Source organism: Kitasatospora sp. NPDC024654, from assembly GCF_055559155.1.
In genome coordinates, this window is the sequence record NZ_JBVHLF010000014.1 from 82894 (window position 1) to 140510 (window position 57617).

General features: G+C 72.8%; 42 protein-coding genes and 5 pseudogenes. 19 read left to right on the forward strand and 28 right to left on the reverse strand.

The genetic code is table 11. The annotated features are described in order from the left end of the window. Positions 1-149 precede the first annotated feature (149 nt). The 3 genes from ACZ38L_RS11670 to ACZ38L_RS11680 all read right to left on the reverse strand — a co-directional run bounded on the left by ACZ38L_RS11670 (position 150) and on the right by ACZ38L_RS11680 (position 2988). Positions 150-503 carry a DUF805 domain-containing protein gene (locus ACZ38L_RS11670; protein ID WP_465691774.1) on the reverse strand — a complete coding sequence of 118 codons (354 nt, stop codon included), beginning with the start codon at positions 501-503 and terminating at the stop codon, positions 150-152. 143 nt (positions 504-646) lie between these two features. After that, positions 647-1309, reverse strand: coding sequence for a response regulator (locus ACZ38L_RS11675; protein WP_465691685.1), 663 nt, complete (start codon positions 1307-1309; stop codon positions 647-649). Further along, positions 1306-2988 (reverse strand): sensor histidine kinase, encoded by a 1683-nt coding sequence (locus ACZ38L_RS11680; protein ID WP_465691687.1) that lies wholly within the window; start codon positions 2986-2988, stop codon positions 1306-1308. The genes ACZ38L_RS11675 and ACZ38L_RS11680 overlap by 4 nt, the downstream gene beginning before the upstream one ends. A gap of 155 nt (positions 2989-3143) precedes the next feature. On the opposite strand from ACZ38L_RS11680, the gene ACZ38L_RS11685 reads away from it, so the two are divergent. Continuing rightward, complete coding sequence (locus tag ACZ38L_RS11685) at positions 3144-4580, forward strand: GntT/GntP/DsdX family permease (protein ID WP_465691689.1); 1437 nt, start codon at positions 3144-3146, stop codon at positions 4578-4580. Here ACZ38L_RS11685 and ACZ38L_RS11690 read toward each other — a convergent pair. Further along, complete coding sequence (locus ACZ38L_RS11690; RefSeq protein WP_465691691.1) at positions 4577-5233, reverse strand: VC0807 family protein; 657 nt, start codon at positions 5231-5233, stop codon at positions 4577-4579. The two genes, ACZ38L_RS11685 and ACZ38L_RS11690, sit on opposite strands and share 4 nt — an antisense overlap. Before the next feature lie 201 nt (positions 5234-5434). Between ACZ38L_RS11690 and ACZ38L_RS11695 the strand changes: the two genes are divergently transcribed. Together ACZ38L_RS11695 and ACZ38L_RS11700 are read left to right on the forward strand one after the other, a co-directional pair. Further along, on the forward strand, positions 5435-6337 hold the full coding sequence (locus tag ACZ38L_RS11695) for an ABC transporter ATP-binding protein (protein WP_465691693.1): 903 nt from the start codon (positions 5435-5437) through the stop codon (positions 6335-6337). After that, entirely contained in the window at positions 6334-7932 is a 1599-nt protein-coding gene (locus tag ACZ38L_RS11700) for an ABC transporter permease (protein ID WP_465691695.1), read from the forward strand. The genes ACZ38L_RS11695 and ACZ38L_RS11700 overlap by 4 nt, the downstream gene beginning before the upstream one ends. A gap of 48 nt (positions 7933-7980) precedes the next feature. On the opposite strand, the gene ACZ38L_RS11705 is transcribed toward ACZ38L_RS11700, so the two are convergent. The 5 genes from ACZ38L_RS11705 to ACZ38L_RS11725 all read right to left on the reverse strand — a co-directional run bounded on the left by ACZ38L_RS11705 (position 7981) and on the right by ACZ38L_RS11725 (position 13223). Continuing rightward, positions 7981-8418: a TIGR03668 family PPOX class F420-dependent oxidoreductase gene (locus ACZ38L_RS11705; protein WP_465691697.1), complete on the reverse strand. Its 438-nt coding sequence runs from the start codon at positions 8416-8418 to the stop codon at positions 7981-7983. 13 nt (positions 8419-8431) lie between these two features. After that, on the reverse strand, positions 8432-9256 hold the full coding sequence (locus tag ACZ38L_RS11710) for an LLM class F420-dependent oxidoreductase (protein ID WP_465691699.1): 825 nt from the start codon (positions 9254-9256) through the stop codon (positions 8432-8434). A gap of 214 nt (positions 9257-9470) precedes the next feature. Next, positions 9471-10550, reverse strand: coding sequence for a protein kinase family protein (locus ACZ38L_RS11715; protein WP_465691701.1), 1080 nt, complete (start codon positions 10548-10550; stop codon positions 9471-9473). An 862-nt stretch (positions 10551-11412) separates the two neighbouring features. Continuing rightward, entirely contained in the window at positions 11413-12255 is an 843-nt protein-coding gene (locus tag ACZ38L_RS11720) for an ABC transporter permease (protein WP_465691703.1), read from the reverse strand. A 2-nt stretch (positions 12256-12257) separates the two neighbouring features. Next, entirely contained in the window at positions 12258-13223 is a 966-nt protein-coding gene (locus tag ACZ38L_RS11725; RefSeq protein WP_465691705.1) for an ATP-binding cassette domain-containing protein, read from the reverse strand. Positions 13224-13769: 546 nt separating this feature from the next. Between ACZ38L_RS11725 and ACZ38L_RS11730 the strand changes: the two genes are divergently transcribed. From ACZ38L_RS11730 to ACZ38L_RS11745, 4 genes are all read left to right on the forward strand, one after another. Then, entirely contained in the window at positions 13770-14213 is a 444-nt protein-coding gene (locus ACZ38L_RS11730) for a pyridoxamine 5'-phosphate oxidase family protein (protein WP_465691707.1), read from the forward strand. Between the two features lie 46 nt (positions 14214-14259). Next, a complete protein-coding gene (locus ACZ38L_RS11735; RefSeq protein ID WP_465691709.1) occupies positions 14260-17322 on the forward strand; it encodes an amino acid adenylation domain-containing protein in 3063 nt (1020 codons plus the stop codon). A gap of 58 nt (positions 17323-17380) precedes the next feature. After that, a complete protein-coding gene (locus ACZ38L_RS11740) occupies positions 17381-18604 on the forward strand; it encodes a cytochrome P450 (RefSeq protein WP_465691711.1) in 1224 nt (407 codons plus the stop codon). An 89-nt stretch (positions 18605-18693) separates the two neighbouring features. After that, positions 18694-19905 (forward strand): cytochrome P450, encoded by a 1212-nt coding sequence (locus tag ACZ38L_RS11745; protein ID WP_465691713.1) that lies wholly within the window; start codon positions 18694-18696, stop codon positions 19903-19905. Positions 19906-20016: 111 nt separating this feature from the next. On the opposite strand, the pseudogene ACZ38L_RS11750 reads toward ACZ38L_RS11745, so the two are convergent. After that, positions 20017-20423: pseudogene (locus ACZ38L_RS11750) on the reverse strand (SHOCT domain-containing protein). Between the two features lie 652 nt (positions 20424-21075). Between ACZ38L_RS11750 and ACZ38L_RS11755 the strand changes: the two are divergent. The 4 genes from ACZ38L_RS11755 to ACZ38L_RS11770 are packed head-to-tail and all read left to right on the forward strand — an operon-like array spanning position 21076 to position 29242. After that, the gene (locus tag ACZ38L_RS11755; protein WP_465691715.1) at positions 21076-22659 is read left to right on the forward strand and encodes a TIGR02677 family protein; all 1584 of its coding nucleotides are present in this window, start codon (positions 21076-21078) and stop codon (positions 22657-22659) included. Further along, positions 22656-23840, forward strand: coding sequence for a TIGR02678 family protein (locus ACZ38L_RS11760; protein ID WP_465691717.1), 1185 nt, complete (start codon positions 22656-22658; stop codon positions 23838-23840). The genes ACZ38L_RS11755 and ACZ38L_RS11760 overlap by 4 nt, the downstream gene beginning before the upstream one ends. Next, entirely contained in the window at positions 23837-27946 is a 4110-nt protein-coding gene (locus ACZ38L_RS11765; protein WP_465691719.1) for a TIGR02680 family protein, read from the forward strand. Before ACZ38L_RS11760 ends, ACZ38L_RS11765 begins: the two co-directional genes overlap by 4 nt. 27 nt (positions 27947-27973) lie before the next feature. Beyond that, entirely contained in the window at positions 27974-29242 is a 1269-nt protein-coding gene (locus ACZ38L_RS11770) for a TIGR02679 family protein (protein WP_465691721.1), read from the forward strand. An 89-nt stretch (positions 29243-29331) separates the two neighbouring features. Here ACZ38L_RS11770 and ACZ38L_RS11775 read toward each other — a convergent pair whose 3' ends face one another. Beyond that, entirely contained in the window at positions 29332-29709 is a 378-nt protein-coding gene (locus ACZ38L_RS11775; protein ID WP_465691778.1) for a hypothetical protein, read from the reverse strand. Between ACZ38L_RS11775 and ACZ38L_RS11780 the strand changes: the two are divergent. Continuing rightward, a pseudogene (locus ACZ38L_RS11780) lies at positions 29632-30547 on the forward strand (integrase core domain-containing protein). The gene ACZ38L_RS11775 and the pseudogene ACZ38L_RS11780 overlap by 78 nt on opposite strands. Here the strand turns inward: ACZ38L_RS11780 and ACZ38L_RS11785 are convergent. Beyond that, positions 30520-31612 (reverse strand): annotated as a pseudogene (locus ACZ38L_RS11785) (DEAD/DEAH box helicase); the annotation flags it as partial. The pseudogenes ACZ38L_RS11780 and ACZ38L_RS11785 sit on opposite strands and share 28 nt — an antisense overlap. 202 nt (positions 31613-31814) lie before the next feature. On the opposite strand from ACZ38L_RS11785, the gene ACZ38L_RS11790 reads away from it, so the two are divergent. Then, positions 31815-34928 (forward strand): AAA domain-containing protein, encoded by a 3114-nt coding sequence (locus tag ACZ38L_RS11790; RefSeq protein WP_465691723.1) that lies wholly within the window; start codon positions 31815-31817, stop codon positions 34926-34928. 143 nt (positions 34929-35071) lie between these two features. Here ACZ38L_RS11790 and ACZ38L_RS11795 read toward each other — a convergent pair whose 3' ends face one another. The 4 genes from ACZ38L_RS11795 to ACZ38L_RS11810 form a co-directional block, all read right to left on the reverse strand. Continuing rightward, positions 35072-35290, reverse strand: coding sequence for a hypothetical protein (locus tag ACZ38L_RS11795; RefSeq protein WP_465691725.1), 219 nt, complete (start codon positions 35288-35290; stop codon positions 35072-35074). A gap of 235 nt (positions 35291-35525) precedes the next feature. Then, the gene (locus tag ACZ38L_RS11800) at positions 35526-36491 is read right to left on the reverse strand and encodes a pyridoxamine 5'-phosphate oxidase family protein (RefSeq protein WP_465691727.1); all 966 of its coding nucleotides are present in this window, start codon (positions 36489-36491) and stop codon (positions 35526-35528) included. 293 nt (positions 36492-36784) lie between these two features. Then, positions 36785-37804 carry an Acg family FMN-binding oxidoreductase gene (locus tag ACZ38L_RS11805; protein WP_465691729.1) on the reverse strand — a complete coding sequence of 340 codons (1020 nt, stop codon included), beginning with the start codon at positions 37802-37804 and terminating at the stop codon, positions 36785-36787. Between the two features lie 314 nt (positions 37805-38118). Further along, on the reverse strand, positions 38119-39006 hold the full coding sequence (locus ACZ38L_RS11810; RefSeq protein ID WP_465691731.1) for a universal stress protein: 888 nt from the start codon (positions 39004-39006) through the stop codon (positions 38119-38121). Positions 39007-39047: 41 nt separating this feature from the next. Between ACZ38L_RS11810 and ACZ38L_RS11815 the strand changes: the two genes are divergently transcribed. Further along, positions 39048-39632, forward strand: coding sequence for a universal stress protein (locus ACZ38L_RS11815; protein ID WP_465691733.1), 585 nt, complete (start codon positions 39048-39050; stop codon positions 39630-39632). A gap of 30 nt (positions 39633-39662) precedes the next feature. On the opposite strand, the gene ACZ38L_RS11820 is transcribed toward ACZ38L_RS11815, so the two are convergent. Continuing rightward, entirely contained in the window at positions 39663-43277 is a 3615-nt protein-coding gene (locus ACZ38L_RS11820) for a hydantoinase B/oxoprolinase family protein (RefSeq protein WP_465691735.1), read from the reverse strand. Positions 43278-43411: 134 nt separating this feature from the next. Between ACZ38L_RS11820 and ACZ38L_RS11825 the strand changes: the two genes are divergently transcribed. Continuing rightward, positions 43412-44575, forward strand: coding sequence for a Rossmann-fold NAD(P)-binding domain-containing protein (locus ACZ38L_RS11825; RefSeq protein WP_465691737.1), 1164 nt, complete (start codon positions 43412-43414; stop codon positions 44573-44575). 19 nt (positions 44576-44594) lie between these two features. Here the strand turns inward: ACZ38L_RS11825 and ACZ38L_RS11830 are convergent, their stop codons facing one another. From ACZ38L_RS11830 to ACZ38L_RS11880, 11 genes are all read right to left on the reverse strand, one after another. Beyond that, on the reverse strand, positions 44595-45272 hold the full coding sequence (locus ACZ38L_RS11830; RefSeq protein WP_465691739.1) for a phosphate signaling complex PhoU family protein: 678 nt from the start codon (positions 45270-45272) through the stop codon (positions 44595-44597). 721 nt (positions 45273-45993) lie between these two features. Next, the gene (locus ACZ38L_RS11835; protein WP_465691741.1) at positions 45994-46632 is read right to left on the reverse strand and encodes a V-type ATP synthase subunit D; all 639 of its coding nucleotides are present in this window, start codon (positions 46630-46632) and stop codon (positions 45994-45996) included. Then, positions 46629-48008, reverse strand: coding sequence for a V-type ATP synthase subunit B (locus ACZ38L_RS11840; RefSeq protein ID WP_465691743.1), 1380 nt, complete (start codon positions 48006-48008; stop codon positions 46629-46631). The genes ACZ38L_RS11835 and ACZ38L_RS11840 overlap by 4 nt, the downstream gene beginning before the upstream one ends. Next, on the reverse strand, positions 48005-49744 hold the full coding sequence (locus ACZ38L_RS11845; protein WP_465691745.1) for a V-type ATP synthase subunit A: 1740 nt from the start codon (positions 49742-49744) through the stop codon (positions 48005-48007). Before ACZ38L_RS11845 ends, ACZ38L_RS11840 begins: the two co-directional genes overlap by 4 nt. Continuing rightward, entirely contained in the window at positions 49732-50259 is a 528-nt protein-coding gene (locus tag ACZ38L_RS11850; protein ID WP_465691747.1) for a V-type ATP synthase subunit E family protein, read from the reverse strand. The genes ACZ38L_RS11845 and ACZ38L_RS11850 overlap by 13 nt, the downstream gene beginning before the upstream one ends. Then, entirely contained in the window at positions 50256-50477 is a 222-nt protein-coding gene (locus ACZ38L_RS11855) for a hypothetical protein (protein WP_465691749.1), read from the reverse strand. The genes ACZ38L_RS11850 and ACZ38L_RS11855 overlap by 4 nt, the downstream gene beginning before the upstream one ends. Positions 50478-50479: 2 nt before the next feature. Beyond that, a complete protein-coding gene (locus ACZ38L_RS11860; RefSeq protein WP_465691751.1) occupies positions 50480-50902 on the reverse strand; it encodes an ATP synthase subunit C in 423 nt (140 codons plus the stop codon). Next, entirely contained in the window at positions 50899-52305 is a 1407-nt protein-coding gene (locus tag ACZ38L_RS11865; protein ID WP_465691753.1) for a V-type ATPase 116kDa subunit family protein, read from the reverse strand. The genes ACZ38L_RS11860 and ACZ38L_RS11865 overlap by 4 nt, the downstream gene beginning before the upstream one ends. Continuing rightward, on the reverse strand, positions 52292-53221 hold the full coding sequence (locus ACZ38L_RS11870) for a V-type ATPase subunit (protein WP_465691755.1): 930 nt from the start codon (positions 53219-53221) through the stop codon (positions 52292-52294). Before ACZ38L_RS11870 ends, ACZ38L_RS11865 begins: the two co-directional genes overlap by 14 nt. After that, positions 53194-53703 (reverse strand): hypothetical protein, encoded by a 510-nt coding sequence (locus ACZ38L_RS11875; RefSeq protein WP_465691757.1) that lies wholly within the window; start codon positions 53701-53703, stop codon positions 53194-53196. The genes ACZ38L_RS11870 and ACZ38L_RS11875 overlap by 28 nt, the downstream gene beginning before the upstream one ends. A gap of 345 nt (positions 53704-54048) precedes the next feature. Further along, a complete protein-coding gene (locus ACZ38L_RS11880; RefSeq protein ID WP_465691759.1) occupies positions 54049-54993 on the reverse strand; it encodes a LysR family transcriptional regulator in 945 nt (314 codons plus the stop codon). Positions 54994-55120: 127 nt separating this feature from the next. Between ACZ38L_RS11880 and ACZ38L_RS11885 the strand changes: the two genes are divergently transcribed. From ACZ38L_RS11885 to ACZ38L_RS11900, 4 genes and pseudogenes are all read left to right on the forward strand, one after another. Further along, positions 55121-55921 (forward strand): inositol monophosphatase family protein, encoded by an 801-nt coding sequence (locus ACZ38L_RS11885; RefSeq protein WP_465691776.1) that lies wholly within the window; start codon positions 55121-55123, stop codon positions 55919-55921. 48 nt (positions 55922-55969) lie between these two features. Then, positions 55970-56614, forward strand: coding sequence for an NADPH-dependent F420 reductase (locus ACZ38L_RS11890; RefSeq protein ID WP_465691761.1), 645 nt, complete (start codon positions 55970-55972; stop codon positions 56612-56614). Between the two features lie 173 nt (positions 56615-56787). Continuing rightward, positions 56788-57372 (forward strand): annotated as a pseudogene (locus ACZ38L_RS11895) (hypothetical protein); the annotation flags it as partial. Next, positions 57355-57617 (forward strand): annotated as a pseudogene (locus ACZ38L_RS11900) (transposase); the annotation flags it as partial. The pseudogenes ACZ38L_RS11895 and ACZ38L_RS11900, both read left to right, overlap by 18 nt.

The following is a 57617-nucleotide window of genomic DNA, read 5'->3' on the forward strand; positions in this document are numbered from 1 at the left end:
ACCCCACCTATTTGGGGGTGGGGGGCGGCGATGGGAGAACCAACGTTCCCCCCCCCCCTTTCGGGGGGTGGAGAAAACGCCCCAGGGTTAGCGGGGCCCCCCGCCCCCCCCCCGCCCCCCCCCCGCGGCCGCGGTGAGGAGGGGTGGAGTCAGACCCGCGCGGGCAGCGGGTTCGGGCCGTACTTGTTGCCGCCCGGCTGGCTCTCGCCGACCGAGAAGACCAGCAGCGTGATGAAGCCGACCAGCGGGATCACGCCGATCAGGACCCACCACCCGGTGCGGCCGACGTCGTGCAGCCGGCGGATCAGCACGGCGAGCGAGGGGAGCAGGACCAGCAGGGCGTAGACGCCCTCCAGGGCGAAGCCGATGTTCAGCAGGTTGCCGAGGATCGCCAGCACGGCGTCGATGACGAGGTTGAAGAGGAAGAACATCCAGTATTCCTTGCGGCGCGCCCGGCCGCGGAATCCCACGTAGTTCCGCAGGACCGCCAGATACCAGTTCACTGCTGCCCCCATTTGTCCGTTGTCGAGCCCAGTGAACGTATGACCCGGTCAACGGCAGGTCAAGCCAGTGATGTTGACCTGATGCGTGACTGTGATTGTCGGGTGGGCGGCTTCGAGTGGTTTGTGCGGATCCGGGCGGCCCGCTACCCGCCGTTCCAGGAGTAGAGGTGCTCGGGCCGGCCGGCCGCGCCGTAGCGCAGCTCCACCCGGACCGTGCCGTCGGCCGCCAGGTCCGCCAGATAGCGCTGGGCGGTGGGCCGGGAGACGCCGAGCCGGGCGGCGAGTTCGCTCGCGGTGACGGTGCCGGCCGCGCCACGGACGGCGTCCGCGACCAGCTCCCCGGTCGGCGTGGCGCGCGGGCGCCGCGGTCGGCCGCCGCGGTCCGTGCCGTGCAGGGCGCGCAGCGCGCGGTCCACCTGCTCCTGGTCCAGGGTGCGGTCGGCCGCGAGCTGGGCGCGGAACCGTGCGTAGCCGGCCAGCCGGTCGGTCAGCGCGGCCGCGTCGAAGGGCTTGATCAGGTAGCCGACCGCGCCGCCGCCGAGCGCCGCGCGCACCTGTGCGGCGTCCGCGGCGGCCGTCACCATCAGCACGTCACCGGTCAGTCGGGGCAGCAGCTCACTGCCCAGCCGGTCCGGCAGGTACTGGTCGAGCAGCACCAGGTCGGGCCGGAGCGCGCGGTCCAACTCCAGCGCCTGGGCGGCCGATCGTGCGGTGCCCACCACCTCGAAGCCGTCCACCGCGGCCACGTAGCGCGCGTGCAACTCGGCGACGCGGTAGTCGTCGTCCACCACCAGGACCCGGATCACCGCTCTCCTCCCAGGATTTCGCCGGACCCGGCCGGGGCACCGGCCCCGGCCGGATCGTCGGCGTCAAGGGGACCGTCGGCGGCCGGCCGCTCCAGCACGCCGGGGATCCGGGCCACGAAGACCGCGCCGTGCCCGTCCCCGCCGGTGCGCTCCAGCCGCAGCTCCCCATCGTGCTTGCCGACCAGCTGGCGGGCCAGGGCGAGGCCGATGCCGTGGCCGTCCCGCTCCTCGGCGGCCCGGGTGGTGAAGCCGCTGCGGAACAGCCGCTCGGCGTCCTGCCCGGCCACCCCGTCCCCGCTGTCGAGCACCGCCACGTGCAGCGTGTCGCCCTCGGCCAGCACGCTCAACTCCACCCAGGCGGGCCGCCGTTGGCCGATCTCGGCGGCCTTGACCGCGTTGTCCAGCAGGTTGCCCAGCACGCTCACCACGTCCAGCGGATCGGTCAGCCGGCGTGGCAGGTGGGAGTCCTCGTCCAGCCGCAGCGCCACGCCGTGCTCCGAGGCGGTCGCGGCCTTCGCCGCCAGCAGCCCGCGCAGGTAGGGATCGGCGAGCCGGCCACCGTCCCGGCCCTCGGTGGCCAGCGGTGCGGCGGCCAACTCCCTCAGGTACGAACGGGCTTCGGCGGTGGCGCCGGTGTCCAGCAGTCCGGCGAGGGTGTGCAGCCGGTTGGTGTACTCGTGTGCCTGGGCGCGCAGCGCGTCCGACAGCGCTCGGAGCGCCGAGCGCTCGCGCGCCAGCTCGTCCAGCTCGGTGCGGTCCCGCAGGGTGAGCACGTGACCGAGGTGCCGCTCGCCGCGCCGCACCGGCTGCGCGGTCACCACCAGGACCCGATTTCCGACCAACAGTACGCTCTGCCAAAGCTCCTGACGGTTGGTCAGCACGCGCGCCAGGGTGGGTGGCAGGCTCGCGTCGGCCAGCCGGGTGCCCGGTGGCAGCGGGCCGCCGAGCAGTCGGGCCGCCTCCTCGTTGCAGACCGTCACCCGATCGTCCGGGTCCACCGCCAGCACACCGTCGCCCACCCCGTGCAGCACGGCCTGCTGCTCGCGCAGCAGATCGGCCAGCTCGACCGGCTCCAGGCCGAGCGTCTGCCGCTTCAGCCGCCGGGTGAGCAACGCCGCCGCCCCGGCCCCGACCAGCAGCGCCGCGCCCGCGAAGGCGCCCTCCTGGCGGATCAGCGGTCCGGCGGCCCGCAGCGCGGTGCTCAGCCGCACGCCCGTGCTGACCTCACCGATCACCCGCCCGTCCGGGCCGCGCAGCGGCACCTTGGCCCGCGCCGAGTCGCCCAGCGTGCCGCGTTGGATGGACACCGACTCCTGGCCGTCCAGCGCGGACGGTGCGGTGCTGACCTCCTTGCCCAGCAGCGCCGGGTCGGGGTGCGAGTAGCGGATCCCGTGGCTGTCGGTGACCACCACGAAGAGCATCCCGGTGCGCCGCATCACGGCCTCCGCCGCCTGCTGCACCTCGCCCCGCGGGTCGGCGCCGGCCGCGATCCGGTCCACCACCACCGGGTTCTCCGCGGTGGACCGCGCCACCGCGAGCGCCCGCTGCTCGTAGCTCCGCTCGGACGAGGTCCGCAGCAGGTCGGCGGTGAGCGCGAAGCCGCCGCCCAGCACCACGCAGAGCACCGCGACCTGGGCGAGCAGGGCCTGGGTGGCGAGGCGGGGACGGCGGCGGAACATGCCGCCCAGGGTACCGCCGTGCACAGAACGCACAGAACGAGCGGAAAGATTTCCGATGACCGCAATCAACGCAATTGCCGGCGCTCTGGCGACGGGCCGTGGCGGACACATACGGTGCCCGGCAGCAGTAAACGGCACGGAGAAAAGGAATACGCATGATGGCAGCGTCGGCATCATCGTCAACACTGGTGGCGCAGGCCGCGAGCAGGGCCGCCGCGGCGGCCTGGACCGGCCACGACACCTGGCTGCTGGCCGTGGTCGGGATATCGATCGCGCTGGTCGTGGTACTGATCAGCTGGCTGAGGGTGCACGCCTTCCTGGCCCTCATGATCGGTTCCTTCGCCGTTTCGCTGCTCTCTGGAGAGGCCGTCGGAAAGGTCGCGGATTCCTTTGCCACCGGACTCGGGAACATCACCGGAAAAGTCGGCATACTGATCATTCTCGGCGCGGTGCTGGGCCGGCTGATGGCGGATTCCGGGGGCATCGACCAGATCGTGGTCACGCTCACCAGGGCCGTCGGACCCAGGCGGCTGCCGTGGGCGGTGACCCTGGTCGCCTGTCTGGTCGGGCTGTCGATGTTCTTCGAGGTCGGCTTCGTGCTGCTGGTCCCGCTGGTGCTGCAGATCGCCAGGCGGGCCGACTACCCGGTGCTGCGGGTCGGCATCCCGGCGATGGCCGGGCTGGCCACCGTGCACGCGCTGGTACCGCCGCACCCCGGCGTGCTGGTGGCGATCACCGCGGTGCACGCCCAGATCGGCCTCACCCTGGTCTACGGGCTGATCGTGGCCGTGCCGTGCGCCATCGTGGTCGGGCCGCTCTTCACCGCGTACGCCTGGCCGCGGGTCGCGGCCACCATCCCGGAGTCCGCACTGGCCGCCTTCACCACGTCGACCACGGCGGGTGACGAGGCCCCGCGCCGGCTGCCCCGCTTCTCGGTGACGCTCGCCACCGTGCTGCTGCCGATCGTCCTGATGATGCTCAAGGCCGGCTGCGACACCTTCGACTGGCTGCACGGCGCGCCCTACACCGTCCTGGAGTTCCTCGGCACGCCGGTGGTCGCGCTGCTGGTGGCGGTGCTGGTCGCGCTGGGCACCTTCGGCTACGGCCTGGGCTTCTCGCGCGAGCGGGTGCGGGAGTCGCTCTCCCGCTCGTTCCCGCCGATCGCCGGGGTGCTGGTGATCGTCGGCGCCGGCGGCGGCTACTCGCAGGCGCTGACCGACTCGGGCGTCAACTCCGCGATCGGCCGGGCCGCGGGCCACCTGCACATCCCGCTGCTGCTGCTCGCCTGGCTGGTCGCGGCGCTGATGCGGACGGCGACCGGCTCCGGCACGGTGGCCACCGTCGCGGCGGCCGGCATCGTCGGCCCGCTGGCGCACGGCCTGGGTTCCACCCAGGCGGCCCTGCTGGCGCTCGCCCTGGGTTCCGGTGCGGCGTTCCTCGGCCATGTCAACGACGCCGCGTTCTGGATGTTCAAGGAGTACTTCGGGCTCTCCGTCGGCGGCACCCTGCGGACCTGGACGGTGGCGCACACCCTGCTCTCGTTGACCTCGCTCGCGGGGGTGCTGGCGATCAACGCGGTGCTGGTCGGTTAACCGGCGGTCCGCGCCGCGGCCCGCATCCGCTGCCGGTGACCCCGCGTCCACAGCACCAGCGCACCGACCACGGTGGCCTCGACGGCGGTCGACAGCCCGCTCACCGCCGAGATCGGCAGGGTGAACACCAGCACCAGCCGCACGGCGGCCTCGGCCAGCAGGGCGACCCCCCAGACGGCGGTCAGCTGCCGCCGCGCGCGGCGCACCGCCGGAGTGTCCGGGACCGGGCCGGACGGCAGCCGCCGGGCCAGGTAGGCGAGGGCCGGGGTGCGGGTGGCACAGCTGGCCAGGAACACCAGGCCGGCCAGCGCGCTGGTGGCCGGGTCGCGGACCAGCAGCAGCCGCTCGTCGTGCGCCAGCAGCGCGATGGTCAGCCCCAGCGCGTACGTGGCGAGCATCAGCCCGGCCACCGCGTCCAGTCGCCGGCTGCGGGTCACGGTCCAGAGCAGCCGGACGACGGCCACGGCGGTGGCGGCCAGCAGCGAGGTGGTCACCGGGCAGCCGACGGCCTGGCTCCCGTAGAAGGTGGCGGGCGACAGTCCGATGTCGCAGGCGAGGCCGATCCTCCTGGCTCGCGCTGCCCGTCCGGCGTCGGTGGTGGCGGTCGGGTCCACCTTCGCCGGAACCGCTTGGACGTTCTGGTGAGAGGTCATGCCACGACGCTACGAATCCGCCGCTCCGGCGGGATCCACCCGGGGACGGAGCGTCGGGCGGAGATTCCGGCGGTGCGCTCTCCACCCGTGGCTGGAGAGCGTCCCCACCTGGCGGCTCAGCATCAAATCCTAATATTCATACGCCTGTTGCTCGTTTCCAGCACCGCTCGCCGACTGGCGAAAGCGTGTAGCTTCGGCCTCATGACGAGTGTGATCACGGTGTCCGGCCTGGTGAAGACCTTCGGAGCGACCCGCGCCCTGGACGGCCTGGACCTCACCGTCACCCAGGGCGAGGTGCACGGCTTCCTGGGCCCCAACGGCTCGGGCAAGTCCACCACCATCCGGGTGCTGCTCGGCCTGCTGCGCGCCGACTCCGGCAGCGCCCGGCTGCTCGGCGGCGACCCGTGGCGGGACGCCGTCGCCCTGCACCGCCGGCTGGCCTACGTCCCCGGCGACGTCACGCTCTGGCGCAACCTCTCCGGCGGCGAGGCGATCGACCTGCTCGGCCGGCTCCGCGGCGGCCTCGACCCGCGCCGACGGGCCGAGTTACTGGACGTCTTCGAACTGGACCCCACCAAGAAGGGCCGCAGCTACTCCAAGGGCAACCGGCAGAAGGTCGCCCTGGTCGCCGCCCTCGCCTCGGACGTCGAGCTGCTGATCATGGACGAGCCGACCGCGGGCCTCGACCCGGTGATGGAGGACGTCTTCCGTGAGTGCATCGAGCAGGAGCGCCGCCGCGGCCGGACCGTGCTGCTCTCCAGCCACCTGCTCGCCGAGGTCGAGGCGCTCTGCGACCGGGTGAGCATCATCCGCAGCGGCCGCACGGTGGAGAGCGGCACCCTCACCGAGCTGCGCCACCTCACCCGCACCTCGGTCGAGGCGGACCTGGCCGCACCCCCCGACGGCCTGACCGGGCTTCCCGGCCTGCACCACCTGGAGATCCGCGGCAGCCGGGTGCGCTGCCAGGTCGACGCCGACCGACTCACCGATCTGCTGCGCGAGCTCGCCAGGATCGGGGTGCGCAGTCTGGCCAGTCGCCCGCCGACCCTGGAGGAGCTGTTCCTGCGCCACTACCAGGACGCCCCGGCGTCGGAGGCCCGGTGAACGGGCTCGCCGGGACCGTCACCCTGTTCCGGCTCGCGCTGCGCCGCGACCGGGTGATGCTGCCGGCGTGGGTCGCCTTCCTCACCACCGCGGTGGCCTCCACCGCCTATTCCTTCCAGCGGCTCTACCCGAACCCGGCCACCCGCGAGCAGCTGGCCGCCAGCCTGGTCAGCAACAGCTCGCTGCGCGCGCTGTACGGCCCGCTGAACGACCCCAGCACCATCGGCGGCATCACCGCCTGGCGGATGGGCGTCTTCGGACCCGCGCTGGCCGGTCTGATGAGCATCCTGCTGGTGGTCCGGCACACCCGCGCCGAGGAGGAGGACGGCCGGCTGGAGCTGGTCGGCGCCGGCGCGGTCGGCCGCGGGGCCGCGCTCACCGCGGCGCTGCTGACCGCGCTGGGCGCCAACCTGCTGCTCGCCCCGCTGGTCACCACGGTCCTGCTGGTCTACGGGCAGCACTGGGCCGGTTCGCTGGCGTTCGGCGTCGCGATCGCCGCCTGCGGCGTCGTGCTGGCCGCCGTCGCCGCCGTCACCGCGCAGCTCACCGAGACCGGCCGGGCGGCGACCGGCTGGGCCACCACTCTGCTCGGCCTGGCGTACGTGTTGCGCGCGGGTGGTGACTCCGGCCCGCAGTGGCTGAGCCGGCTCTCGCCGATCGGCTGGAGCGAGTGGATCGCGCCGTTCGCCGCCGACCGCTGGTGGGTGCTGGCCGTCCCGCTGACCTGTGCGGCCGCGCTGACCTGCGGCGCGTACCTGCTGGTCGCCCACCGCGACCTGGGCGCCGGCCTGCTCCCGCAGCGGGCCGGCCGGGCCGTCGCCCTCCCCGCGCTGCGCACCCCGCTGGCGCTCGCCTGGCGACTGCAGCGCGGCTCCCTGTACGGCTGGTGCGTCGGCCTCGCGGTGGTCGGCACGGTGATCGGCAGCACCTCCAAGGGCGTGCTCCAACTGATCGAGCACAACCCCGAGCTGGCACGCATCCTGAGCACCACCGACGGCCAGCAGACGATCGTGGACACCTACCTCTCGACCGCGATGGGGCTGATCGGCATGGTCTGCGCGGGCTACGCGGTGCACGCCGTGCTGCGACTGCGCGGCGAGGAGACCGGCGGACGCGCGGAGCCGGTGCTCGCCACCGCCGTCTCCCGGCTGCGCTGGGCGGTCGGCCACCTGCTCTACCCGCTGCTGGGCAGCGCCCTGCTGCTCGCGGTGAGCGGCCTGGCGGCGGGCCTGGCCAAGGGCGTGGTGCTGGGCAACGGAGCCGGCTCGCACGGTTCGGTGCGCGAGGTGGTCGCCGGCGCGCTGGTCCAGCTGCCCGCCGTCTGGCTGACGGCCGCCGCGGCCACCGCCCTGCTCGGCCTGCTGCCGCGCTGGAGCACCCTCGGCTGGGGCGTGCTGGCCTTCTTCGTCCTGGTCGGTTGGCTGGGCCCGGCCCTGCAACTCGGCCAGTGGCTGCTCGACCTGTCGCCCTTCACCCACCTCCCGCGCCTCCCCGGCGGCCCCTTCAAGGCCCAACCCCTGCTCTGGCAGTCCCTGCTGTCCGCCCTCCTCGCCGCGGCCGGCCTGCTCGGCCTCCGCCACCGCGACCTGGGCTGAGGCCACGCTCGTGACGGCACCCACCCCGGATCCGGGTCGCACGGGCTGCTACCCGTCCTGTGCGCACCAACCGGTCCAGCGGGTGACGGTGATCGCCACGACCGGGCCCGTGGGGGGCTGGTCGCCGTACTGCCGGCGGTACTTCGCCACGAGCGGGGACACCAGGGCGGCCGATGTCGGCGACTCGGTGGCGGGCGGCAGGATCCGGGCGCTGCCGTCGGCGCGGGACCACCACAGGCGGGTCCAGTCCTCGTCGTAGTGGTCCGCGAGGAGGGCGACCGCGGGGTTGGCCGCGATGTTGGCCAGCCGCCTGAGGTGCTGCGATCGCTTCGGCTTGTGGTCGACCGCGAAGACCACGGTGTCGCCGCGCACGGCGAAGACCACCGGCACCAGGTGCGGGTGGCCCGCCGGGTCCGCCGTCGCGAGTCGGGCCACCCGTTCCCGGGTGAACCGCTCCCTTGCCTGATGTCCAGTCAGATTCGGCACTGGATCGGCCGGTTCAGCGGAAGCGGGCCGCGACCTCGGCCAGCCCGTCCAGGCGCTCCAGCGACCTCTTCTCGGGGCGGGTCGGCAGGTGGAAGAGCAGCCGCTCGATGTCGAGTGCCGTGTACTGCTCGATCACCTCGGCCTGGTGCGACGCCGTCGTCACGGTCACCGGCACCGCGCGGCCGGCCACTTCGCGCAACCGCTCGATCTGCGGGCCCAGTTCCCGCGGTGGCACGACGCTGGCCAGCCAGGCGTCGCCGAACTCCGCGACCCGCTCGAACGCGCCCTGACCGCCGCCCACGTAGATCGGCGGGTGCGGGCGCCGTACCGGCTTCGGCCAGCAGAAGACCGGGTCGAAGTCGACGAAATCCCCGTGGAACTCGGCCTGTTCCTCGGTCCACAACGTCCTGATCGCGCGCAGCCGTTCGTTGGCGAGCCGGCCCCGGGTGGTGGGGTCGGTGCCGTGGTTCGCCATCTCCTCGCGGTTCCAGCCGATCCCGACACCGAACACGGCCCGACCGTCGCTGACCAGGTCGAGCGAGGCCACCTCCTTCGCCGTGACGATCGGATCCCGCTGCGCCACCAGTGCGATGCCGGTGCCGAGCAGCAGCCGTTCGGTCACCACGGCGGCCGCGGCGAGCGTGACGAAGGGGTCGAGCGTGCGGTAGTAGACGTCCGGCAGTTCGCCGCCGGCGGGGTAGGGCGTGCGGCGCTCCACCGGGATGTGGGTGTGCTCGGCGACGAACAGCGAGTCGAACGCCCGCTCCTCCAGCGCTCGGGCGAGTGCGGTCGGCGCGATGCCCTGGTCGGTGACGAAGGTGGCGATCCCGAATTCCACGACGGCTCTCCTCCAGATGACGGGCGCTCGGAAGGGCGTCCACGAAGGGCGATCACAGCGGTGGCGGCCAGGCTCTCACACCGACCCCGGATCCCCGGCGTCCGACGCGGCGGACCTCGATGGGTCACCGCACGGCGCGGCCTGCGCTTGCTGACTGAACGTCAGCCGTTGCCCCGGCGGGATGACCCGGCGCAACGGGGGCGGCGCCGGTGGGTCACGAAGAGCCGCACCGGCCCCGTGCTCGTTGCGACGCCGTGGCGCGGGCGGCCTGTTCGAGCTCGGCCGCCGGGAACGGCGTCCGCTTGCTCTCGCCGATCAGGCGGCGGCGGAAGTCGTCCAGGACCACGGTGGCCCGGGCGTTCCGCTCGATGATCGCCGCCAACTCGCCCGGCACACCGCTGGGTTGCCAGCCGTCGAGCCACGCACGCAGGAACGCCGTGGGCTCCGCCCCGCCACGCAGGCCGTCGAGCAGGTGGTGGCGGAGCAGGTGGCTCGCGGTGTGGTAACGGTCGTAGGCGCGATGCTGCGTGAGGAACTCCGTTTCGGCTGTGGAGAGTTCGAACTCGGAGCTGAGCGCGAGTCCGAAGTCCGCGAAGTAGAGCAGCCGACCGTCGGTCAGGACGTTGCGGAAGTGGGCGTCGAAGTGGACGAACCCGCGCGCGGCCATGAAGGCGCTCCCGCGCTCCAGGGCCTGCGCCACCCAAGGGTAGGGCGAAGGATCTCGCTGGTCGTGCAGCCAGTCGGCGAGCGTCCGCGGCACGTGCTCCAGGAAGAGCGCCAGGCTGGCCGTGGACCCCCCGATGGCCTCCAGCCGCTCGCGCACGGCCGGCGAGCCGTCCCAGTACGCGACGGCCCTGGCGACGCTCCCGAACGCGTCGACGAATCCCTCGGGCGGCTGGTCGGGCAGTACCCGCCAGTGGTACATCAGCGGGAAGTTCGGGGACTCCCGGCCGAGGACCCAGTCGGTGGTCATGGTGTGCGCGGCGAGCTCGCGCCAGGCCCCGAACCCGGCCGAGCCCACCCCGTACTGGTAGAACAGCGGCAACCCGAACAGGTTCGCCGTGGACCGCAGGTGCTCCGGCCGCAGCTCCAGGCCCGTCAACGGCACCCGCTTGACGAAGACCCGGGTCCCGCCGACCTCCAGCTCCGCCGACCGGCCGCCGATGCCCGAGCCGAGCGGGACGGCCGCCGCCAACGCCTCGCCGAGCCGGCGATCGCTCAGCAGGGCCAGCCGGGTGGCCACGGCCCGGTGGGTGGCGAGCCGCGCCCCGTACCGGGGGTCTGGATCGGGCATCAACGCTCCTCGGTGCCCCGGCCGGGGCGTCGGCGACCGCGCGACAGGGATCCGACCCTATCCGCCGTCCGCACGCGGGCGGAAGCCGCTGTCGTGGCCGCCCTCTCGTCCCCCGTGGGGACGCGCGCGGCGAAGCGGATCCTGACCGTCCCGTCAGTATCTTGTGGGCGTCGCTGTGCCCGGCGGAATTCGGCCGCAGAGCAGCCGGTAGAACCGAGGTACTCGTGGAGATCCGCAAGCCTTCCCGACGGGCGCTGCTGCGTTCCGGCGCGGCCTGTGTGGCGCTGACGACGGTCGAAGGGTGCTCGTCGGGCTCGGGCGGTGGGGAGGGCTCCGACCGGTTCGCCGTAATGCGCCGAGAGCCGTTCGACGAGGACGTCGAAGTCCGAGACGTAGTCCGTCCATCCGGTCGAATCCCATGGTCAGGTCATCGCCCCACTCCGCCTCGCTGACGTAGCCGCCGGCCAGCAGGCTCGGACAGTCCACCGCCAAGCAGCGGCGAGGTCGGTTCGAACTCGGCTGAACCAGCGCCGTGCGGATCCGGCACGCCGCGCGCGCCGGAGCACGGCGCGTTCGGGACGCGCGGGAGGTCGCCGTTCGACTCGAGGGCGGCATCGGATTCGGACATGGCGAGCACCCTACCGACCCCGTGTGACAGCCCATCCGCCTCCGGGACACCTGCGGCCGCGCATGCCGCCGGCCGACCGCGACTTCGCGGGACGCGAGCCCTGGGGCCCGGTCGAAGCCACCGGCCGCTTCCCGCTGCCGAGGCCTGCCGGGGTGGCCGTTCGTCCTGAGCCCGGCTCGGGCGGGTGCTGGTGCTCACTCAGGAGGCGGAGCCGCTCGGCCTCGCCCCGGCCGGTCAGCCGGCCGCGTTGCGGTACTTGCGCACCGACAGCCAGGAGAACAGCGCCAGGATCAGCAGTGACCAGAGCGTGGATGCCAGGACCGGATGCTGCATCGGCCAGACGTGCGCGCCGTCGGTCCCGGGGTTGCCGAACAGTTGCCGGCAGGCCTGGACGGTGGCGCTGAACGGGTTCCAGTACGCGATCGCCTGCAACCAGCCTGGCATGGTGTTCACCGGGACGAAGGCGTTGGAGAGGAAGGTGAGCGGGAAGAGCCAGATCAGGCCCGCCGAGGTGGCTGCCTCCGGGCTGCGCAGCGACAGGCCGATCAGCGCCCCGATCCAGGAGAAGGCGTAGCCCAGCAGGAGCAGCAGCAGGAAGGCGCCCAGCGCCCTGGGCACCCCCCGGTGCACCCGCCAGCCCACCAGGAGCGCCACCACCGCCAGCACCAGCAGGACGAGGGCACTCTGCAGCACGTCGGCCAGGGTCCGCCCGGCGAGCACCGCCGAGCGCGCCATGGGCAGCGAGCGGAAGCGCTCCACCAGGCCCTTGGTCATGTCGTCCGCGATGCCGGCCGAGGCCCCTTCCACCGCGAAGGCGACCGTCTGGGCGAAGACCCCGGCCATCAGGAACTCCCGGTAGCCGCCGCCCGGTACCTTGATCGCGCCACCCATCACATACGAGAAGAGCAGTACGAACATCACCGGCTGCAACAGCCCGAAGACCACGATCTCGGGTATCCGGGTCATGCGGCGCAGGTTCCGCCGGGCGATCACCCAGGAATCGCGCGCTATCTGGACGACTCCGCCACGCGGCCGCGGAGTCGGGTGTTCCGCCGCTTCGGAGGTGACGATCGCCATGGTCATCCGTCCTTCCCGAGGCCGGTCTCCTCGGCCGCGTGACCGGTGAAGAAGAGGAAGACATCGTCGAGGGTGGGCCTGTGCAGGCCGATGTCGTCGATGAGGATGTCCCGCCGGTCCAGCTCGCGGATGACGTCGGCGAGCACCCCGGCGCCCCCGCTCACCGGCACGGTGATGCGCCGGGTGCGCTGCTCCACGTCGGCCCGGCCCTCACCGTACGGGGTGAGCGCCGCCACGGCCGCGCCGATCAGCCGGCGGTCGTGGACCACCACTTCCACCCGCTCGCCGCCGATCCTGGCCTTGAGATCGTCGGCGGAGCCGCGTGCGATCACCTGGCCATGGTCGACCACGGCGATGTCGTGCGCCAGCCGGTCGGCCTCCTCCAGGTACTGGGTCGTGAGCAGCAGGGTGGTGCCCTCCGCCGCCAGCGTCTCGATGAGCTCCCACAGCGCCAGCCGATTGCGCGGGTCCAGGCCGGTGGTGGGCTCGTCGAGGAACATGACCGGGGGCCGCGCCACCAGCGCCGCCGCCAGGTCGAGCCGGCGGCGCATGCCGCCGGAGTAGGTCCTGGCCGGGCGGTCGGCCGCTTCGGTGAGGTCGAACCACTCCAGCAGCTCCCGGGCACGCGTCCTGGCGGCCCTGGCCCGCATCTGGTAGAGCTCGCCCACCATCCGGAGGTTCTCCCGGCCGGTGAGGTACTCGTCGACCGCCGCGTACTGGCCGCACAGGCCTATCAGGCTGCGCACCCGGCCGGGGTGCCTGAGCACGTCCACCCCCGCGACCTCGGCAGTGCCCGCGTCGGGCAGCAGCAGCGTGGTGAGCACCCGCACCGCGGTGGTCTTGCCGGCGCCGTTGGGGCCGAGCAGGCCCAGCACCGACCCCTCCGGCACGTCCAGGTCGACGCCGTCCAGAGCCCTGATGTCGCCGAAGGTCTTCACCAGGCCCTCGGCTCGGATGGCTGCCCCCATCTGCGCCTTCCTCCTCCCGGCCGGCTACCGATCAAGGGTGTCGGCCCACCGTTGGCAACGCACCTCTCATTCTGCTCACCCGTCGGGGAACGGCCCGCCGGCCCACGTCCCGGCAGGCTCACCTCGGCCGTCGCCGCGGTCCCCCCACCAGGATGGTGCGCCCACACGCGTGTGGGTGGCACGGTGGGCCCTTCGGTCCACGGTCCACCACGGATCGCGGGAGGGCTCGGCCACCACGGCCCGGCGAGCTCCGCCGCCCGGTCGGGGACGCTCCCTGCCGGGCCTCCCGAGGGCCCCTGCTCCTCACGGCCGCCCGGAATGCGAACCGGCCGGGTCTGGGTGACCGTTGGAAGAGGGTCCGTCTCGACCCGGCGGCCCCGGAGCCGGCCGCCGGAATCCGCAGGGCCGGTCCGCACCGCCCGAGGACCACAAGGGCCCCGGCCGGCCCCGTCGGCCGGGGCGTACCCAGTCGGCTCACATCTCGCACCAGGATCAACACCGGTCGCGGTTCTCCGCCGAATCGAGGTGACACCAGTGGATCTCAGGATGTCGGTTGAAGATCGGGAGGACTTCCTCGCCGGCCTGCACGTGGGAATCCTCGGGGTGGACGATCCGCGCGGCGACGGTGGTCCGCTGCTGGTCCCGCTCTGGTATTCCTACCGGCCCGGCGGGCTGGTGACGATCCAGACCGGGCGGAGGACGCTGAAAGCCCGGCTCATCCGCGACGCGGGGCGGTTCAGCCTCTGCGCGCAGGACGAGTCGGCCCCGTACCGCTACGTCAGCGTGGAGGGACCGGTGGTGGCCGTGGAGGATCCACTGCCCCCGGCCGAGCACGAGGCACTGGCCCACCGGTACCTGGACACGGACACCGCGGCGGCGTACCTGGCCGCCAACCGCCAGCAGCTGACCGACGACATCCTCCTCCGCATGCGGCCGCAGAGGTGGCGGACGGCCGACTTCTCCGCCTTCGCCACGGAGTTCGCCCCCTAGTCCGCCCGGCCCAGGTGGTGAGCGCAGGACAGACAGGATTCCTCCGATGGTCCTCGACACGACGACGCAACCGGCCGCAGCGGCCTGGAAGGCCGGGACGGAGTGGTATCCGCGCGACCGCTGCCTGCACGAACTGTTCGACGCCCAGGCGGAGTTCCGCCCGCGGGCCACCGCGTGCGTGCAGGACGGCCGCAGCATCAGCTACGGCGAGCTCAGGACCCGCTCCGACACGCTGGCCGCCCGGATGCGCGAGTCCGGAGTGCGGCACGGTGACGAGGTCGGCGTCTGCGGGGGCCGGTCCCTGGAAGCACTGGTCGCCTTCCTGGGCGTCCTCAAGACCGGTGCCGCGTACGTCCCGCTCGACGACTCCTCACCGCCCGGGCGACTGCAGGCGATGACCGAGGACGCGGGCGTCCACACCGTGGTGACACTGCCGGGGAGCGTCTGCCGCCTCCGGCGCGTGCGCACCCGCATCGACCTGGGCGGCCTGGCGGCCACTGCCCCGGCCGCGGTCCCACGGGCCGGCGTGGACCCCACGGACTGCGCCTACGTGATGTTCACCTCGGGCTCGACCGGCCGCCCCAAACCCGTGGCGATCCCGCACCGCGGCGTGGTCCGGCTGGCCGCCTCCGACCTGGTCTGGCAGCGTCCACGGCCCGGCGAACGGGTGCTGCACGCCTACGGCCTCTCCTCGGACGCCTCCACGATCGAGATCTGGTCCCCGCTGCTCGCCGGAGCCTGCGTCGTGATCGCCGAGCAGGAAGAGCTGCTGTCACCGGCCGCCCTGGAATCACGGCTGCTCTCCGAGCGGGTCAGCGTCGCCTATCTGACCACCGGGGTGTTCCACCACATCGCGCGCACCAGGCCGTCGGCACTGCGGACCCTGCGGTTCGCCTCAGCCGGTGGTGAGGCGATGGACCCCCAGCTGGCCCGCGCGGTACTGGCGGCCTGCCCGGACACCACGGTGGTCAACTTCTACGGTCCGACCGAGAACAGCGTGGTCTCCACCGCGCACCTGGTCCACGACCTCCCTCCCGAGGTGACGGCCGTGCCGATCGGCCGTCCCCTGGAGAACTCCACCTGCTACGTGGTACGCGCGGACGGCGCGCTCGCGGACGTCGGCGAGGAGGGCGAACTCCTGGTCGGCGGGGACGGGCTCGCCCTGGGGTACCTCGGTGACCCCGAGCTGACCGCCGAGCGCTTCGTCGACAACCGCTTCGACCCCGGAACACGGCTCTACCGCACCGGTGACCGGGTGGTCCGGCGCGCGGACGGCCTCCTGGAGTACCGGGCCCGGGCGGACCGGCAGATCAAACTGCGCGGGCACCGCATCGAGCCGGACGAGATCGAGGCGCGACTGCGGGCGGACGACGCGGTGGGCGAGGCCGTCGTCCAACTGGAGGACGGCACCCTGGTCGGGTACGTGACACCGGCCGACCCCGGTCAGGGGCTGCCCGTGGACCGCATCCGCGGCAGCCTCGCCCAGTGGCTGCCTGCGGCCGCGGTGCCCGCGCGGCTGGTGGAGGTCGCGCAGTTCCCGGTGACCGCGGCGGGCAAGGTGGACCGCCGCCGGCTGCGCGGACTGGTGGCCACCGAAGCCGTCACCACCCCGGTGCGGGAGGAGCGCTCCGGCCCGGAACCCCAGGGCTCCCTGGCGCGGGTGTGGCAGGTGGTGCTGGGTACGCACCCGGCACCCGGTGACAGCTTCTTCGACATCGGTGGCGACTCCCTGCTGGCCGCCGAGGTCGTCACCCGCACGCTGGCCGCCTTCGAGCTCGACGCCCGGCACGGCCGCACGCTGATCCACAGCCTGCTGCGCTCCCCGACCCTGGAGGACTTCAGCGCCGCCGTCGCCACCCTCGTCGCCGTCAAGGACCGCCGGGGCGAGTCACCCGCCGCCACCGGCGCCGTGGACTACCGCGCCGAGGCGCGGCTGGGCTTCACCCTGCAGCCGCGACGCGGGCCGGAGCCGGACTGGCAGCACCCCGGCGAGGTGCTGCTGACCGGCACGTCCGGCTTCGCCGGCGCCTTCCTGCTGGACCGGCTGCTGCGCCGCACCGGCGCCCGGGTGCACTGCCCGGTGCGAAGCCGTGACCGCGCACACGCCCGGCAGAAGGTGATGCGGAACCTGGCCCGCTTCGGCCTCGCCACCGCGCAGGCCGCCGACCGCGTCGTGTGCTTCCCCGCCGACCTCACCGAGCCCGGACTCGGCATGGAACCGGACCGCGCCGACGAGCTCGCCGACACCCTCGACCTGGTGGTCCACGCGGCCGCGCAGGTCAACTTCCTCTACCCCTACGAGGCGCTGCGCCGTGCCAACGTGGAGGGCACCAGGCAGCTCGTACGCCTGGCGGCAGGGCGTCGTGTGCCCGTGCACTTCCTGTCCACCATCGCGGTGCTGGCCGGCTTCGGCACCGCCGGTGTCCGGCACGTCGACGAGGACCTGCCGCTCGATCACGCCGACCGGCTCACCATGGGTTACGCCGAGAGCAAGTGGGTCGCCGAGGAGTTGCTGCGCGGCGCCGCGGACCAGGGGCTGCCGGTGGCGGTCTACCGGCCGTACGAGATCACCGGCGACCGGCGCACCGGGGCGTGCAACACCGACACCGCGATCTGCTCGCTGTTCAAGACGATCAGCGAGACGGGGCTGGCCCCCGACATCCCGCTGCCGCTGGACTTCGTCCCGGTGGACTACCTGGCCGACGCGGTGGTGCACATCGCCACGGCGCATCGCACGACCCACCGGACCTACCACCTGACCAACCCGTGCCCGGGGAGCCTGAGCGACATGCTCGACCGGATGGACGCGGCCGGCCACAGGATCCGCCGGCTCCCCTACGAGGAGTGGGTGGACGAACTCGTCCGCCATGTCGCGAAGAACCCCACGAGCCCCACGGCCCCGTTCGTCTCGCTGTGCGTGGACCGCTGCGAGCAGGCGGACATGTCCGTCAAGGAGATGTACTTCGAGGGCACCTTCCCGACCGTGGGCCGGGCCAACGTCGAGCGCGACCTGGCCACCGTGGGCCTGCACTGCCCGCCCGTCGACGCGGAACTGCTCGACGGCTACCTGGAGTACTTCTACGCCACCGGCTACCTCGGGCGGCCCTAGCGGCCGCAGACCCCGTCCGCGCGGCCGCTCGGCCGCGCGACCCGGAAGGGGAGCGAGCATGACCCCACAGCCACCCGCCGCACTGGGCCCCGGCCCCGAAGCGGATGCCCTGGACTTCCCGCTCCCGCCGCCGGGCACCATGGGGCCGCCCGAGGAGTGCGCGCGGCTGCGCGCGAGCTGCCCCGTGGCCAGGGTCAGGCTGCCGATGGACGCGACCGCCTGGTACGTCACCCGGTACGCGGACGTCCGGGAACTGATCGCGGACTCCCGGCTGATCAGGCCGACCATCAACGACTGGCCGGCCCGCCCCGGCCCGGCCGCCGACGGCGGGCCGCGCCTGGTCACCATGGCGGAACTGGAGGGTCCCCGGCACCTGGCGCTGCGCAGGGCCGTGGCCTCGGCGTTCAGCTCCCGAGCCGTCCGGGACCGGCTGCCGCGCATCCGTCAGCTGGCCGAGCAGCTGCTGGAGGAGTTCCAGGAAGCCGGCCGGCCCGGCGATCTGGTGGCCGGATTCACCGACCCCTTCCCGCTGTTCGTGCTCTGCGAGCTGGTGGGCATACCGTTCGAGGACCGGAACTGGTTCCTGCCGGTCCTGGACGCGGCCCTCGGCACCATGGTGACCTCGGAGGAAGCACGCAGGGTCACCGACCTGCTGCGCGAGTACGTGGCCGGGCTGATCGCGCGGAAGCGAAGCCGGCCCGGCGAGGACGTCCTGAGCCTGCTGATCCGCCAGTGCGAGGACGGGGTGATCACCGATGCCGATGTGATGGCCTTCGGGCTGTCCATGCTCACGGTCGGCTTCGGCATCAGCAGCTTCTTCCTGGCCGACTCGGTGCACACCCTGCTGGCGCAGCCGGACCAGTGGGTCCGTCTGCGCGACCACCGCGACCTCATGACCGGTGCGGTGGAGGAACTCCTGCGCTACCTGCCGGTGATGAACGGCACCTTGCTGCTGTTGGCCACCGAGACCATCGACCTGTGCGGGCGGACGGTCCGCAGGGGTGACGCCGTCATCCCCGTGCTGGCCTCCGCCAACCGCGACGGGAGCGTGTTCGCCGACGCCGCCCGGCTCGACCTGTGCCGCGCGGACAACCCCCACCTCGCCTTCGGCCGGGGAACCCACAACTGCGTCGGCGCCCACCTGGCACGCGCCGAACTGACCGTGGGCCTGGAGGCGTTGTTCGACCGCTTCGCCCGGCTGCGCCTGGCCGACGGGCAGGAGCCCAGCTGGGACGACCAATCCGTCACCAAGTCACCGCTGACCCTCCCGGTCACCTGGTGAACCGGACCACCGGCCCCTCGCACCCCACCGGGCCCGGACGACCGAGCCGTCGAACACGACGGTCGCACACGACCAGGGGAGGCCCACCCGTGAACACCACGCCGGAACCCGTCGTCGACGTGCCCGTCATCGACCTGCCCCTCCCACCGCCGGGCACCATGGGGCCACCCGAGGAGTACGGCCGGCTGCGCCGGGAGTGCCCGCTGGCCAAGGTCCGACTGCCGATCGGCGCCACCGCCTGGTACGCCACCCGGTACGACGACGTCAAGGAACTGGTCGCCGACTCCCGGCTGATCAGGCCGAGCATCAACGACTGGCCGCCCCGCCCCGGCCGGGCCCCTGGTGACGAGCCGGGTCTGATCACGATGATGGAACTCGAGGGTCCCCGGCATGCCGCGCTGCGCAGGGCCCTCAGCGAGCCGTTCAGTGTCCGGTCCATCCGGAGCCGGTTGCCGCGCATCCGGCAGTCGGCCGACCGGCTGCTCGATCCGTTCGTCGGCGGCGACCGGCCCGGCGACCTGGTCGGCCGGTTCCTCGAGCCCTTCCCGATCACGGTGATGTGCGATCTGGTGGGCATCCCCCACGAGGACAGCGAGTACTTCCTGCCCAGGGCGGACGCCGCGCTCGGGGCCCTGCTCACGCTGGAGGAGGGCCGCGAGGTCACCTCCCAACTGCGCGAGTACATCACCTCGCTGCTCGACCGCAAGCGGTGCGAGCCCGGTGACGACATGCTCACCAAACTGGTCTCCGAGTGCGAGCACGGCACTCTGGACCACGAGAGCGCGGTGAGCTTCGGACTCTCCATGCTGGTCGCCGGCTACCGGACGAGCACCATGTTCCTGGCCGACGCCGTGCTGACCCTGCTGACCTCGCCCGGCGAGTACGCCCGTCTGCGCGACCACCGCGACCTCCTGCCCGGCGCGGTGGAGGAACTCCTGCGCTACGTGCCGGTGATGAACGGTGTCGTGGTCCTCCAGGCCGTCGAGGACATCGAGCTGCACGGCCGGACGATCCACGCCGGTGACGCCGTGCTGCCCGTACTCGCCGCGGCCAACCGCGACGAGAGTGTCTTCGCCGACGGCGACCGGCTCGACCTGTGCCGCGTGGACAACCCCCACCTCGCCTTCGGCCGTGGAGCGCACAACTGCGTAGGGTCCCACCTGGCCCGGGCCCAGATGACCGTGTGCCTGGAAGCACTGTTCGACCGGCTCCCGCACCTGCGTCCGGCCGAGGACGACCACCCCGTCTGGGAGGACGAGTCCCCGAGCAAGTCACCGCGCACCCTCCCCGTCAGCTGGTGACCCGCTCCTTGTCGCAGCCGCCCGTTGCCCGTCCGGTGCCGCGCCGGCACCGCGACCCGATGGACAGCGCCACGCCCACACCGTCGCCGAGCAGTCGAGCAGCCGAGCGCCTCACCCCGAGCCCAGCAGCTTGTCCTTGGCCGCCTGGTACTCCTGCTTGCTCAGCGCACCGCTGCTCTTGAGGTCGGCGAGTTTGGCGAGTTGGTCGACGTGCGAGGCCGATCCGCCGCCGGGCGTCCCGGCCGCCTCGCGGATGTACTGCCTGAAGGCCGCGTCCGCCTTCCGGGCCTGCTCGTGGTCGCGTTCGCCCATGGACCTGCCGCGGATGATCACGTACAGCAGCACGCCGAGGAAGGGCAGCACGATGACCAGCACGAGCCAGCCTGCTTGGCCAGTCCACTCATGTCGTGGCTGCGGAGGACATCGGAGATGACCTTGAAGAGGAGGAAGAGCCACAGGACCAGGAGGAAGAACTCCAGCATGGTCCAGAACAGATTCAGAACGGGGTAGTTGGTCATTCGTCGGCTCCTGGGTGCGGCTCGCCCGGCACGAGCGGACAATTCAGGCATGGCAGCCGCCCGTCGAACCGGCGACCGCTGGCCGAACGGGACAGGAACTCCGGCAAAGACTCCGCAGAGGATCCCGTCGAAAGCCCCTCTCTCCCCGGTCTCCCCGGCCCGTCGAGGCTCGGCCCGCGCCGGCCCAGCGGCGAAGCCGGGGTCGGGACGGCGCCCGGCTGCCTGGTCCTCGCCTACGACTCCGGAGAGCAGAAGGTGCTGGTTGAGATGAATCCCAACCAGCACTGGAATGATCCCCGTGGGGTATCAGTCGGTGTCCGAGGGGTGAGTTGAACCACAGGCACATGCCCCCGCTGGTGGGGGAGCTTTGCCTCCCATAGCCCGGCACTCACGAGTATGTACAGCGGGCCCGTGAGCGGGCGTGCGGTCTGTCGGCCCCGTGCACCAATCCTGGCGGCTGCTGCGGCCCGGAGAAGGGAGTCAGGGCATACGTCACTCGCGCGAGTGAACGGCGCTGCTCAGCCGGGCCGGATCCTCCCTGCGGATCGGCGAGGTCGCCGATTCGGAGGACGGCAGCCTCTGTGTCCGGTCGTACACAGGACGTTTCCCGAATCCGGCCACGGCTGGGTGGTCCTCTGGGATACTCGGGCAGGTGACCACAGCACCGCCGCCGCAGCCCTTCGCCTACCTGAACGCGCCGAAGGCCGAGCTGTACGGTCAGGTGCTGGGTGTGTTCGCGCAGGCCCGGGAGCGGTTCATCGTCCACCTACGTCCGGAGGACGTGGCCGGCGAGCTGCGCCGGGACGCGGCCGCGGACCCGGTCCCGTCGGAGGCGGTCAGTGGGGCGCTGGAGCAGTTGGTGGAGTGGGGCAACCTGCGGGCTGACGCCGACACCGGCCGGGTCACCTCTGTCGAGGACTTCCACCGTGCCAGGTACCTGTACCAGCTCACCCGGCACGGTCAGGCCGCGCTGCGTGCCGTCGCGCTGTACGAGCAGGCCCTCGGCCAGCGGGGGCAGCTGCAGTCGGTGGCTCTCGCGGACATCGCCGAGCAACTCGGGTCGTTGCTGGCGCTGGCCGAGCAGGATGATCCGGATCCGGCCAAGGCGCATCTGCTACTGCTACAGCTCGCCGACCGATTCGGCAGTCTTGCGGACAACGCGCAGGCGTTCATGGCCTCGCTGCGCCGGACCATCGACTTCCAGGACGGCGACGAGGAAGCGTTCATCGCCTACAAGGACCGACTGGTCGAGTACATCGAGCGGTTCATCGCAGACCTGGCGAACCGCGGCGCACAGATCGCCGATTTGATCGGCCGTCTGGACGGTGCCGGCGTGGCCCGCCTCCTGCTGGCAGCGGCCCGGCGTGAGGCCACCGACGCCGTTCCCGCGGGCAGCGCGGACGAGGATGCGGCCGGTCCTGACAGGCAGGCGGCCCTGGCGTCCGCGCTGACCGGATGGGAGAACCGCTGGCGCGGGCTGACCGACTGGTTCCTGAGCCGTTCCAGCCGCCAGCCGTCGCAGGCGAAGCTGCTGCGCGGCGCAGCGGTCAGCGCGATCACCGGTCTGGTCAACACGGTCGCGGCGCTCAACGAGCGGCGCGGCGGCCGTACCGACCGGTCGGCCGACTTCCGGGCCCTGGCCCGGTTCTTCGCCCAGGCACCGGACGATGCCGCGGCGCACCGGCTGTGGCGGGTTGCGTTCGCGCTGACCCCGGCCCGCCATCTGAGCGTGGACGCGGTGACCGAGGCGGCCTGGCAGGAGGCCGACCTCCCCGCGGCCACTCCATGGTGTGAGGCGCCGCCGTTGGAAATCAGTCCGCGGCTGCGTGAGACCGGCTCCTATGAGCGCCGTGGTGCGCCCAACCGGGTCGGCGACCGGTCTGCGGCCCGCCGGGCGCTGGCAGAGCAGGTCGAACGGGAGACGGAGCAGACGGCTGCGGCCAGGGCCGCCCTGGCCACCGACGGGCCGGTCCTGCTCTCCGCCCTCGCGGGTCCGAACGGGCTGGACACCCAGGAGTTCAGGCTCTTCCTCGCCGTCCTGGGCGACGCACTGGCGGCTCGGATACCAGGTGAGAGCGAGTCCTCGGCGATGACCGGAGACGGCACGATGGAGATCCGGCTGAAGCTGGTGGATTCGCAGAAGATGGTGGAGATCCCGACCGTCGACGGGGTCCTGTCCGGTCCCGAGCACGTGGTCGAGATCATCGACCTGGCGCCGGTCGGGGGGCGGCGGTGAACGCCGCGCCGCTGGTCGACGTACAGGCGGAGCGCCGTCGGGCCGCCCGTGCTCTGCTGTCGGCGCCGTTGCTGACCATCGCGGACGAGGACTTCCGGCTGGTGCGCAAGCACGCGGCCGAGCTCGCGGCCTGGTTCACGCAGGAGACTGGCTGGCGGCTGGTGGTCGACGCGGAGACCGCTCGGCTGTTCAAGTCGCCCGCGCGGCTGGACGATGCGACCCGGCCCGCTCGTGCGCCTCGGACCAGGGTGCCGTTCAGTCGGCGGCGGTACGTGCTGCTCTGCCTGGCGCTGGCCGTGTTGGAGCGCGCGGATGCGCAGATCACGCTCGGCCGGCTCGCCGAAGGCGTGCTCACGGCGGCCGGCGATCCGGCGCTGGCGGCGGCCGGGGTCGAGTTCCGGCTGGAGCGCCGTGAGGAGCGCTCCGACCTGGTTGCGGTGGTAAGGCTGTTGCTGGAATGGGGTGTGCTGCACCGGGTGGCGGGCGACGAGGAGGCCTACCTGTCCACTGCCGCCAACGACGTGCTGTACGACGTGCGCCGAAGGGTCCTGGCCGGGCTGCTCGCCACCACGCGCGGGCCGTCCACCGTCACGGCCGTTGACTCGGACCAGCGCCTGCTCGCACTGACCGAGGAAGTCACCCCGGATACCGACGAGTTGCGGCTGCGCTCGCTGCGCCACAGGTTGACCAGGAGGCTGCTCGACGACCCCGTCGTCTACTACGCCGAGCTGCCCGAGGACGAGCGCGCCTACCTGGTCTCCCAGCGGCACGCGATCACCCGGCGGATCGGCGAACTCACCGGGCTGGTGGCGGAGGCGCGGGCGGAGGGGCTCGCCATGGTGGACCCCGAGGACGAACTGACCGACGTGCGGATGCCCGAACAAGGGACCGAGGGCCATGTCACGCTGCTGGTCGCCGCCCACCTCGCCACCGCCGACGGCCCGCGCACACTGGCGGAACTGGTCAAGCTGGTCCGCGAACTCGCCGTCCGCCACTCCGCCTACTGGCGCAAGTCCGCCGCCGAACCGGCGGCCGCGGCCGACCTGTTGGACCAGGCCCTGGACCGCCTCACCGCGCTGGACCTCGCCACCGTCGACGGCGAAACCGTACGCGCCAAGCCCGCCCTGGTCCGCTACGCGCTCGCCGCACCCACCATCCGAAAGGCCCGCCACCGCCCATGACCCTGCCGCAGCCGACCAAGACCCGCTGGCAGCCGCTGCGCGCCGGGCTCGTCGACATCTTCTACTACGACGCCGAGGAGTTCCGCTTCCACGACGGCCGCCTGCTGCTGCGCGGCAACAACGGCACCGGCAAGTCCAAGGTGCTCGCCCTCACCCTGCCGTTCCTGCTCGACGGCGAACTCGCGCCGAACCGGGTCGAGCCGGACGGCGACCGGGCCAAGCGGATGGAGTGGAACCTGCTCCTCGGCGGCAAGCACCCCAACGACGAACGCACCGGCTACACCTGGCTGGAGTTCGGCCGAATCGGCGAGGACGGCACCGCGCAGTACCGGACCGTCGGCTGCGGACTCAAGGCCGTCAAGGGCCGCGGCATCGCCAAGCACTGGTTCTTCACCACCACCCTGCGCATCGGCCCGGACCTGCCGCTGCTCTCCCCGACCCGCGTCCCCTACACCCGTGAGCGCTTGCGGGACGCCCTGCAGGGGCACGGCCTGGTGCACGACACGGCCACGGAGTACCGCCGCGCAGTAGACGAACAACTGTTCGGCCTCGGTCAGGAGCGGTACGAGGCACTGGTCACCCTACTGATCCAGTTGCGCCAGCCGCAGCTCTCGAAGCGGCCCGACGAGAGACTGCTGTCGAAGGCACTGACCGAGTCCCTGCCCCCGCTGGACCCCGCACTGGTCGGCGAGGTCGCCGAGGCGTTCCGCGGCCTGGACGAGGAGCGACAGGCACTGGTGGCGCTCTCCGAGGCGTCCGGAGCCGCCGCGAGCTTCCTCACCCACTACCGCCGGTACGCGCAGGTCGCCGCCAAGCGCCAGGCCGGCGTCCTGCGAGCGGCGCACAGCCGCTACGAGCACTTGGGCCGCGACCTGGGTGAGGCGGAAACGGAACACGCCACCGCCGAGGAGGAGTTGGCTCAGGCCGAGATGGGCCTGGCATCACTGGAGGACGACCGGGCCCGGCTCACGGCCGCACGTGACGCGCTGAACCGCAGCCCCGAAATGGACGCGGCACGAGAGCTGGAGCAGGCCGCCCGCACCGCCGAGACCCTGGACAGGGCCGCACTCGACCGGGTGGCCGCGCGGGAGGCCGCGCAGCGCACCGCCGCCGACTGGAACCGGCGCAGCGCAGCCGCCTTGGCCCAGACAGCGGCGGACCAGGCCGCCCTCGACCAGGCCGACAGCGCCGCCCGCTGCTGCGCTGAGGACGCCGGCCTCGACCACGTCCCGGTGGCCGAGGCCCTGGCCCGCGATCACGCCCCCTATCAGGACACCCGGCGCACGGGGGAACGGGCGGTGGAGCACCGCCGCCACGCCGTCACCGGCCTGACCGAACTGCTCACCGCCGTCGAACGGGCCAACGACCAGGCTCGGGAGGCGCAGACAGAAGCGGGCCGCCGCACCTCGGACCTGGAGGCCGGGCGGGAGCGTGCCGCGCTCGCCGCCGAGGCCGTCGCCGGCCGGGGGGCCGACCTCGTGGCCGACCTCCGAGCCTGGAGCGCGAACGCCGTCGAACTGCGCCTCACGGACCCGGACCAGGCGCTGGCCGCCCTGGAGGTCTGGACCGAGACCCTGGCGGGCCCGAACCCGGTGGCCGAGGCTGCCGCACACGCCCACCGTCAGCACGCCGCCCGACTCACCCGTCAGGAGACCGAACTCGACGCCGAGCGCGACGCCGCCAGACGCGAGCGGCATGCCGCGGACGAGGAGATCAGCCGCCTGGAGTCCGGCGGACACGACGCTCCGTCCGCTCCGCACACCCGCGACCGGCACGGCCGCACCGGCCGGCCAGGTGCGCCACTGTGGCGGGCTGTTGACTTCGCCGACCACGTTCCCGCCGCCGACCGTGCCGGAATCGAGGCTGCCCTGGAAGCCGCCGGCCTGCTCGATGCCTGGCTCACCCCCGACGGCGCCCTGCTCGCCGCCGACACCCACGACGCCGTGCTGCTGCCCGACAGCCCGGCGTCTGGCGCCTCGCTCGCCGCCGTGCTGTGCCCGGCCGTCGACAGGGCCGATCCGACGGCCGCTGCCCTCGGAGACGAGACGGTCGCGGCCGTGCTCGCCTCGATTGCGCTGGGGGCCGACGCGCCGCACCCGAGCTGGGTCGCCGTGGACGGCCGTTACCGGCTCGGTGCGCTGGCGGGGTCCTGGAGCAAGCACGCCGCCCACTTCATCGGCGAGGGCTCCCGCGAGGCCGCGCGCCGTGCCCGGATCGCCGAACTCGCAGACCGCCGGGCCCAGCTCGCCGACACCCTCGCGACCCTGGACGAGCAGCGGGCCGCGGTACGCAATCGCGCCGCCGTGCTCGCGGCCGAGCTGCGCTCCCTGCCCACCGACCAGCCACTACGCGAGGCCCACACCCGCCAGGGCCACGAGGCCGAGGCGGTTCGACGCCTGGCGGAGCGCCAGGAGGATGCACAGCGGCTGGCTGTGGCCAGTCACGAGGAGGCGGCCGAGGCTGCGGTCCGGGCCGAGGAGTACGCCTCGGACACCGGCCTGACCGCGACCCGGGAAGCCCTCGACGCCGTCCGCGAGGCGCTGGCCGGTTACCGCGCCGCCTTGGCCGCCCTGCTACCCGCCGCCACGGCGCGTGCCCGCTCCGCCGCCGACGCCGCCGAGGCCGCCACCGAGGCGGAGACCTCCGCGCAGGCCCTGGCCGACGCCGCCGACGCCGCTGAACAGGCGCGCCGCACGGCGCAGGCGGCGGCCGAACGCCACCGCGTGCTCGGCGAGACCGTCGGTGCGAGCGTTGACGAGCTCTTCCGTCGTCTCGCCGAGACAGACGCCGCCATGGAGCGACGCGACGCCGCCGAGAAGACCACCCGCGCCGCGCGCGACGCGGCCCTGACCGCCCGGGCCCGGGCCGAAGGCCGCCGGTCCGAGATCCGTACCCGGATCACCGAGGCCACCGTTGAGCGGGACCGCGCGGTTGCCGCATTGCGCGCCTTCGCCACCACCGGCCTGCTCGTCACCGCCCTGCCCGAGCTCGTCCTGCCGCCCTCGGACGAGCCGTGGGCCCCGACCCCCGCCGTCGCGCTGGCCAGGGCCATCCACCAGGAACTCGAAACCGTGGACGAGGCCGACCGCCGCTGGGAGCTGGTGCAGCAGCGGATCACCGCCGAGCACAAGCTCCTCACCGACGCGCTCGCCCGTCACGGCCACTCGGTCGGCATGACCCTGCGCGAGGGCGTCATGGTCGTCGACGTCCTCTTCCAAGGCCGCACCCACGACGTCCCGGAACTCGCCACCTCGCTGAGCGAGGAGGTCGAGCAGCGCGGTCGCCTGCTCTCCGCCAAGGAACGCGAACTCCTGGAGAACCACCTGGTGGGTGAGGTGGCAGGAGTCCTCCAGGAGCTCATCGCCGGGGCCGAGGAACAGGTCCAGGCGATGAACCAGGACCTCGCCGACCGCCCCACCTCCACCGGCATGACGCTGCGCCTGCTCTGGCAGCCCGCCAAGGACGCCCCGCAGGGACTCGAAGCCGTTCGCACCCGCCTGCTGCGCCAGTCCTCCGACGCTTGGCGGCCGGCCGACCGCGCCCTGGTGGGGGAGTTCCTCCAGGCCAGGATCGCGAAGGACCGCGAGGAACACCCTGGCGACTCCTGGGCGGACCAGCTCACCCGCGCCCTCGACTACCGGACCTGGCACATGTTCACCATCCAGCGCCGCCAGGACGGCCACTGGAAGCCCGCGACCGGGCCGGCCTCCGGCGGCGAGCGGGTGCTGGCCGCCTCCGTGCCGCTGTTCGCCGCCGCCTCGTCGCACTACTCCTCCGGCAGCCCGCACGCACCCCGCCTGATCGCCCTCGACGAAGCCTTCGCCGGGGTGGACGACGACTCCCGGGCCAAGTGCCTGGGCCTGCTCGCCTCCTTCGACCTCGACGTGGTGATGACCAGCGAACGCGAGTGGGCCTGCTACCCGACCGTCCCCGGGATCGGTATCGCCCAGCTGACCCGCCGCGAGGGCATCGACGCGGTCCTCGTCACCCCCTGGCGCTGGGACGGCCGAAACCGTTCACGCGAACAACGACCGGTGCCGTACGTGCCACACGCAGCGGCGAAGCAGCCGGCCGACGAACAGCCCACCCTGCTCGGAGACGACTGACAGATGGGCTCCGGGACGGCGGAACCGATGGCGGACCTGCCCCGCCTGCGCAGGCTGCTCGGCGGCCCCGATACGGCCTGGGTGGTCGAGCGGGTCCGCGAACGGCTGGCCACCGGGCGCTCGCCGACCGGTACGGCGATACTGGCCACCGCCTCGGCCCAGCAACGCCGCGCGATCGAGCTCCTGCTCGGGCGCCGGCTACGGGCCGGCCGCTCCCTCTCGGTACCGCTCGCCGAGGTCGACAGGGTGCTGCGCGAATCGCTGGCCTGCCCCGACGGGCTGGCGGCCGCCGTCGTCCTGCTCACCGGGCCGGTCACCGACCGGCGGGCCGAGGTACAGGTATCGGCCGAGGCCTGGCGAGCGGCCCACGCTCCACTGGACCCCGCCTGCGACCGGCCCGTCCTGACCGACTGGCGAGCGCAACTGGAGACCTCCGGGCTGCTCAAGCGGCTGTCCGGTTCCGACCCGGGCGTCGCCCGACAGCTGGCCGATCACGCCGCCCGCGTCCTTGCCGAACTGCCTGCCGATCCCGCCACCGCGCTGACCGTGCCCGTCGTCGCCGCCCGCTGCCTGTCCGACGCCCACGCGCTCGACGAGGGACGCCCCTTGACCGCACTCGTCCGCTCCGCCGTCAAGGCGCTCGCCGGCTTGCCGGACGGATCGACCACCGGGGCCGAGGGCCGCCGCAGGCTGTGGGCCGCGGTCGGTGTGGCCGTCGACGACCTATCCTCACGCGTGCTCACCCTCGGCCTGCCCGGTGCGGACCGGCCCGGCACCGGGCGAATGCTCGCGGCTGCACGGGAGGCCGGCGAACCGTGCGTCCTGACCCTGCGCCAACTCGTACGCAGCTGTCGAGACCTCGGGGAGACCGGCCCGCTCGTGCGGGTCTGCGAGAACCCCGCGGTCGTCTCCGCCGCGGCCTCCGCGCTCGGCGCCGTCTGCCCGCCGCTGGTCTGCGTGGAAGGGAACGTCTCGCTGGCTGCCCGCACCCTGCTCGGCCGACTCACCGCCCACGGCAGCCGTCTCGCCTACCACGGGGACTTCGACTGGGGCGGCGTCCGCATCGCCGCCGACGTGCTGAGCCTGCCCGGCGCGGTCCCCTGGCGCTATGACCACGCCGCCTACCTCGCCGCCGTCCGCACCGGACTCGGCACACCGCTGACCACGGGCAGCCCGTCACCGACCCCCTGGGACCCGCCACTGCGCGAGGCCATCGAGCACCACGGCATTCGCGTCGAGGAGGAACTCCTGCTCGACGACCTGTTGTCGGACCTGCACGGGGACCAGAGCCCGTAGGCCGCTTCGGTGCCCCCGGCGCCGATCACACCTGCCGGCCCGTCAGGGCCCTCGGCCTGCGTTGGTCTGCACGGGCTGCTGCGGACGGGTCAGTGCGGGGGCTCGCCGAGGTTGCGCCTGCCGAGAATGCCATCCATGCGGCTCAAGGACTTGGTCGGCGGTTGCGGCAGGATGATCACGTGTTGCTTCGACTGGCATACCTGACTGTCACCAACGCGTTCGCCGTCCTGCGGCTGCTGCCGATGAGCGACCGGGACAAGGCTGTGGAGATCCTCACCCTGCGCCACCAGCTCACTGTCCTTGAGCGGCAGCTCGGTGGGGACAAGGCGAGGTTCGCTCCGGAGGACCGCGTCTTCCTCGCTGCGCTCCTCGCCCCGCTGCCGCGCGAGGTGCTGCGGCGACTGCGGCTTCTGGTCCAACCGGACACCGTGCTGCGCTGGCACCGCGACCTGATGAAGCAGCGTCACGCCCGCGCCTGTCGACCGAAGCGACCAGGTCGTCCGCCCACCGTCCGCTCGATCCGGGTTCCGATCCTGCGTCTGGTTCGGGAGAATCCGGCGTGGGGGTACCGGCGCGTGCACGGCGAGCTCGCCACGCTCGGCATCAAGGTAGCCGCCTCCACCGTCTGGGAGATACTCAAAGTCGAAGGGATCGACCCCGCACCCGACCGCAGCGCCACCACTTGGGCCGACTTCCTACGCTCCCAGGCCGACGCCCTCTTGGCCTGCGACTTCATCGAGACCGTCACCCTGACCGGCCAACCGCAGTACATCCTCGCGGTGATGGAGCACGCCACCCTCCCCCAGCCTTCGGCCGGGAGGTGCCCCCATCGTCCGCATCCTGGGCACCACAGCGCATCCCACCGCCCACTGGGTCGGCCAAGCCGCCCGAAACCTCGTCATGGACATCGAGGACGCCGGAGCCAGCGTCAACTACCTGATTCGCGACCGGGACGCGAAGTTCCCGATGCTCTTCGACCAGATTCTGGGTGACGCCGGCATCCGGATCGTGCTCTCCGGCATCCGCATGCCGCGGATGAACTCCGTCATGGAGCGCTGGGTGCAGACTTGCCGCCATGAGCTGCTGGATCGGACCTTGATCTGGAACGAGCGCCACCTACGCGTCGCCTTGCGAGAGTTCGAGCACCATCACAATGCGCACCGGCCCCATCAGGCCTTGAACCAGGCGGCGCCCCTGCGCGCGGTCCCCGAACCGATGACCGATCCCGGGCGAATCGCCCGTATGGACATACGCCGACACGACCGGCTCGGTGGAGTGATCCGCGAGTACCGACATGCTGCTTGACCTGGGTGGACGAGATATCCGGCAGGCGCAGAGTCCAGGTCCAGCAGGTCCGGGTTCGCCTCGACCCCGGGACCGCCCGAGGCCTCGATCACCTCGTGCGGGCTCGGGGGATCGGGCAGCTCGTAGTTCACGCTGCCGGTGAACTCCTCCGCGGTCATCCGTTCCTCACCGACCAGTGTTTCGGAGGTGAAAGGCATGCCGAACACCTGCTCCGCCACCTCGAGGATGCCACCGGCCGGGCTCCCGGGCCGCCCCTCACCCAGGGTCGCCGAGGTGGCCACCGGGCAGATGGAGCCCAGCGGTTGCCCGGCGCGGGAGGCGCCGACCGCGGTCGCCAACCGCCGCAGCAGCATCGCGACATCGGTGCCCTGCGCGCCGTCGTAGGTGTGGAACTCGTCGAGAACCACGTGGGAGATCTCGGCGCCCTGCCACAGCGGCCGGTCCTCACCGCGCTGCAGCAGCAGGTCGAGCATCTTGTAGTTGGTTGATCAGCACATCCGGCGGGGAGACCCGCATCTCCTCACGTCGCGTCATCACCCGCCGGAAGTCGGTGTCCGGGCGGTCGCCGATGTAGAGACCGGCGGTGACCTGGGCCAGCCCCGGCTGCGCCAGGTACTCCCCGATCCGCCCGGCCTGGTCGGTGGCCAGAGCGTTCATGGGGTACAGCAGCATGGCCTTGACCCCGCGCCGGCCGCGCGCCTTCTCCCGCCGGCAGTGGTCGAGGATCGGGACCAGGAACGACTCGGTCTTGCCGGAGCCGGTCCCCGTCGTCACCAGGGTCGGGCACGCGGGCCCGTGCAAGGTGCTCAGGCGTTCCCAGGCGGTGGCCTGGTGACGGTAGGGCGGGAAGCCGGGGTGCCACTCCAGGTGCCGCTGCCAGCCGTCCTCGGCCGTGTGGAACGGGGTCCGGATCCGCAGGTAGGGCCCGCGGAAGATGCCCGTCTCGGGATGCCCGAGGAACCGCTCCAGCGCGACGCGGGTGTCCTCCTCGGCCAGCGCGTAGGTCGTCGTGAGGTACTGCGTCAGACTGCCGCGCAGCTGCGCGGCGGCCAGGGTCGGCCTCACGGCGGCTCCTTCGGGATGTGATCTTCCGAGACGGAACCAGCCGTATGGTGCGCGACCGACCACTTGGGACCGGAATGCCGCAGTACTTGGGGCATCGGACGCCCGCGGACCGCGGCGGAAGCTCACCGAAAGGCACTCGTCATCGTCGGTGCGCTCCGTAGAGTGGTGGCGACGGATCGTGGGGAAACGGGGGAGCAGTCGCATGACACAGACCGAGCAGCCGTATCCGGTGGCGGACCTGTTGGCGGCGGCACGGGCGGAGATCCTGGCGGAGCGGCGCGCCGACGGCAAGGAGGCGGAGACGGTCCTGCTCTCCGGTGGCCGGCCGGTCTCCGCCGCCCCAGGACGCAGCGAGTACCTCTTCGTCTGCAGGAAGTGGCTCCCGTCGCTGGACGACGGTTCCTCGGTGCTGGTCCGCCCGTTGCGGTCGCGTGGTGTCTGGACGGTCGGGCAGGCCTCCCGGCTGCCCGACGGCACGGTGCGGCTGGTGGTCGCGGAGAGCCTGGGGCAGGAGCCGGGTCAGGTCCAGGTCCGCGCCGACGACTCCGCCGGCATGGCGGCCGTCGCCGAACGCCTCGAGGCGGCGGGCGGGCAGGACAGCCCGGTGCGGGTCGAGAGCGCGGGCTGGCTGGTCGGGCAGGGGAACCCGGTCGTCGCACGGGACCATGACCCCGGGCGGTGGGTGGCCGGCTGGCGCGGGCTGAAGCTCAACGCTCGCCAGCGGCTGGCCGTGGAGCGCGCGCTGGCCAGCCAGGTGCTCTTCCTCTGGGGCCCGCCCGGCACCGGGAAGACGGATGTCGTCGGGCACATCATCGAAGGCAGTTACCGGCAGGGGCTCAACGTCCTGTTCCTGGCACCGACCAAGGTCGCGGTCGACCAGGCACTGGAGCGGGTCTGCGACCTGCTCACCGCCGAGCCGGGCTTCGCCGAAGGTCTGGTGCAGCGTGCCGGGGAGATCGAGGTGCCGTCGCTGCGCGAGCGGTACGGCGAGTACGTCGACACCTCGCGAATCGCGACGCGGATCGCCGTGCAGCTGGACGAGGCGCTCACCGGGGTCTCGCTCTCGCGCGATCGCATGCGGGCCGCGATCGCGCTGCACGACCAGGTGCAGGCCCTGGAGAACCGGATCGCCGCCGCCCGCACCGAGCAGGCCGAAGCCGCCGAGACGGCCACCGCGGACGAACAGGAGGCGTTGCGCGCGGAGGCCGAGGCAGCCCAGCTGCGCCTGGCGATCAGTGAGATCGGCACCCCGGGCGGCCTGTTCGCCAAGCGCAAGGAAGCCCAACTCGAAACACTGCGCGGGAAGTTGATCCAGGCTGCGGCGACGGCCGAGAGCGCGCGGCACAGCGCCGTCCAGGCCGGACAGCGCCGGAACCGGGCCGCCGGCGAGATCGGCGACCTCAGCGGCCCGCTGGCCGCGACCCGAGCCGGGCTCGCCGGCGTCCCGCCGCGTGCGGACCTGGTCCGTGAGGCAGAGGCGCTGCAGAAGCGGGCCGAGGAACTCGACAAGCAGCGCCGGAAGATCCAGGACACCGTGCGCTCCCGCTGCCGCGTGCTGGGGACGACGGTTGCCAAGGCCGTGCAGTCGCGCAAGCTGCTCGACCGCGTGGACGTCGTCGTCATCGACGAGGCGGGCATGGTCAACCTGCCCTCGGCCTGGCTCGCCGCCGGGCTGGCGGAGAAGCGGGTGATCGTCGCCGGGGACTTCCGCCAGCTGCCGGCCGTCACCAAGGGCGCCGGTGACCGCAAGGCCACCGAGGAGGAGCGCGCCCACTCGCGCCTGTGGGCCGCCCGTGACGCCTTCCACGCGGCGGGCTTGGTGGCGGCCTCCGGCTCGGTCCGTGAGGATCCGCGGCTGGTGGCGCTGGACACCCAGTACCGGATGCGCGAGCCGATCTGCCGGGTCGTCAACGCGGTCGCCTACCCCGACTCCCCGCTCGCCACCGGCCGCGACGATCGGAGCCGCGTCCCCGTCAACCCGCTGGTCGAGGCGCCGGTCATCCTGGTCGACACCTCGCGGCAGCGGATCGCTGGGCCCGACCACAAGTCGAACACGGTGAACGAGGCCGTGGTGCACGAACTCGTCCGCGGGCTCCAGTACGAGGGGGTGCTGCCGGGGCGCAAGTGGGACGCCGCCTCGATACCCGCGGGGCAGCGGGCGACGGATCGGCTGGCCGTCATCGCGCCGTACCGGGCGCAGGTGCAGGCGCTGAAGGGAAGTCTGAAGTACCGCTTCGGGGAGGAGTACGAGGGCCTGGTCGACACGATCCACCGCTTCCAGGGCAGTCAGCGTCCGATCGTGGTCTTCGACACGGCCGTCGGGGCGGGAAAGGACCCCGGCTTCTTCTACACCGGCACGGGACTCTCCTCCGACACCTGCCGGCTGCTCAACGTCGCGCTCAGCCGCGCCCAGGACCACCTGATCGTGGTCGCCGACGTCGAGCACCTGCGCAGCCACCTCGCCCCGCACAGCGAGGCCCGCGTCATGCTCGACCATCTGGAGCGCCACGCCCAGGTGATGTCGGCCGACCAGCTGGTGCCGGTCCGGGAGGCGGCCCAGCTCTCCGCCCTGTCGGAGGAGGAGCTGGCGCGGCCGGCCTTCTTCCCGGCCGACGAGGTCGACAAGGCGGTGGAGTGGGACGTCACCCGGGCGACCGGCAGCATCGAGGTGTACTGCCCGTTCCTCGACCCGCAGCCCGTGCAGCGGTGGTCCGTGCTGTTCGGCGAGCGGGTGGCGACGGGCGTGCGGGTGGTGGTTCACACCCGGGCGCCGGAGGAGCAGCGCGACGACGCGGGGGTGGACCGGCACCGGAACCAGATCGAGCAACTGCGGTCGGTGGGCTGCGAGGTGGACTTCCGCGAGCGGATGCACGAGAAGGTGCTCATCCTGGACGGTGCGGTGCTCTGGCACGGCTCGCTCAACCTGCTGGCGAACAGCGGGCCGACGGACCTGATGATGCGGTTCACGGATCCGGACTCGTGCCGGCGGGTGAGCAAGGTGATGGAGCGGGCGCGGAAGGAGAAGGCGGCCTGGAACCCGCGGAGCGACGGCGGGCGGGCGGGCAGGGCCAGCGCTCCGGTGGCGCCCTCGGGTGACGCCGTGCGACCGGGCCGGGCCAAAGCCCCGGCGACGCCGTCGGGTGACGCCGTGCGACCGGGAGCCGTGGTCGGCGGCCGGCTCTACCTGGACGTCCCGTTCGCCGACAAGGAGGAGGCCAAGCAGCAGCTCCGCGCCCGCTGGGACGGCGCCAAGCGGCTCTGGTACGTCGACGCGGCGCGGGTCACCCGGGAGCAGGCCGCCCGCTGGCTGCCGTGAGCGACGGGCCCGACGACTGTATGTGACCGAGGCTAGTTCGGCTTGCACCCCGACGCGATGGGCCGGACGGCCCCGCCCGGATGTCCGGCGGCCCCAAGCGGCAGGGAGTCGACCGCTCAGCGCGACCTTGGCGCGGATGCTCCTCATGCGCTGCGATCGGTGACGGGAAGCCGTGCGCGGGCGATGCGGGAGATGTCGTCGACGGTGACGATGCCGACCAGTTGGCCGCTGTCCAGTACGAGGATCGGCGGTCGCGCGGTCGCGAGGTCCAGGACGTCGACGAGATCGTCCCCAGGCGCGGCGACCGCGCATCGCGCGAGTGGCGTGGCGATGTCGCGGACGCGGATCTCGGCCCTCGGCATCGGTCTGGCCACCCAGACGCTGCCCGCCTGCTGCCACACCCGTCTGGCACGTGGCGAGGACAGCGAGTGGATCCGCGAGCGGTTCACCGCCGCGTGTGCCGAGTTCGGGACCGCGGTGACCGATCAGGGCGGGCGGCTGACGATCGACTGGAGGTGACGGACGTGGAGAGCACCCTGGCAGGAGAGTCCGTGCCGCGCAGACCGGGTGTCCTGCCCGCCGGGTCGTCGGCGGAGGTCACCGCGCGTCTCCGGCGGCGGTACGGATCACCCGGCCGCTGAGTTCGGTCGGCTTGATCCGGATCCACAGGTCCCGCTCGCCGCCCGCCCAAGGGGACGGGGTGTCCCGCTCCTTCAGGTGGGCCAGGGCCGGCCGGTCATCTATCCGGTTCGCGGTGCCGACGGCCAGCACGCTCCAGCCGGTGCGCAGCGCCTCGTCGATCCGGTCGACCTCGAGGGCGACGCGGTTGCCGACAGCGGCGGCCAGAGGGCCGTCGTCGGCTGTGCGGAAGATCAGTGTGCCGTCCAGGACCCAGTAGTTGACCGGGAGGATGACGGGGCCCGCCGCCGTGCTGAGAGCCACCCGGCCGACCCCGTCGGTGGACAGCCTGGCCCAGCACTCGGCCCGTGTCAGCTGGTCCAGCACCGGGTGTGCGGCGGCGCGCTCGCGGCCGGGCGGCAGGTCGAGTCCGCCGCCCAGCAGCTGGTCGGCCGTCGTGTCCAGCGCGGCGGCCAGCCTGACCAGCGTGCCCCTGCCGACGTCGGCGGGCGAGGTCTCCAGGTACTCCAGGTACGACACTGCCGTGCCGGCCCGGGCCGCGGTCTGCGCCCGGCTGAGCCCCAGCTGTTCGCGGCGCAGCGCGACGCGGCGGCCGACGTCGCCGGGGTTGCTCGGTCTGCCGTGGCCCGGGCCTTCGCCGGTGGGCTCCGTGGACACGGTCTGTTCGTTCCGCCCGGTCTTCGAGGAGGCGTTCGGTCGGTCGGATGGGTTGGGAGGGCGCTTTCCCGGGGCTTGGCGGGTGAAATGGTGCAGGTGGGTGTCCGGACCGGGGAAGAACGTGGTGGTGTGCCCGGTGTCCGACCACAGGACGTCCCACGGCGGGTCACCGTCCGCGTGGTGCAGCGCGATCACGCGTCCGTCGCGGCGCGCTGTGCCCGGGCGGGTGCCCTCCACGGTGACTCGGTCTCCGACGGCGGCTTTCATCGCGGCCTCCCTGCGGGATGTTCGGTAGGTCGGGCGGTAGGTCTTCCCGTTCTGGTTCCCAGCACAACAGAGCCGGGCCATCCTCGCCAGGGCCGATCGGACCGTAAGAGGTGCGCTGTGGCGGCCGTAGCGGACCGCGTGGCCGGAGGGATCACCGGATCGTCGACACAGCCGGGCGGCCGGCGGGGGACCGGGGGAGCGGGTCGGGCCGGTGCTCGTGGGGCCACAGGTTCGGGGCGTGGGGGCTTGCCATCGGGGCGGCGGAAGACGTAGCCGCAGTTCGGGCCGTGTCGTCAGGTCGATGACTCGCCGAACCCCGTGGGGGACTGGTAGTCGGTCAGGTCGATGATCTCTTCGACCGGTCGGCGGGGGGTGGTTGGTCCGGGTGGGCCGTAGCCGAGGCGCAGTACCAGTTGGACATGATCGGGCGGTCCTTCGGGGTCGCGTAGGCGCCAGCGGGTCTCGGGCCATTCGACGGCTTGGTGGAGCACCGAGGCCCGGAGGCCGTGGACGGTGGCGAGCAGCCAGACGTGCTCCAGTGCCTGTCCGGTGCGCAGCCAGTCCTGGGGGTGGTCGGTGCGGGTGCTCAGCAGGCAGAGCTGGGGCAGCGCCTCGAAGTGCCGGGGGACGAGTGTGGGGGCATCGGGGCGGCCGGCCGTGAAGTCGCGCATCGGGATCCGGGCGTCGCGGTCCTGCGGGCCCAGGGCGGTGGCCGGGATGCCGTCGGAGGCGGGGGCTTCCAGGCGCAGCCAGCTGCGGGTCTCCGCCTGGCGGGCGAGATCGGTGGCAGTGCGCTGCTCGGCCTCGGCGGTCACTGCGAGGACGCGCAGAATCCCGTCCTCCTCGAGCAGCGAGAGCAGCACGTCCTCGTGGTGGGCGGCTTCGATCAGTTCGCCGAGGACGGCCTCGGGTATGTCGCGGTTGGTGAACGGTTGGCGGCTGGAGTGGCGCTGCTGGATCGCGGGGTAGAGGTGGTGCCCGAAGGGGTGCCGTGCGGCGGGCTCGCTGAGGTCGATCTCGGCGAGCAGATGTGGGTCGGCCGGGTCGGGGAGGAGCCGTACGGCTGCGGCTCGTCCGAGCCGGCCGGCGGCGACCCGCAGGTTGAACACGGCCGCGCCGACGGACACGTGTAGGGCTCGGCCCAGCGGGTCGGTGATGGCGATGGCCCGCTGGGGGTCGCCGAAGACCAGCACCCCCCGCGCGTCCGGGGTGGGTCGCAAGCGCCAGGGCTGGCTGTTGTGTACCGATGGCGCCGCGCCCGCGGCAGCGGCCAGCAGGTACAGCTGATCGAGAGCGATAGCCGGCTCGGCCATGACCGATCATCCTTCCGTCACCAGAACGCCCCTCCGGCTCGGTGGCGTTTCACATCCATGCTGCTCCCCACCACGGTCCGGTGCTATGTCCCGAGCACAGGCCGGGCGAGCGGGGCCCCTGGGGCTCAACATCGCGTACGAGGCGGGCGACCGGTATGTTGCCGCCGGACGCGGCAACCACGCCGCCCTGCGCTGCGTCGCAGTCGACCGGCAGGTCACCAACCACGGCGTGAGCGACCAGCGAGGACGCGGCTTCTTCTTCCCCAAGCGCTCCATGATGGACATCATCCTTCCGGGGTCGAAGCGGGCCGCGGTCACCGCTCGCTCGCGGGCGCTCCGGGAACGACGACCACGGGACAGGTGGCCAGGTGGGTCAGCGTGCGGCTGGTCGAGCCGAGCAGGAGGCCGCGGAAGCCCCCGAGCCCGCGGGACCCCACGGTCAGGCACTGCGCGTGGGTCGCGGCCCGGACGAGTTCGGCCGCCGGGTGGCCGGTACGGACCTCCAGGCGGACCGGAACGTCGGGGAAGCGTTCGCACCAGCCGGCCAGTTCCTCGGAGAGGACGAGGCGGGATTCCTCGGTGGGTTCGGGGGCGTGGTCCTCTCGGTGCCTGCGGACCTCGACCGCCACGAGTTCGGCGTGGCGCAGTGCGGCGTCCTGGAAGGCGAAGGCGACGGCGGCAGCGGAGCAGGCGGAGCCGTCGACGCCGACGACGACTGGCCCCGCGGTCGAAGCATCGGGCTCCGGCTCGGCGGTGAGCACGACGGCGACCGGGCAGGCTGGGTGTCCGGCCAGCGAGGTGCCGATACTGCCGAAACGCAGCGCGTCCTCCAGGTGGGTCGGCCGTCGGCCGCCGACGACGAGCAGCTTCGCGTGGTCGGCAGCCTGCCGCAGGGCACGTGCGGCCCGGCCCTCGACGAGAGCCGTGGTGATCTCCAGGTTCGGGTGCCGTTCGGTCGCGAGCAAGCGGGCGGTGTCGAGGACGGCTTCCCCGGCGGCTCGGAAGGTGAGGCTCCACCGGTGGGAGGGGTGGTCGGGGGCGAGGTGCGGTCCGGTGCCGGTGGGCCAGTCCTGGGCGTGGACCAGGTGAAGCGGGAGATGACGCCAGGCGGCTTCGTCCGCCGCCCAGAGCACCGCCTTGCGGCTGCCCGGCGAGCGGGTCACGCCCGCGATCACCGGGGGACGGGTGTCGGAGACAACCATGGCTGCACCTCATTTTCGCGCGGGGCCGGTTGCTTTCAGCATTGCTCGCCGGCGCGGACCCGTCCGATGGCCGACCCGCCCCGGCCAGTGGGCCGTTCGGCCTTGCCGAGAGGGAGTATCGGGTCACTGCCCGGGGCCACCTCCGCGGCAGGCTGGTAGCGGGGCGTCACGGTACGGAGAGTGACCCACATGCGGTCCACCAGCGGAATCATGAACCGGATCCCGGGCTCCCGAACTCCTACAGTGCCCTGGGGTACGCGTTCCGTGAGGCTGGTGCCCGTGAGGCGGAGCTGCAGGTGGTCCGTGCCTGGGGTATGCCCACGGGCCCGGCGATGCCTGCGGACGTGGAGGAGACCCGCGACCGGCACCGAGAGGAACTGGCCCGCCGGGTGCACGGGCTCCGGTCGCGGTATCCCGGCCTGAAGATTGAGGAACGGCTGGCCCGTGAGGCGCCCGCGCCGGCGCTGATACGCGCCTCGGAGCGTGCCGACCTCGTCATGGTCGGCTCCCGTGGCAAGGGCGGCTTCCACGGTCTGGCGCTCGGCTCGACCGGCCAGAAACTCCTCGACTGCGCTTTCTGCCCCGTCGCCGTCGTCCGCCCGACACCCGAACCGACCGTCAGCTGAGCGTCGGAGGGCAACCCAGAGGACCGCTGTTCAGCGGGTGCCGTAGCCTCCGCCGCCCGGGGTCTCGATGACCAGGCTGTCCCCGGCGGCGAGTTCGGCGGTGTCGCAGCTGCCGAGCCGCACCGCGATGCCGTCGGCGCGCCGGACGTGGTTGGTCCCCAGGGCACCGGGTGACCCGCCGGCCATGCCGTAGGGCGGTACGCGCCGGTGCCCGGACAGGACGCTGACGGTCATCGGCTCACGGAAGGTGAGACGGCGCAGTGCGCCGTCGCCGCCCCGCCACCGTCCTGCCCCGCCGCTGCCGCGTCGGATCGCGAACTCCTCGACCAGGACGGGCAGGCGCCATTCGAGCACCTCGGGATCGGTGAGGCGGGAGTTCGTCATGTGGGTCTGCACGACGCTGGCGCCGTCGAATCCGTCACCCGCGCCCGAGCCGGAGGCGATGGTCTCGTAGTACTGGTGGTGCTCGTTGCCGAAGCTGATGTTGTTCATCGTTCCCGAGCCTTCGGCCTGCACGCCGAGTGCGGCGTAGAGGGCACCGGTGATCGCCTGCGAGGTCTCGACGTTGCCGGCCGCGACGGCTGCCGGAGGGGCCGGCGCGAGCATCGAGCCGGGCGGGACGATGATCCGCAGCGGCCGCAGGCAGCCGTCGTTCAGCGGGATGTCGTCGGCGACGAGGGTGCGGAACACGTAGAGCACCGCCGCGGTCACCACCGCGGACGGCGCGTTGAGGTTGCTGTCGAGCTGGGCCGAGGTGCCGGTGAAGTCCACCGTGGCGGCGCGTCGCTCGCGGTCCACGGTGATCCGCACGCAGATCCGGGCGCCGGAGTCGGTCTCGTAGCGGTAGGAGCCGTCGTCGAGGGCGTCGATGACCCGGCGGACCGCCTCCTCGGCGTTGTCCTGCACGTGCCGCATGTAGGCCTGGACCACGTCCAGGCCGAAGTGGTCGATCATCCTGCCGACCTCGTCGATGCCCTTCTGGTTGGCGGCGACCTGGGCCCTGAGGTCGGCGAGGTTGGTCATCGGGTCCCGGGAGGGGTACCGCGCCCCGGTGAGGAGCCGCAGCGTCTCCGCCTCGCGCAGGCGGCCGTTCTCGACCAGTAGCCAGGTGTCGAAGAGGACGCCCTCCTCCTCGATCCGACGGCTGGTCGCCGGCATGGAGCCGGGTGTCAGGCCGCCGATCTCGGCGTGGTGGCCGCGGGAGGCGACGTAGAAGAGGATGCGTTCCCCGGCGGTGTCGAACACCGGGGTGACCACGGTGATGTCGGGCAGGTGGGTGCCGCCGTGGTACGGGTCGTTGATCGCGTAGGCGTCGCCCGGGCGGATCGCCCCGGCCCGTCGGCGGATCACCTCTTTGACGGTGGTTCCCATGGAACCGAGGTGGACGGGGATGTGGGGGGCGTTGGCGATGAGGTTGCCGTCGGGGTCGAAGAGCGCGCAGGAGAAGTCGAGCCGTTCCTTGATGTTCACCGACTGCGCGGTGGACTCCAGCCGGGCGCCCATCTGCTGGGCGATGGCCATGAAGAGGTTGTTGAAGATCTCCAGGAGCACCGGGTCCGCCTCGGTGCCGACGTCGGGCTCGTGGGGTGCGGTCACCCGTTGCATCAGCAGGTGGCCGGGCTCGGTCATGACCGCCTCCCAGCCGGTGTCCAGCACGGTGGTCGCGCTGTCCTCGGTGATGATCGCCGGCCCGGTCACGGTCGCGCCGGGCGGCATGCGCTCGCGCTCCAGCAGCGGGGCCTCGCGCCAGGCGCCAGCCGTGTGCAGTCGCACCGTGGTGGCGGCCCGGGCCGGGAGGGAGGGGCCGCCGGTGGCCAGCTCGGGCTGGTCGGTGAGTCCGGTGGCCTCGACCGAGAGTGCCTCCACGATGATCGGACGGTCCATCAGGAACGAGTAGGTGGCGCGGTGCCGGGCCTCGAAGTCGGCGATCATGGCGGAGGGCCCGGACAGGTCCACGGACACGGTGGTGTCGGTGCCGTCGTAGCGGAGATGGGCGAGCCGGGTGACCCGGATCCGGTCGGCGGGTGTGCCCTCGGCGAGCAGCTCGGTGCGGGCGGCCTCCTCCAGCTCGGCGGCGATCGCATGGATCCGGGGCAGCACGGCCGCTTCGAGCGGGCTCTCCACCGACTGTTCCCGCATGACGGTGGTGTCGGCGAGCCCGATGCCCAGGGCGGACAGCACCCCGGCCATGGGCGGGACGAGGACGGTGCGGATGCCCAGCGCATCGGCCACCGCGCAGGCGTGCTGGCCGCCCGCGCCGCCGAAGGTGGTGAGGGTGTACGCCGTGACGTCGTGCCCTTGTTGTACCGAGATCCGTTTGACCGCGTTCGCGACGTTCGCCACCGCGATGCGCAGGAAGCCTTCGGCGACCTCCTCCGGTGAGCGTCGGTCGCCGGTGCTCCGGTGGATCTCGTCGGCCAGGTCGGCGAACCGGCGCCGTACCAGCTCGACGTCCAGCGGCTGGTCCCCGGTGGGGCCGAAGACCTGGGGGAACCGGGCCGGCTGGATCCGTCCGAGCATCGCGTTCGCGTCGGTGACGGTCAGCGGTCCGCCGGCCCGGTAGCAGGCCGGTCCCGGATCGGCGCCGGCCGAGTCGGGGCCCACCCGCAGTCGGCTGCCGTCGAAGTGCAGGACGGAACCCCCGCCGGCGGCGACGGTGTGGATGGCCAGCATCGGTGCCCGCAGCCGCACCCCGGCCACCTCGGCGCTGAGCACGCGCTCGTACCGGCCGGTGTGGTGCGACACGTCGGTGGAGGTGCCGCCCATGTCGAAACCGATCACCTGCTGGAAGCCGGCGCGCTGCGACATCCGGGCCATACCGACGATCCCACCGGCCGGGCCGGAGAGGATCGCGTCCTTGCCCCGGAAGTGTCCGGCCTCCGCGAGCCCGCCGTTGGACTGCATGAACATCAGCCGCACGCCCCGAAGCTCCGCGGCCACCTGCCCGATGTAGCGGCCGAGGACCGGGGAGAGATAGGCGTCCACGACAGCGGTGTCGCCGCGCGGCACCAGCTTCATCAGTGGACTGGCCTCGCTGGAGAGCGACACCTGGGGGAACCCGATGCCCTCCGCGACCCGTCCGGCGGCCCGCTCGTGCGCCGGGTGCAGATGGCTGTGCAGGCACACCACCGCCACCGCCCGGATGCCGTCCCGGTAGGCCAGTCGCAGCTCGGTGGCGAGCCGGTCGAGGTCCGGCTCGCGCAGCACCGTGCCGTCGGCCGCGATCCGCTCGTCGAGCTCGATCACCCGCTCGTACAGCGGTTCCGGGAGCACGATCCGCCGGTCGAAGATGTGCGGCCGGTTCTGGTAGCCGATCCGCAGCGCGTCGGCGAAGCCACGGGTGATCACCAGGGCGGTGCGTTCGCCCCGGCGTTCCAGCAGGGCGTTGGTCGCCACCGTCGTGCCCATCCGTACGGCGTCGATCCGTGCCGTATCGAGCGGCTGGTCGGCGGCCAGGCCCAGCAGGGCGCGGATACCCGCCACCGCCGGATCGTCGGTGCGGCCCGCCTGCCCCGACGCCTGGGCGCCGGCAGGGTTGTGCGAGAGCAGCTTGTGCGTCAGCAACCGCCCCTCAGGGCTCAGGGCGACCACGTCGGTGAACGTGCCGCCGCGGTCGACCCAGAACTGCCAGCCCGTGTTCTCCACGCCCGGCTCCCTCCGCCGTGCGGCGCGACGGCCTTCCCGCAGCGTGCCCGGTCGAGTATCCGGTCGGACGATCATCAGCTCCGTCCGCGACATACTGGAAGCGACGGGCTTCCTCCGAACGGAGGTGGGAAGGCATGGCAGCCGCCACGGTGGGCGTGTGCCGGGAGACGGCGCCGGGCGAGCGCCGGGTCGCGCTGGTTCCCGAACTCGTCGGCGCGGTGCGCGGCCTCGGCCTTGACGTGCTGGTGGAGAGCGGCGCCGGCGCCGCCGCCTGGTTCCCCGACAGCTACTACGCCAGTGCGGGCGCCGAGATCATCTCGCGCGGCGAGCTGGTGAGCCGGGCGGACGTTCTGGTCGCGGTTCAGGTGCCGAACGTCGACCTCGCCAGACACTTTCGCCGTGGACAGGTCCTGGTGGCGCTGCTCCGGCCGACCCGGATCCCCTTCCTCGTCCGGTACTGGGCCGACCAGGGCGTCACCACGATCGGACTGGACCTGGTGCCACGGATACCGGGCGTGGTGCATCCGATGGACGCCATCGCCTCCCAAGGCAGGATCGCAGGTTACCGGGCCGCCCTGCTCGCGGCCGCCCATACGAGCCGCTGCCCGGCAGCACCGGGTTCGGCCACCGCGGCCGCCAGGCCCGTCAGGGCTCTGGTGATAGGTGGTGGACCGGTCGGGCTCCAAGCGATCGACACCCTCCGCCGGCTGGGCGCGGAACTCCACGCCTACGACCTGCGCCGTGCCACCCGGGCCGAGGCCAGCGCCCTCGGCATCCCCTTCCTCGACCTTCCCGGTCGGTGGCCGGCTGCGGAGGAGGCGGAGTTCGGCGGGGTCCTCGACGACTACCGGCTCGCGCTGCCCGGCCGCCTCGCACCCGTGCTGCCCCGCTTCGACATCGCCATCGCCGCCCTCGAAGCACCGGACCGTCCTACCCCGCTCCTCCTCACCGCGGAGGCGATCCGTACCATGCACGCCGGCTCCGTGGTCGTCGACGCCACGTCCGATCCGCCGAGTGGCAACGTCGAGGCGGAACCCGGTGCCACGACCCGGCTCGGCGCCGGCGTCACCGTGGTCGGCCCGGCCAACCTTCCCGCACAGATCCCGACGAGCGCCTCGACCGCCTACGCACACAACGTCACCGCTCTGCTCGAACGCCTGACCATGCACGGGCCCCTGGAGATCGACCCGGCCGACCCCCTGCTGGCCGCATTGCTGGTGACCCATCGCGGCAGCGTCGCCGATCCGGCCACCTGGGCTCTGATCCTCGACGCCATCCAGCCGGCCGGCCTGCCGTAGACCACGGCGATCAACGCGTTCAGCTCTCCCGCGTCGGGGGCGAGAAGAGGGCGGCGTGGCGGCCGATGGCGACTGCGTGGCCGGCGCACCGCTCGAAGTAACAGCCCAGCCGGGTCGCGTCGGCGGCGTCCGCGGCCTCGACCAAGTCGTCCCCGGAGAGCAGCTGCCGGTACAGCAGTCGCTGGCGCTGCGCGATCTCGTGCAGGTCGGTGAGAAGGTCCGCGAAGATCTCGGTGTCCGCGGACTCCAACACCTCGGCAGCCCGGTTCACCGCCGACCGCGCCGACTTGGCCATCCCCTGGAGGGTCGAACGCACGTGCGGTTGCCAGGGTCGCCGGGACTGCCGCGCTCCGGCCAGCTCGATCACCTGGCGACACAGCCCTGCCAGGCATTCCAGCGAGGACCCGACATGGACGCCGACCACAATCGCGTGCGGGCCGGGCGTGCGGAGCCGGTCCGCCGCCAGGTCTGCCGCGTCGTCCTCGATCTCCTCCCGCAACTCATGGAGCGCCCGCTCGGCCGCAGTTGCCCGGTCGGCCACGTCCGCCTCGGGACCGAGCACGGCGGCCGTGGCCTCACCCAGTGCCACGCCCGCGATCCGGACCAGAGCGGCCAGTCGGCCGACCAACGCGCCGATCCGGCGATCACCGGCGCTGGATCGAGTGGCGCCGAGGTTCGTGCCGACCGAGTGAGACATCTCCTCCTCCGTCCACTCGTCCTCGCCCCGGTCACACCCGGCGCGAGCCGAGCCGACCCGGGTTGCCGCCCCGGCCGTGCTCCCGGTTCCATCCTGCGCCCCGGTTGCTCGACCTGCCACGGAGCACCAGACGCGACGGGGCGCTCTCGGAGAACCCTGGCCCGACACTGTTCGGGCCGAACGTGGACGGTGCACGGAGACGCGCGGACTTACGGTCTTCTGACCTCGGCGATGGGAATCGGTGCCGTCGGCGGCGGACTGGCGGTCGCGGGGTGGAGCGGCTCCGGGCTGCTGCCGTTCACCGCCGCGTCCGCCGTCTTCGGGGCCGTCCTGTTGGCCGCTTCCCTGGTCGGGTCGCTGCTTGCTCTGTTGGCCGCGCTGGCGGCAGTCGGCATCGGCGCCACCACGTTCCTCTCCATCGGGAACACGACACTCCGGCTCACCAGCGCTCCGGCGTTCCGTGGCCGGGTCATGGCTCTGTGGACGGTGACTCTTCCTGGGCAGCACGCCGATCGGCGGCCCCATCGTCGGCGTGTCCGCGCAGCACCTCGGGCCGCGCGCAGGCCTCCTCCTGGGCGCGGCGGCCTGCCCGGCCGCCGCCCTGCTCGGCTTGGCGGTTCTGCCCCGGATCCCGATCGGCCACCGCCTGCTTACCAGCGCCCACGCCGGACAGCGCCCCTGGTCCGACCTCCCGACAGCCCCTGACCGCCAGGCCGGGCGGTCACCGAGTACGCGCGTGCCGCTCCTCCCACATCTCCCGCGAGGCCCAGCGCCGCCGGACCGCGTCCTCGTGCTCGCCCTGCTCCAAGGCGAGTTCGGTGCGGGCCAGGGCTTCGCGCAGGCGGGGGATCCAGTGGCGGCGCAGCGCGCGGACCCGCTGACGGGTGCCGCGCACCTCTGCGCCGATGATGCGGACCGCGGCCGAGGCCGCGGCCTGGTCGGCGGCAGCCTGTACCGCCTCCCGGTAGGCGGCTGCGGCGTGCACGAGCGCGGTGTTGGCCGGGGCGACCGCGGTGGGGGAGTACGGCGGAACGGTGCAGGACAGCTCCGTCGGGTACCGGACCCCCATGGAGGTGGCCCAGCGGGCGGTGGCCTCGGCCGGGTCGGCTGCGCCCGCCGCAGCCTCCAGGGCCCCCTCGCCGCTCAGCAGAAGACCGCGCAGCAGCCAGGTCTCGGCCTCCAGCAGGCGCTCGTGCCAGGCGCGGGTGGCGCTCTCCTCCGCCCGCGCCAGGCGCTGTTCCTGCGCACGCAGGATGCGCAGCTTGCGCTCCAGGAGGTCGGCGCCGCGGACGGCGACATCCAGGTTGCGCCGTAGCCGGAGGCGGCCGGCGCGACCCGGCGGAGGGCCGAAGGCGGTCACGGCTGTGCTCCGTGCGCGTCGAGGAGGGCGGTCGGCAGCATGGCGAGTTGGCTGCGGGGCAGGGTGAGCAGGACCTCCCAGGCACGGTCCAGGGTCTGGTCGAGGGTGCGGGTCTCGTCGGGCCGCTGGTCGACGAAGCGGCGCGGGAAGGCATCGTCGAGCTCCAGGTACCGGTGGTCGGTCGGGCCCAGGGCCTCTCGCCCCACCAGGTCGGTGAGCTCGCGGACCTGCCGGGCGCGGGCGAGCGCGGCCAGCAGCTGGGCCGCGACGTCGAGATGGTCGTCGCGGGTGCGTCCGGGGCCGGCGCCCTTGCGCATCAGGCGGGAGAGCGAGGAGAGCGCGTCCACGGGCGGGTAGACGCCCTGGGCGTGGATCTGGCGGGACAGCACGATCTGACCTTCGGTGATGTAGCCGGTCAGATCCGGGACCGGGTGGGTGATGTCGCCGGCCGGCATGGTGAGCACCGGCAGGACGGTGACCGAGCCCGGCCGGCCGCGGATCCGACCGCAGCGCTCGTACAGCGAGGCCAGGTCGCTGTACAGGTAGCCCGGATAGGCGCGGCGGGCCGGGATCTCGCCGCGCGCCGCGGAGACCTCGCGCAGTGCCTCGGCGTAGCTGGTCATGTCGGTCATCACCACGAGGACGTGCCGGCCGCCGTCGAAGGCCAGGTGCTCGGCGATGGTGAGGGCCAGTCGCGGGGTGAGGATCCGCTCGATGACCGGCTCGTCGGCCGTGTTGAGCAGCAACACCAGCTCACGGGCGGCGGCACGCTCCTCCAGGGCGTCGCGGACGAAGGAGGCGTCGGGATGGGTGAGCCCCATGCCGGCGAAGACCACGCAGAACGGCTCCCCCGTGCTGGTGGACTGGGCGGCGATCTGAACGGCCAGTTCCAGATGCGGCAGACCGGCCACCGAGAACACCGGTAGTTTCTGCCCGCGCACCAGGGTGGTCAGACCGTCAACGGCGCTGACGCCGGTGAGGACCGGTTCGGCGGGCGGATCCCGTCGCACCGGGTTGATCGGGTTGCCACCGACGGTCGCGGTGGCGGACCCGAAGACCGGAGGCCCACCGTCGGCCGGCTCCCCGCGACCGTTGCAGATCCGGCCCAGCCAGCCGGGGCCGACCGGGATACGCAGCGGCTCTCCTGCGAAGGCCATGCGCAGGCGCGCCGGGTCCATCCCCGCGGTGTCCTCCAGGACCTGCACCACGGCGAGGCCGCGGTCCACCTCCAGGACCAGGCCGTGCCGCTGTTCACCGGATTCCAGGGTGATCCGCACGAACTCGTCCCAGCCGATCCCACTCACCGCCTCGACGACGGCGAGCGGCCCGCGCAGTTCGCGGACGGCGGTGTACTCGACCTCGCCCCAGGCGGTCACGTCAGCTCCCGCAGTGTGGCGAGCAGGGTGTCCCGGCGCAGGGCCACCCCCTCGGCATCGTGCGGGCCGACCTCCTCGCGGGCACGCAGCAGGGGCCCGAAGTCCGCCTCCTCGATACTGCTCGCGGGTACGCCGGCCTCGGCCAGCTCCCGGCAGCACGCGACCACGGCGAGTACGGCCTCCGCGAGCGCCGAGGTCTTCTCCGGGCCGCAGTAGGCGTCCCGGTCGGACAGGGCACTCTGCTGGAGGACCGCTTCGCGGACCAGCCGGCCGCCGAGCACGCTGACGCGCTCCTGGCCGGGGAGCGCGGTGATGCCGATCAGGTCGACGAGGTCGGCGAGCCGGTCGGCCTCCGCCAGCAGCGCGGCGATCTCGGCTCGTCTGCCCGGCCAGCCCGGGTCATCGGCCGCCAGGTGGGCGGCGGCGAGCGCGTCGGCGTCGCGTGAGAAGGACCCGGCCCAGGCGATCGCCGGGTAGTGGCGGGCGTAGGCGAGTTCGCGGTCGAGTGTCCACAGACAGCGCACGAAGCGCTCGGTGTGCGCGGTCACCGGCTCGGCCATGTCCGCGCCGGGCGGGGAGACCGCGCCGATCACCGTCATCGAGCCCCGCTCACCGCCGAGGGTGGTCACCGCGCCGGCCCGCTCGTAGAAGGCCGCGATCGCCGAGGCGAGACCGGCCGGATAGCCCTCCTCGGCCGGGAGCGCACCGGTGCGGGAGGCGAACTCGCGCAGTGCCTCGGCCCACCGCGAGGTGGAGTCGGCGATCACCACCACGTCCCGTCCCATGTCCCGGAAGTACTCGCCCACCGTGGCCCCGGTGTAGATGCTGGCCTCCCGGGCCATCATCGGCATGTTCGAGGTGTTGGCGATGGTCACCGTACGGTCGGCCAGGCGGCCCCCGGTACGCGGGTCCTCCAGCGCGGCGAGCTCCGCGATGACGTCCGCCATCTCGTTGCCGCGCTCGCCGCAGCCGACGTAGACGATGACGTCGGCGTCGCACCACTTGGCGATCTGCTGGAGGAGCATGGTCTTGCCGGTCCCGAAGCCGCCGGGAACGGCGACCGTGCTGCCGCGGGCGACGGGGAACAGCAGGTCGATCGCGCGCTGACCGGTGTTCAGCGCTTGGCGGGCGTCGAGGCCTTCCCGGACCGGGCGCGGTCGGCGGATCGGCCAGCGGGTGGTCATGCGCACCTCGGTACCGCCGACCACGGCCAGCACCGTGTCGGGCGCGTACTCGCCTGCCGGGGCGATCTCCCGCACCGGACCCGCGCAGCCGGGTGGCACGAGGACGCGCGTTCGCAGCGGGCCGGACTCGCCGACCTCGCCCAGCACCTGGCCCTCCGTCGCGTGGTCGCCGGCTGCCACGAGGGGGGAGAACGGCCAGGTGCGTCCGTCGGCCCCGCGGCTGCTCCCGGGCAGCAGCCAGTCGCCGGCGTCGGCCAGCGGGCGGAGCAGGCCGTCGAAGACTCCGCCGAGCAGGCCGGGGCCGAGCCGCGCGGACAGGGGGCCGCCCTGCGGTCGGGCGGTGTGGCCGGGGGCCAGGCCGCCGGTGTACTCGTAGGCCTGGGCGGTCACCACGCCGGCGGCGATCGCCACCACCTCGCCGGGCAGTCCGGCCTCGCCGAGAGAGACCAGGTCGTTCATGGCGATGCCCTCGGCGTACTCCAGCTCGACCAGGGGTCCCGCGACCCGCAGGATCCGGCTCTCGGCTCGAACCGGGCCCGTCACGGCGTCCACAGGGACTCCGTCTCCGCGCCCAGCCGGTCGAGCGCACGCTCGGCCAGGACGTCCAGGCTGAAGTCGGCCCGACGGCCGGCCGCCTGGGCGATCACGCCGCCACTCGGTCCTTCGCCGACCGTGGCGTCCGGGCCCAGCAGCCGCCGGGCACGCAGCTCCAGCCGGTCGCGGACGGCCGGGTAGTCGGCCGCGTGCCGCAGATCGCGCACGCGTTGGACCGTCTGGCTGCGCAGCTCCTCGTACGCTTCCCGACGGACGGCCTGCTCGCGCCTCCGGGCGCCGCGGCGAGCCCGGAGCAGCTCGGCCGCACCGGCGGCGGCGCCCTCGGCCGCGCCTTGCCGGCGGGCCTGCGCCAGGATCTCCTCGGCCTCGGCGCGGGCGGCGTCGAGCACGGCCGAGGCCTCCCGGGCCGCCCGGGCGACGATCGCCTCGGCGTCGGCGTGTGCCGTGCGCAGCAGCTCGGTGCGTACCGGGGCCAGGGCGGAACCCGCCTGGTCCGGGGACGGCGCCGTCATGCCGGCATCACCGCGCTCAGCGGCCGGGTGGTCTCCCGCAGGGGCGGGCCGAGCGCGCCGGCCGCGGCCGGCGTGACGATCACCAGGACGACTCCGCTCGGCAGGCTCGCCCAGGCCCGACGCACGGCATCGGGATCCTCGGCGACGTGCACGGTCACCCCCGCGAGGGCCAGCCCGGCCACTCGCACCCGTTCGCCGATGGCTGCGACCTCGCCCATCGTCATGCCTTCCCCAGCAGGATGATCGCGACGACCAGCCCGTAGATGGCGATGCCTTCGGCCAGACCGACGATGACCATCGCCCGGCCGAACAGCTCGGGTCGTTCGCTCATCACCGCCAGGGCCGCGGCCCCGGTGTAGGCGACGGCGATCGACGCCCCGATCGAGGCCCCGGCGACCGCGATCGCGGCGCCGATCAGCGCGGCGGAGTTGGATCCCGCCGCTGAGGCGGCCGCTGTGGTGGAGGCCGCCCGTGCCGCGCCCCCGCTGAGCGCCACGACCAGCAGCGCCAGCGCTCCGCCGAACAGGAGCACGTCGGCGGCGATGATCAGCCGAAGGGCGGCCCGGCCGTGCCGGCGAGCCAGCCCGCGGGTGACGGGAAGGACCGCCACGAGCAGGGGGAGGGCGATGAGCCAGACGATCATGGTGTCACCTCTGGGTGTCGCGTGGGCACGTGCCAGGGATGGAAGGGACGGCCCTGAGCGTCGAAGACCCGGGAGAACAGCTCGTAGAACTCCAGCCGCAGTGCCTGCACCCCGGCGACCAGCGCCTCCAGCGCGAAGGCGAGGGCGTTGCCGATGACGAAGACGAGCACGGCGGCGACCAGTGCCGCCGGTCCCCTGGGGGCCAGCGCCGTCGTGCCTCGCCAGACGATGTCGCCCAGGGCGGCGTGGGTCAGTCCGAAGGCGGCCAGTCGTGCGAAGGAGACGGTGTTGGAGAAGATCCGCACCACCGCGTCGAAGAGCTGCACCCCGGTCTGGACCAACCCCGAGGCGCCACCCGCGGAGGCGGTGTACAGCCCGATGCAGGCCGTCACGAGACCGGCCGCCATGAGCACGGCTCCCCCGAGGAGAAGGACCGGGCGGTGCAGGAGAACCCCCACGGCTAGGGCGGCGAGCCCGGCGAAGAGGGCCGCGCCGGCGGTGCCGGAGATCGCGTACAGCGCCCGCGCGGGCCCGCCCTCGCGCCAGCGGTTGACGATCCCCACCCCGTAGGCCACCGCGAGCAGCACCGCGCCGAAGCCGACCGCGACCGCGAGCAGCCGCTCGGGCTGGTCCAGAGGAGCCAGCCACAGCACTGGAAGGACCTTGGTGGGGCCGAAGAACTCGCCGTAGGCGACGCCGAACAGCATGCTCGTGATCCCGGCCCCCGCGACGAACGGCCACAGCGCGTGCAGCGATGCCAGACGTCGGGGACGGCCCAGCCGGATCAGCGACGCCGCGAGGAGCAGTAGCGCGCCGTGCCCGGCGTCGCCGAACATCATGCCGAACATCACCACGTAGGCGATCCCGGCCGGCCAGGTGGGGTCGATGTCGGCGTAGGGCACGGTTCCGTAGGTTCGCACCAGAGGCGTGAAAGAGCTTCGCACCGGCCCGCCGCCGCGCAGCAGGGTCGGTGGGTCGACGCCGCGGGGCGCCGGCACGGGCACCAGCACACTGCCGAGCCCGGCCAGCCGTTCGGCCGTCGCTCCGACCCGGTCGGCCGGGCACCAGCCCGCGAGTGCCAGCACCGCGCCGCGTCGCACCGCGCCGGCGGACCGTTCCTCAAGCTGTGCCTCGCCGGCCAGGAGGTCCGCTTGGCCCGCGCGCTCCAGCTCGTCCAGGTCGGGCGGTGTCGCGGAGAGCGACGCGCTCACCTCTCCGACCCGAAGACGCTGCAGTCGACGGGCGGCGGGTCCCCGGGTACCCGGTCCGCCGCCCTCGACGCGGTCGATCTCGACGCAGCCCGAATCCGCGAGCCGCACCAGCGTCTCCCGCAGCGCCGCACGCGGTGCCACGATCGCCACCCGCTGCATGCGGACCGGTAACCCGGCCTCAGACCAGCTCATCGAACGCCTCCAGCGGGCCGCCGCCACGCGCGGCCAGCTCCAGCGCCGCCCGCACCCGCCAGGCGTCCACCGAGAGCAGCGCCACGGCGCCGACGACCGGTGCGGCGTCGAGCCGCGAGCCGCGCAGCAGAGCGACACCGTCCCGCTCGACCCGGGTCCACCAGCGCGCCTCGGCACGCCAGAGATCGGCGACGTCCTCGGTGTCGGCCACGGCCCAGCGGGCCGCGGACGGCAGCCAGCCACGAAAGTCGGCGAAGGAGGCGGACCCCAGCGCCTCGGGGCCGAGGACTCGGGCGGCGCGCCGGGCGGACGGTTCGGTCAGCCGGCGCCCGAGCACGAACACCTCGCGGCCGACCAGCAGGGCCAGTCGTCCCGCCGCCCATGCCCGCGCCTGCGGCAACACCGCCGCGGCGCGGGCGGCGGCCGAGATCCGCAGGCCGACGGCCACCGCCGCGGCCGAGTCGCCGCCCGGATCACCCCACGCGGAGGCGGCCAGGGCGTCCCGCAGGTCGGCCGGGGATCCGGTGCCGGCCAGCCGCGGCCAGGCCGTCGCCAGGCCACCGAGCCGATACAGGGGGCTCCGTTCGGGCTCGGCACTCGTGAGCGCTCGCAGATGCGCCTCCACGTTGGCGATCTCGAACCCGGCCGCGAGCAGCCGCACGGCGCCCGCTCCCTCCCGCGGCTGCCAGCCGGCGAGCACCCGTAGGTGCCACAGCAGGGTCGCCGAGACCGACCGCTGCGCGTCCGCAGGCCCCGCTTCCTGCCCCAGGTCGTGCCGGTAGGCCGTCGCCTCCAGGTACCTCAGGGCGTCGTCGAGGCTCGCCGCGGCCGCCACTTCCCGGGCGGCTTGGTCGCCCAGCTGCTTCGACAGCATGGCCCTGGCCCGGGTCACTCCGGCGACCCATCCCGCGCCCACCGTGACCCCCTTCCCGGGACGTCCCCGCCCGGTGCCTGCGCGGCGGAGTGGTGTGAGAGGCCGAGCTCGTCGTAAACGTCAGCGATCACACGGTCGACGAGGAGGGGCATGCGCTGCTGCGACCGCTGCCGCACCACGGCGGCGTCGCGCTTCGCCGCCGCCAGTAGCTCCGCCGCCTCGGTCTCGGCCCTCTCCCTCGCCTGTGTGGCGCTGCGTGTCCGCACCTCACGTGCGCGAATCCGGGCTCGCGCCACGATCTCCTCCGCTTGGCGGGCGGCCTCCCGGCGGCACCGTCCGGCCTCCCGTTCGGCCTCGTCGCGGATCCGCTGCGCCTCGGCGTCGGTCCGCTCCAAACGCGACAACACCGGGTCGAGCTCCGCCGCGAGCTCTGCGGAGCGGTCTGCGGGCACGCTGACGGTGGCGGCCCGGCCCGGTGCGCCGACCGGACGGAACCGTGTCAGAAAGTCACGGAATCTCGCCACGAAAACTCCTTCGGATGCACTCCCATCCCAGTGTCGCCAGCGCTGACGGTGCTGTCGCCCGGGGCAGGGCCGACCGGCGCGCGTCAGGACGGTTCGGCCCGTGCCGGGTACAGCCGGGGGCGTCAGATGGCGGAGACGGCAGCCGCAGTCCCGGGCGACATGCCTTTCCTTGACCTGCTAGGGCGCTCTCGCGCGAGCACCGGAGCGTGTCTGACTGCGGTGATGGCTTTGTACCCGACTTACGACGTCGTTTCGACGTGAGATTGGGAGTCGCACGCTCGCACGAATAGGTGATGTTCACGAGAACGGGAGTCAGCTGCCGCAGGCCTGCCCCCGGCGTATGGGTCACTGCCCGGTCCGGTTGGTGAGGGGTTGTTGAGAGGCGGTCGGTGGTGCAAATAGTGCCTGGACGGTTTCGGTGGCCAGTTCTCGCAGCCAGCTGTGGGCGCGGTCGTCGTCGTAGCGCTGGTGCCACAGCAGGTACAGGGGGACCTCGGGCAGCGGGAGTGGCGGCGGCAGTATGGCGAGGCCGAGGTGTTCCCGGGCTGCGCGGGTGACCGCGTCGGGGAGGGTGACGACCAGGTCGGTGTCGAGGGCGAGTTGCAGTGCGAAGGCGGCGGTGGGCCCGGCGGCGACGACGCGTCGTTCGAGGCCGCGAGTGGTCAGGGCGTCGTCGATCGGGTCGCGCAGGCTTCCGCGTCGCGAAACGGTGAGGTGTTCGGCGGCTGCGTAGCGCTCGATGCTCAGCGGGCCTTCGGTGAGGGGGTGGCCTGGGCGGACGGCGACGACCAGCCGGTCGCTGCCGACGAGGCGGTGGCGGATGTCGGGGAGCGTCGGAGCGCTGGAGCTGGATTCGAGGTCGACCTCACCCCGGCGCAGTTCGGCGTCGTCCGTCCCGGGTTCGGCCGACAGGCGCAGTCGGACGCCGGGGGCCTGGCGGTGGACGACGGTGATCAGGGCAGTACCGCAGGCGGCGGTCAGGGCGTCGTGCCAGCGCACGGTGAACACCCGGTCCAGAGCTGCCAGGTCGAGTTCTTGCTGCGCGGACAGAAGGTGGTGGGCCTGCTGTACGAGGGCGTGGACCTGGGCGCGCATGGCCAGCGCGCGGGTGGTGGGAACCATGCTGCGGCCGGTGCGGACCAGGATCTGGTCACCGGTGGCCTTGCGGATGCGGCCCAGGGAGCGGCTCATCGCCGGTGCGGTGACGTGGAGGCGTGCCGCGGCGCCGGCGACGCTGCCCTCTTCCAGCAGTGCGTCCAGGGCCATGAGCAGGTTCAGATCCAGTTGCATGCCGGTAACTCTATAAGTGAATAGCATGCACTTGTTGTTAATGATCGGGAGGCCTACCTTCGAAGTGCAGGCGCGAGACAAGCCGCCCGCACACATCGAACCCAGGGAGCCCACCGTGAGCACAGCCATGCCTTTCGCCGGCGACACGACGCTCCTGTCCGAGGTGACCGCCGCGGTGAAGACCGCAGGCCTCAACCTGCGCGACCGCTACACCCCGCACGCCCGGGGCGTGAGTCTGGACGAGGTCGTCGCTGAGATCCACGCCAACGACGACGCGGTGCTGGACGGGCTACGGGAGCCGCTGCTGCGGGCCCAGCGGGGATCGCAGTGGGCCGAGGACGAGCTGGCCGGCGGCGCGCTCCCGTCGGGGGAGTGGTGGGTCGTCGACCCCGCCGAGGGCAACATCAACCACGTTCACGGCATGGGGGACTGGGCCGTGACCGCCACCCTGGTCCGCGACAACCAGCCGGTGCTCACCGTCGTCCACCTGCCACTGACCGGCGACACCTACACCGCTGTCGCCGGAGGCGGTGCCCGCCTCAACGACCGGCCCCTGAAGGTGTCCGCCAAGACCGATCTGGGCGCCGCGCTCGTCGGCACCGGCCAGGCCAGGCCAGGCGAGGACGAGCGCACCTTCCGGCGGATCGGTGACTCGGTCACCGCCATGCTCATCAACGGCCTGGTCGTGCGCGTGTCCGTTCCCGCCACGATGCAGCTCATCCACGTCGCCGCCGGACGAACGGACGCCTTCTGGCAGTTCTCCGACGTCCGCTCCGGCCTGGTCGCCGGCGCCCTGCTGGTCTCCGAGGCCGGCGGCACCGTCACCGACCTGACCGGCGAGCCCTGGAACACCGGCAGCCGCGACTTCCTGGCCGCCGCCCCCGGCATCCAAACCGCCGCCCTCAAGGTCCTGTCGCCGATCGCCTGACCGGACACCTCCGCTCCACCCACCTCACACCGCAAGGAGCATCACCTCATGACCAGCATCGGCATCCTGGGCACCGGCCGCGTCGGCGCCAACCTCGCCAGCAAGCTCGCCGCAGCCGGACACCGTGTCACCCTCGGTGTCCGGAACCCGGAAGAGACCACAACCCTTGCCGCCAGCATCGCCCCGCAGATTGCCGTCGTCGACCAGCGCACCACCGCCCGCACCGCGGACATCGTGATCAACGCGACGCCCGGCCACACCTCCCTGGACCGCCTTGCAGGCCTGCGCACCGAGCTCTCCGGAAAACTCCTCGTCGATGTCTCCAACGCCACCCGCGACGCCGATGACGGCCTGCCCGGCGACCTGTGCTATCCCGGCAGCAGCCTCGCCGAGCAACTCCAGGCCACCCTCCCCGACACCCATGTGGTCAAGACCCTCAACACCATGCTGTTCATGGTCATGACCGCTCCCGAAACCCTGGCCACCCCACCGACCGCCTACCTCTCGGGCGATGACCAGAACGCGAAAAAGACCGTCACCGGCCTGCTCCGCGACCTGGGCTGGCGGACCGCATGGATCGAGGACCTCGGCGGCATCACCACAGCCCGCGCCACCGAGGCCATGATCCTTGTAGTTCCCCACATCCTGCGCCGACACGGCTTCAAGCCCTTCGCCGTCTCCCTCACCCGCTGACCCATCAAGACCGGGTTCAGGCCAAATCCAGTAGCGGGCTCGTGCGAGGCAGCTGGGCGCTGGCACGGACAACGCCCGCTGAGCTGCAAGTGACGCCCGAACTCTGCGCCTGCCGAGAATGTCATCCGCGCAGCTCAAGGACTTGCTCGGCGGTTGCGGCAGGATGATCACTCGTGTTGCTTCGCCTGGCATACCTGACTGTCACTAATGTGCTCGCCGCCCTGAGGCTGCTGCCGTTGAGCGACCGTGAGAAAGATGTGGAGATCCTCGCCCTGTGTCATCAGCTTGCCGTCCTTGAGCGGCAGCTCGGTGAGGGCCGGGCGAGGTTCGCTCCAGCGAACCGGGCTTTCCCTGCTGCGCTTCTTGCTCCGCTGTCGCGCGGAGTCCTGCGCCGCCTGCGGCTGTTGGTCCGACCGGACACCGTGCTGCGCTGGCATCGCGACCTGATGAAGCAGCGTCACGCCCGCGCCTGCCGGCCGAAGCGACCGGGGCGCCCGCCGACCGTTCGCTCGATCCGCGTTCTGATCCCGCGCTTGGTTCGGGAGAACCCGTCGTGGGGGTACCGGCGCGTGCACGGTGAACTCGCCGCCCTCGGCATCAAGATCGCTGCCTCCACCGTATGGGAGGTTCTCAAGGCCGAGGGCATCGACCCCGCGCCCGACCGCAGCGCCACCACCTGGGCCGACTTCCTGCGATCCCAGGCCGGAGCGCTTCTTGCGTGCGACTTCATCGAGACCGTCACCCTGACTAGCCAACGGCAGTTGCGGGAGGAGGCCGGCACTCCCTCGACGGCGGCCGGTCTGGGCGCCCCGGTAGGGTCCGATCGCATGTTGGAGGAAGAGAACAAGCAGCTCAGGGCCCGGATACGGGAGCTCGAGCTGGAGCGGGACATCCTGCGCCGGGCGGCGAAGTATTTCGCCGGAGAGACGAACTGGTGAGTCGCTTCCAGTACGTTGAGGACCATCGTGACGCCTTCGGGGTGAAGCGGCTGTGCCGGGTGCTG

Excerpts from the sequence above, each read along its gene's own strand:
- ACZ38L_RS11680 (WP_465691687.1), bottom strand. The coding sequence starts at position 2,988 with ATGTTCCGCCGCCGTCCCCGCCTCGCCACCCAGGCCCTGCTCGCCCAG.
- ACZ38L_RS11685 (WP_465691689.1), top strand. The coding sequence starts at position 3,144 with ATGATGGCAGCGTCGGCATCATCGTCAACACTGGTGGCGCAGGCCGCG.
- ACZ38L_RS11690 (WP_465691691.1), bottom strand. The coding sequence starts at position 5,233 with ATGACCTCTCACCAGAACGTCCAAGCGGTTCCGGCGAAGGTGGACCCG.
- ACZ38L_RS11695 (WP_465691693.1), top strand. The coding sequence starts at position 5,435 with ATGACGAGTGTGATCACGGTGTCCGGCCTGGTGAAGACCTTCGGAGCG.
- ACZ38L_RS11715 (WP_465691701.1), bottom strand. The coding sequence starts at position 10,550 with ATGCCCGATCCAGACCCCCGGTACGGGGCGCGGCTCGCCACCCACCGG.
- ACZ38L_RS11720 (WP_465691703.1), bottom strand. The coding sequence starts at position 12,255 with ATGGCGATCGTCACCTCCGAAGCGGCGGAACACCCGACTCCGCGGCCG.
- ACZ38L_RS11725 (WP_465691705.1), bottom strand. The coding sequence starts at position 13,223 with ATGGGGGCAGCCATCCGAGCCGAGGGCCTGGTGAAGACCTTCGGCGAC.
- ACZ38L_RS11730 (WP_465691707.1), top strand. The coding sequence starts at position 13,770 with ATGTCGGTTGAAGATCGGGAGGACTTCCTCGCCGGCCTGCACGTGGGA.
- ACZ38L_RS11735 (WP_465691709.1), top strand. The coding sequence starts at position 14,260 with ATGGTCCTCGACACGACGACGCAACCGGCCGCAGCGGCCTGGAAGGCC.
- ACZ38L_RS11740 (WP_465691711.1), top strand. The coding sequence starts at position 17,381 with ATGACCCCACAGCCACCCGCCGCACTGGGCCCCGGCCCCGAAGCGGAT.
- ACZ38L_RS11765 (WP_465691719.1), top strand. The coding sequence starts at position 23,837 with ATGACCCTGCCGCAGCCGACCAAGACCCGCTGGCAGCCGCTGCGCGCC.
- ACZ38L_RS11770 (WP_465691721.1), top strand. The coding sequence starts at position 27,974 with ATGGCGGACCTGCCCCGCCTGCGCAGGCTGCTCGGCGGCCCCGATACG.
- ACZ38L_RS11790 (WP_465691723.1), top strand. The coding sequence starts at position 31,815 with ATGACACAGACCGAGCAGCCGTATCCGGTGGCGGACCTGTTGGCGGCG.
- ACZ38L_RS11795 (WP_465691725.1), bottom strand. The coding sequence starts at position 35,290 with ATGCCGAGGGCCGAGATCCGCGTCCGCGACATCGCCACGCCACTCGCG.
- ACZ38L_RS11800 (WP_465691727.1), bottom strand. The coding sequence starts at position 36,491 with ATGAAAGCCGCCGTCGGAGACCGAGTCACCGTGGAGGGCACCCGCCCG.
- ACZ38L_RS11805 (WP_465691729.1), bottom strand. The coding sequence starts at position 37,804 with ATGGCCGAGCCGGCTATCGCTCTCGATCAGCTGTACCTGCTGGCCGCT.
- ACZ38L_RS11810 (WP_465691731.1), bottom strand. The coding sequence starts at position 39,006 with ATGGTTGTCTCCGACACCCGTCCCCCGGTGATCGCGGGCGTGACCCGC.
- ACZ38L_RS11825 (WP_465691737.1), top strand. The coding sequence starts at position 43,412 with ATGGCAGCCGCCACGGTGGGCGTGTGCCGGGAGACGGCGCCGGGCGAG.
- ACZ38L_RS11830 (WP_465691739.1), bottom strand. The coding sequence starts at position 45,272 with ATGTCTCACTCGGTCGGCACGAACCTCGGCGCCACTCGATCCAGCGCC.
- ACZ38L_RS11850 (WP_465691747.1), bottom strand. The coding sequence starts at position 50,259 with ATGACGGCGCCGTCCCCGGACCAGGCGGGTTCCGCCCTGGCCCCGGTA.
- ACZ38L_RS11855 (WP_465691749.1), bottom strand. The coding sequence starts at position 50,477 with ATGGGCGAGGTCGCAGCCATCGGCGAACGGGTGCGAGTGGCCGGGCTG.
- ACZ38L_RS11860 (WP_465691751.1), bottom strand. The coding sequence starts at position 50,902 with ATGATCGTCTGGCTCATCGCCCTCCCCCTGCTCGTGGCGGTCCTTCCC.
- ACZ38L_RS11865 (WP_465691753.1), bottom strand. The coding sequence starts at position 52,305 with ATGAGCTGGTCTGAGGCCGGGTTACCGGTCCGCATGCAGCGGGTGGCG.
- ACZ38L_RS11880 (WP_465691759.1), bottom strand. The coding sequence starts at position 54,993 with ATGCAACTGGATCTGAACCTGCTCATGGCCCTGGACGCACTGCTGGAA.
- ACZ38L_RS11885 (WP_465691776.1), top strand. The coding sequence starts at position 55,121 with ATGCCTTTCGCCGGCGACACGACGCTCCTGTCCGAGGTGACCGCCGCG.
- ACZ38L_RS11890 (WP_465691761.1), top strand. The coding sequence starts at position 55,970 with ATGACCAGCATCGGCATCCTGGGCACCGGCCGCGTCGGCGCCAACCTC.